The organism is Candidatus Krumholzibacteriia bacterium, assembly GCA_030748535.1.
In the GTDB taxonomy this organism is placed as follows: Bacteria; Krumholzibacteriota; Krumholzibacteriia; order JACNKJ01; family JACNKJ01; genus JASMLU01.
In genome coordinates, this window is the sequence record JASMLU010000001.1 from 1 (window position 1) to 57,671 (window position 57,671).

46 protein-coding genes (1 of these 46 running past the window's edge) are annotated in these 57,671 nt (G+C 58.7%); 41 read left to right on the forward strand and 5 right to left on the reverse strand.

What is annotated here, in order from left to right; translation table 11 throughout:
• Positions 1–148 precede the first annotated feature (148 nt).
• Positions 149–1,972 carry a peptidylprolyl isomerase gene (locus QGH30_00005; GenBank protein MDP7020727.1) on the reverse strand — a complete coding sequence of 608 codons (1,824 nt, stop codon included), beginning with the start codon at positions 1,970–1,972 and terminating at the stop codon, positions 149–151.
• A 170-nt stretch (positions 1,973–2,142) separates the two neighbouring features.
• On the opposite strand from QGH30_00005, the gene dnaE reads away from it, so the two are divergent.
• Positions 2,143–5,637 (forward strand): DNA polymerase III subunit alpha, encoded by a 3,495-nt coding sequence (gene dnaE / locus QGH30_00010; protein MDP7020728.1) that lies wholly within the window; start codon positions 2,143–2,145, stop codon positions 5,635–5,637.
• On the opposite strand, the gene QGH30_00015 is transcribed toward dnaE, so the two are convergent.
• Positions 5,634–6,500, reverse strand: a complete 867-nt coding sequence (locus tag QGH30_00015) for a patatin-like phospholipase family protein (GenBank protein ID MDP7020729.1) — start codon at positions 6,498–6,500, stop codon at positions 5,634–5,636. The genes dnaE and QGH30_00015 overlap by 4 nt on opposite strands.
• Before the next feature lie 100 nt (positions 6,501–6,600).
• On the opposite strand from QGH30_00015, the gene QGH30_00020 reads away from it, so the two are divergent.
• The 15 genes from QGH30_00020 (at position 6,601) to QGH30_00090 (ending at position 29,388) form a co-directional block, all read left to right on the forward strand.
• A complete protein-coding gene (locus QGH30_00020; GenBank protein ID MDP7020730.1) occupies positions 6,601–8,295 on the forward strand; it encodes a DNA topoisomerase VI subunit B in 1,695 nt (564 codons plus the stop codon).
• Between the two features lies 1 nt (position 8,296).
• Positions 8,297–9,385 carry a DNA topoisomerase IV subunit A gene (locus QGH30_00025; protein MDP7020731.1) on the forward strand — a complete coding sequence of 363 codons (1,089 nt, stop codon included), beginning with the start codon at positions 8,297–8,299 and terminating at the stop codon, positions 9,383–9,385.
• A 13-nt stretch (positions 9,386–9,398) separates the two neighbouring features.
• Positions 9,399–10,151, forward strand: coding sequence for a hypothetical protein (locus QGH30_00030; GenBank protein ID MDP7020732.1), 753 nt, complete (start codon positions 9,399–9,401; stop codon positions 10,149–10,151).
• Positions 10,152–10,159: 8 nt separating this feature from the next.
• Positions 10,160–11,128, forward strand: a complete 969-nt coding sequence (locus QGH30_00035) for an acetyl-CoA carboxylase carboxyltransferase subunit alpha (GenBank protein ID MDP7020733.1) — start codon at positions 10,160–10,162, stop codon at positions 11,126–11,128.
• A 171-nt stretch (positions 11,129–11,299) separates the two neighbouring features.
• Positions 11,300–11,461, forward strand: coding sequence for a Trm112 family protein (locus QGH30_00040; protein ID MDP7020734.1), 162 nt, complete (start codon positions 11,300–11,302; stop codon positions 11,459–11,461).
• Complete coding sequence (locus QGH30_00045; protein MDP7020735.1) at positions 11,458–15,249, forward strand: C25 family cysteine peptidase; 3,792 nt, start codon at positions 11,458–11,460, stop codon at positions 15,247–15,249. The genes QGH30_00040 and QGH30_00045 overlap by 4 nt, the downstream gene beginning before the upstream one ends.
• Before the next feature lie 65 nt (positions 15,250–15,314).
• The gene (locus tag QGH30_00050; GenBank protein ID MDP7020736.1) at positions 15,315–16,319 is read left to right on the forward strand and encodes a PorV/PorQ family protein; all 1,005 of its coding nucleotides are present in this window, start codon (positions 15,315–15,317) and stop codon (positions 16,317–16,319) included.
• Entirely contained in the window at positions 16,319–19,576 is a 3,258-nt protein-coding gene (locus tag QGH30_00055; protein MDP7020737.1) for a hypothetical protein, read from the forward strand. Before QGH30_00050 ends, QGH30_00055 begins: the two co-directional genes overlap by 1 nt.
• The gene (locus QGH30_00060; protein ID MDP7020738.1) at positions 19,573–20,319 is read left to right on the forward strand and encodes a hypothetical protein; all 747 of its coding nucleotides are present in this window, start codon (positions 19,573–19,575) and stop codon (positions 20,317–20,319) included. Before QGH30_00055 ends, QGH30_00060 begins: the two co-directional genes overlap by 4 nt.
• 2 nt (positions 20,320–20,321) lie before the next feature.
• Positions 20,322–21,131, forward strand: coding sequence for a hypothetical protein (locus QGH30_00065; GenBank protein MDP7020739.1), 810 nt, complete (start codon positions 20,322–20,324; stop codon positions 21,129–21,131).
• 12 nt (positions 21,132–21,143) lie between these two features.
• A complete protein-coding gene (locus QGH30_00070) occupies positions 21,144–21,920 on the forward strand; it encodes a hypothetical protein (protein MDP7020740.1) in 777 nt (258 codons plus the stop codon).
• 65 nt (positions 21,921–21,985) lie between these two features.
• Positions 21,986–25,210: a hypothetical protein gene (locus tag QGH30_00075; GenBank protein ID MDP7020741.1), complete on the forward strand. Its 3,225-nt coding sequence runs from the start codon at positions 21,986–21,988 to the stop codon at positions 25,208–25,210.
• Complete coding sequence (locus QGH30_00080) at positions 25,197–26,579, forward strand: hypothetical protein (GenBank protein MDP7020742.1); 1,383 nt, start codon at positions 25,197–25,199, stop codon at positions 26,577–26,579. The genes QGH30_00075 and QGH30_00080 overlap by 14 nt, the downstream gene beginning before the upstream one ends.
• A gap of 26 nt (positions 26,580–26,605) precedes the next feature.
• A complete protein-coding gene (ligA, locus tag QGH30_00085; GenBank protein ID MDP7020743.1) occupies positions 26,606–28,597 on the forward strand; it encodes an NAD-dependent DNA ligase LigA in 1,992 nt (663 codons plus the stop codon).
• Positions 28,594–29,388, forward strand: coding sequence for a methyltransferase domain-containing protein (locus QGH30_00090; GenBank protein MDP7020744.1), 795 nt, complete (start codon positions 28,594–28,596; stop codon positions 29,386–29,388). The genes ligA and QGH30_00090 overlap by 4 nt, the downstream gene beginning before the upstream one ends.
• On the opposite strand, the gene trxA is transcribed toward QGH30_00090, so the two are convergent.
• Both trxA and QGH30_00100 read right to left on the reverse strand, forming a co-directional pair.
• Positions 29,385–29,708 (reverse strand): thioredoxin, encoded by a 324-nt coding sequence (gene trxA, locus QGH30_00095; GenBank protein MDP7020745.1) that lies wholly within the window; start codon positions 29,706–29,708, stop codon positions 29,385–29,387. The genes QGH30_00090 and trxA overlap by 4 nt on opposite strands.
• Positions 29,708–31,474, reverse strand: coding sequence for a cytochrome c biogenesis protein CcdA (locus tag QGH30_00100; protein MDP7020746.1), 1,767 nt, complete (start codon positions 31,472–31,474; stop codon positions 29,708–29,710). Before QGH30_00100 ends, trxA begins: the two co-directional genes overlap by 1 nt.
• 124 nt (positions 31,475–31,598) lie before the next feature.
• Between QGH30_00100 and QGH30_00105 the strand changes: the two genes are divergently transcribed.
• The 15 genes from QGH30_00105 to QGH30_00175 all read left to right on the forward strand — a co-directional run bounded on the left by QGH30_00105 (position 31,599) and on the right by QGH30_00175 (position 49,210).
• Positions 31,599–34,064, forward strand: coding sequence for a helicase C-terminal domain-containing protein (locus QGH30_00105; protein ID MDP7020747.1), 2,466 nt, complete (start codon positions 31,599–31,601; stop codon positions 34,062–34,064).
• Positions 34,064–35,728 (forward strand): urocanate hydratase, encoded by a 1,665-nt coding sequence (gene hutU, locus QGH30_00110; protein MDP7020748.1) that lies wholly within the window; start codon positions 34,064–34,066, stop codon positions 35,726–35,728. Before QGH30_00105 ends, hutU begins: the two co-directional genes overlap by 1 nt.
• Entirely contained in the window at positions 35,725–37,041 is a 1,317-nt protein-coding gene (hutI, locus tag QGH30_00115) for an imidazolonepropionase (protein ID MDP7020749.1), read from the forward strand. Before hutU ends, hutI begins: the two co-directional genes overlap by 4 nt.
• Before the next feature lie 22 nt (positions 37,042–37,063).
• Entirely contained in the window at positions 37,064–37,882 is an 819-nt protein-coding gene (locus QGH30_00120) for a PHP domain-containing protein (GenBank protein MDP7020750.1), read from the forward strand.
• Positions 37,883–37,884: 2 nt separating this feature from the next.
• Positions 37,885–38,433: a hypothetical protein gene (locus tag QGH30_00125; GenBank protein ID MDP7020751.1), complete on the forward strand. Its 549-nt coding sequence runs from the start codon at positions 37,885–37,887 to the stop codon at positions 38,431–38,433.
• A complete protein-coding gene (locus QGH30_00130) occupies positions 38,430–40,157 on the forward strand; it encodes a Plug domain-containing protein (protein ID MDP7020752.1) in 1,728 nt (575 codons plus the stop codon). Before QGH30_00125 ends, QGH30_00130 begins: the two co-directional genes overlap by 4 nt.
• 72 nt (positions 40,158–40,229) lie before the next feature.
• Positions 40,230–41,417, forward strand: coding sequence for a chorismate synthase (gene aroC, locus QGH30_00135; protein ID MDP7020753.1), 1,188 nt, complete (start codon positions 40,230–40,232; stop codon positions 41,415–41,417).
• Positions 41,414–41,950 carry a shikimate kinase gene (locus QGH30_00140; protein ID MDP7020754.1) on the forward strand — a complete coding sequence of 179 codons (537 nt, stop codon included), beginning with the start codon at positions 41,414–41,416 and terminating at the stop codon, positions 41,948–41,950. The genes aroC and QGH30_00140 overlap by 4 nt, the downstream gene beginning before the upstream one ends.
• Positions 41,947–42,498 carry a 16S rRNA (guanine(966)-N(2))-methyltransferase RsmD gene (gene rsmD / locus QGH30_00145; protein ID MDP7020755.1) on the forward strand — a complete coding sequence of 184 codons (552 nt, stop codon included), beginning with the start codon at positions 41,947–41,949 and terminating at the stop codon, positions 42,496–42,498. The genes QGH30_00140 and rsmD overlap by 4 nt, the downstream gene beginning before the upstream one ends.
• Complete coding sequence (gene coaD / locus QGH30_00150; protein MDP7020756.1) at positions 42,495–42,968, forward strand: pantetheine-phosphate adenylyltransferase; 474 nt, start codon at positions 42,495–42,497, stop codon at positions 42,966–42,968. Before rsmD ends, coaD begins: the two co-directional genes overlap by 4 nt.
• On the forward strand, positions 42,969–44,153 hold the full coding sequence (locus tag QGH30_00155; protein ID MDP7020757.1) for a pyridoxal phosphate-dependent aminotransferase: 1,185 nt from the start codon (positions 42,969–42,971) through the stop codon (positions 44,151–44,153).
• Positions 44,153–45,163: a GTPase ObgE gene (gene obgE / locus QGH30_00160; GenBank protein ID MDP7020758.1), complete on the forward strand. Its 1,011-nt coding sequence runs from the start codon at positions 44,153–44,155 to the stop codon at positions 45,161–45,163. Before QGH30_00155 ends, obgE begins: the two co-directional genes overlap by 1 nt.
• A gap of 126 nt (positions 45,164–45,289) precedes the next feature.
• A complete protein-coding gene (typA, locus tag QGH30_00165; protein ID MDP7020759.1) occupies positions 45,290–47,113 on the forward strand; it encodes a translational GTPase TypA in 1,824 nt (607 codons plus the stop codon).
• 120 nt (positions 47,114–47,233) lie between these two features.
• Complete coding sequence (dprA, locus tag QGH30_00170) at positions 47,234–48,262, forward strand: DNA-processing protein DprA (protein ID MDP7020760.1); 1,029 nt, start codon at positions 47,234–47,236, stop codon at positions 48,260–48,262.
• A 27-nt stretch (positions 48,263–48,289) separates the two neighbouring features.
• Complete coding sequence (locus QGH30_00175; GenBank protein ID MDP7020761.1) at positions 48,290–49,210, forward strand: lysophospholipid acyltransferase family protein; 921 nt, start codon at positions 48,290–48,292, stop codon at positions 49,208–49,210.
• On the opposite strand, the gene QGH30_00180 is transcribed toward QGH30_00175, so the two are convergent.
• Entirely contained in the window at positions 49,164–49,472 is a 309-nt protein-coding gene (locus QGH30_00180) for a DUF3467 domain-containing protein (protein MDP7020762.1), read from the reverse strand. The two genes, QGH30_00175 and QGH30_00180, sit on opposite strands and share 47 nt — an antisense overlap.
• A 129-nt stretch (positions 49,473–49,601) precedes the next feature.
• Between QGH30_00180 and rfaE1 the strand changes: the two genes are divergently transcribed.
• The 10 genes from rfaE1 to fabG form a co-directional block, all read left to right on the forward strand.
• Positions 49,602–51,101, forward strand: coding sequence for a D-glycero-beta-D-manno-heptose-7-phosphate kinase (gene rfaE1 / locus QGH30_00185; protein ID MDP7020763.1), 1,500 nt, complete (start codon positions 49,602–49,604; stop codon positions 51,099–51,101).
• A gap of 15 nt (positions 51,102–51,116) precedes the next feature.
• Positions 51,117–52,256 carry an ADP-forming succinate--CoA ligase subunit beta gene (sucC, locus tag QGH30_00190; protein ID MDP7020764.1) on the forward strand — a complete coding sequence of 380 codons (1,140 nt, stop codon included), beginning with the start codon at positions 51,117–51,119 and terminating at the stop codon, positions 52,254–52,256.
• On the forward strand, positions 52,253–53,131 hold the full coding sequence (gene sucD / locus QGH30_00195) for a succinate--CoA ligase subunit alpha (protein ID MDP7020765.1): 879 nt from the start codon (positions 52,253–52,255) through the stop codon (positions 53,129–53,131). The genes sucC and sucD overlap by 4 nt, the downstream gene beginning before the upstream one ends.
• Positions 53,132–53,140: 9 nt before the next feature.
• The gene (gene ndk, locus QGH30_00200) at positions 53,141–53,539 is read left to right on the forward strand and encodes a nucleoside-diphosphate kinase (protein MDP7020766.1); all 399 of its coding nucleotides are present in this window, start codon (positions 53,141–53,143) and stop codon (positions 53,537–53,539) included.
• 88 nt (positions 53,540–53,627) lie between these two features.
• Positions 53,628–54,167, forward strand: a complete 540-nt coding sequence (locus QGH30_00205) for a DUF177 domain-containing protein (protein MDP7020767.1) — start codon at positions 53,628–53,630, stop codon at positions 54,165–54,167.
• Between the two features lie 2 nt (positions 54,168–54,169).
• Positions 54,170–54,358 carry a 50S ribosomal protein L32 gene (rpmF, locus tag QGH30_00210; protein MDP7020768.1) on the forward strand — a complete coding sequence of 63 codons (189 nt, stop codon included), beginning with the start codon at positions 54,170–54,172 and terminating at the stop codon, positions 54,356–54,358.
• Between the two features lies 1 nt (position 54,359).
• Positions 54,360–55,376 carry a phosphate acyltransferase PlsX gene (gene plsX / locus QGH30_00215; GenBank protein MDP7020769.1) on the forward strand — a complete coding sequence of 339 codons (1,017 nt, stop codon included), beginning with the start codon at positions 54,360–54,362 and terminating at the stop codon, positions 55,374–55,376.
• Complete coding sequence (locus QGH30_00220) at positions 55,360–56,370, forward strand: beta-ketoacyl-ACP synthase III (protein MDP7020770.1); 1,011 nt, start codon at positions 55,360–55,362, stop codon at positions 56,368–56,370. The genes plsX and QGH30_00220 overlap by 17 nt, the downstream gene beginning before the upstream one ends.
• Positions 56,367–57,311: an ACP S-malonyltransferase gene (gene fabD / locus QGH30_00225; protein ID MDP7020771.1), complete on the forward strand. Its 945-nt coding sequence runs from the start codon at positions 56,367–56,369 to the stop codon at positions 57,309–57,311. The genes QGH30_00220 and fabD overlap by 4 nt, the downstream gene beginning before the upstream one ends.
• Positions 57,308–57,671, forward strand: partial view of a 3-oxoacyl-[acyl-carrier-protein] reductase gene (gene fabG, locus QGH30_00230; GenBank protein ID MDP7020772.1) — the 5' portion only. It continues 386 nt past the right edge of the window; only the first 364 of its 750 coding nucleotides appear in the window; it begins with the start codon at positions 57,308–57,310; the stop codon falls past the right edge of the window. Before fabD ends, fabG begins: the two co-directional genes overlap by 4 nt.

Consider the following 57,671-nt stretch of genomic DNA (forward strand, 5'->3'; position numbering starts at 1 on the left):
GGGAAAAAACCGGGAGCACACTCTCAGTTACGCATTCTAGGGAAGAGGAAGAGAAAAGGACATCCCGCCGGGGCACCGGCGGGATGGACATGATCGAAGAAGTCTCTGAGAGGATACCTCCAGGAGATACATTCTCAGAGGCACAACCTTAGTTGTAGATTTCACTCCGGAAATCCAGCACCTCATATCGATCTTTCAGACCCTTGAGCCAGTCCTCGAACCAGGCCTGCTGTGCCTGAGCCAGAAGGGTCTCTGTGATCTCTTTCTGATCTTCCTCAAGTCCGGCGATGTCAGCCTTCTTGTGAGCGGTCTTTTCAAGAACCCAGAAGCCCTGGGGAGTCTCAATCACCCCGCTAATGGCATTGACCGGCATCATGTAGGCTGCCAGATGGAAGGAAGTCTGCGAGCCGACTCCCGGCAGGTAGTCCTTGTATCCGAACTCCTTTTCCTGCAGTTCAAAGCCCTGTTCCCCGGCTGCTAATTTCAGCTTGCTTCCGTCTTCAATCATCCCTGCGATTTTTTCCACGCGACTGCGAGCCCGTGATTTCTTTTGATCGTCTTCCCAGGCGCGGAGTACTCGGGCGCGGGAATCCTCCAAGCTGCTTGTCTGCTCGGGGAGAACTTCCAGAAGCTGAATGACAAAGTCCGCATCGCGCGCCCGGAAGCGGCGGCTGACTTCTCCTTCTTCCATCCTGGCGGCAACGGCACTGATGGCGAAAGCACGACCGAGACCTTCGACATTGTCCAAAGAGCCAAAGGGCGAGGGTTGTTGTACTTCCAGCCCCAGACTGGTCCCCGCATCAAGCAGGCTCTCCATTTCGATTGCGCGAGTCTGGAGGGTGTCGGCAAGGGATGCAACGGAGTCGAGGGTTGCGTAACTGGGTTCCACTTTCATCAGGATGTGGCTGGCCTGGATTTCCTCCTCGCCCGTCTCATTCTTGCGACTGCCCATTCGACGAATCAGATGGAAACCGAAGTCACTGAGAACCGGCTCGCTGGTATCACCGTCTTCCAGAGCAAAAACCGCTTCATCAAACTCGGGAACCATGCGCCCCCGGGAGAACCAACTCAGATCGCCACCGTTTTCTGCCGTGCCGCTGTCATCGGAGTAGTCACGGGCAAGAGAGGCAAACTCAGCACCGGCCTCCAGTTCCTCCATCAGGAAATCCATCCTTCCGCGGACATAGGCGATATCCTCTTCACTGGCTTCCCGCCCGAAGCGAACAAACTGGATCTGGTAGCGTTCGGGGTCGGTGAAATCCTCCGGGTGAGAATCCAGATAGGACTGGAGTTGCTCATCCCCGGGGTCCTCGTCTTCCAAGTCCTGATCTCTCCAGGCCATGCCGGTGAAGATCCCCTCGATCTTGTCATTGCGGAGGGAAAACTCCTGGGCCACCTCACCCATGCTGATATGCATCTGGCTGCTGAAAATCTGCTGAAGCCGACTGAAGGGAAGGTTCTTGCGAACGGCATCTTCAATAGGAACCCAGTTGATTCTCGGATCCGTGAGAGCCTGTCGGTAGATCTCTTCATTGAACTGACCATTCTCGTCCTGGAACTGCTGCCGCAGGAATTCGGGAGGGTCATTGATGAGGACATTGGCGATTTCCTCTTCCGTGGGATGAAGACCGAGTCGGTCCACTTCCAGTTGGAAGAGAGATTCATTGACCATCTGATCAAAAACCTGATCGAGAATCCTCAGGCGTTCGTCTTCCGTGATGGCCTGTCCGGGAGGGCGCTGGGAGGCCGCGTCGCTGATCGACTGGCGGTAGCGCTGGTCAAATTCCCGCAGCTGAATTGGCGATTCTCCCACCATGGCAACAAATCGTTGTCCCTGGGGGGCAGCGCCCTGACTACAGTCCATTCCCTGGAAATCAGCACCCCAGACAAAGACCATCGTTGCCACAAAGGAGATCACGACGGCCCAGAGGACGATCTTGATGAAGGTCTGTTGCCTCATCTGGCTCAGCATGGGAGGAACCCTCCTGGTTGGAATTCAAGTGCAAGGGCCGCCGGAACAGGCGACCCTTTGCGAAGCGGGAAATTAGCACAACTTTCGCCGCTTCGCAATCCGCATTTCTCCGGCTTGAGATCGCCGGCGAATTGCGCTATGGTAGGCAGACACTCCAGGAAAAAGGGAATATGAGTCGCTCTTTCGTCCATCTGCATAATCACTCGGACTACAGCCTGCTTGACGGAGCCATCCCCGTAGGGAAACTGGTGGAAGCGGCCGTGGAGCAGGGCATGCCTGCCATTGCCTTGACCGACCACGGCAATCTATTCGGAGCCATCAACTTCTATCTTGCGGCAAAGAAGGCAGGGATCCGGCCGATTATTGGCATGGAGGCCTATTCCACCCCCGGAAGTCGGCATGACCGCGCCACAGGAAACGGCAGGGGCTCCCGGAGTCACCACCTCGTCCTTCTCGCCCGCAACCTTGAAGGTTTTCACAACCTCATTCAACTGAGCAGCCATGCCTATCTGGAGGGCTTCTACTACAAGCCGAGGCTTGACCGGGAACTCCTGAAGAGACACTCCGCAGGACTCATTGCTACGACTGCTTGCATGTCCGGGGAAGTGAACCGGCACTTCATCGATGGCCAATATGAGGAAGCACGAAGGGTTGCTCTGGAACTGCAGGAGATTTTCGGGGAGGGACATTTCTTTCTGGAAATCCAGAATCACGGGCTCGAAGAGGAAGAGAAAGTCCGAGAGAGTGCGGCCCGGCTTTCCCGGGAAACGGGGATCCCTCTTGTGGCGACCAATGATTGCCACTATCTCCATCGCGAGGACTCCGAAGCCCACAATGTGCTTCTCTGCATCGGCACGGGAAAAACCCTGGACGATGAGAACCGCTTCCAGATGAAGGGAAGCGAACTCTGTTTCAAGTCCTCTGAAGAAATGCAGGAGGTTTTCGCAGACTACCCCGAGGCCTGTGAGAACACCTTGAAGATCGCGGAGCTCTGCGATCTGGAGATCCCGATGGGGGAGAACCTGCTTCCGAATTTTCCTCTTCCCGATAAATACGCAGGGGAAGATGAGTACCTTGCCAAACTGTCTTTGGAGGGTCTGCAAAAGCGTTACGGGGAAGTGACAGAGGATTATCGCGAGCGTCTTGATTATGAGCTGTCGGTGATCCGGAAAATGGGCTTTGCCGGTTACTTCCTTATTACCGCAGACTTCATCGATGCCGCGCGCGAGAGAAACATCGCCGTGGGTCCCGGGCGTGGAAGTGCGGCGGGAAGTCTTGTTTGCTACAGTCTGGGGATCACGGAACTTGATCCTATCTTCCACGGGCTCCTTTTTGAGCGTTTTCTCAATCCCGACCGAATCTCGATGCCTGATATCGACATTGACTTCGATTACGAGCGACGGGGAGAAGTGATCGACTATGTCGCCGCAAAGTACGGCGAAGAGAATGTCTGCCAGATCATCACCTACGGAACCATGAAGGCGCGGGCTGTGATTCGTGACGTGGGCCGCGTTCTCGGTCTTCCCTATGGGGAGGTGGACCGCATTGCGAAGATGATTCCTGAAGACTTGGGCATGACTCTCGATCGTGCTCTGGACATCAATCCCGATCTGAGGGCTCTGGCCTCCGAGAGCGAGACTCACGACAAGTTGATCCGCTACAGCCAGACTCTGGAGGGTCTCATCCGCCATGCTTCCACCCACGCTGCGGGTGTGCTGATTACCCCCGACCCTCTCGTAGAACACATTCCCCTGTTCCGAAACAACCGCGAGGAAACCACTACGCAGTGGGACATGGTTACCTGCGAACAGGTAGGTCTGCTCAAGATGGACTTCCTGGGTCTTCGCACCCTGACCGTGATTGAAAACGCGCTGAAGATCATCAATCACGGACGCCCCGATGATGAGCAGATGCAGGCGAGTGACATTCCCCTTGATGACAAGGCCACTTATGATCTGATGAAAAAGGGAGACACCATCGGGCTCTTCCAGATTGAGTCCTCCGGGATGCGTGACATCCTTCAGCGGCTCGTTCCCGACTGCTTTGAAGATATCGTGGCTGTCAATGCACTCTTCCGTCCCGGCCCTCTGGGCAGTGGTATGACCGATGATTTCATAGAAAGAAAACGCGGTCGCAAGCACATTGCCTATCCGCATGAAGACCTCAAGTCCGTTCTGGAGGAAACGCACGGAACGATCCTCTATCAGGAACAGGTCATGAAGATTGCGCAGATCTATGCCGGCTTCAGCCCCGGACAGGCAGATGAGCTTCGAAAGGCCATGGGCAAGAAGAAGATGGACATGATTGCCCGCATCAAGCTCGGCTTTATCGAAGGCGCGGTGAAGATAGGGCGCGACCGCAATAAGGCGGAAGATCTCTTCGATCTTGTCGAACACTTCGGCGGCTATGGTTTCAACAAGAGCCACTCGGCGGCCTATGCCGTTCTCTCTGTCAGGACCGGCTATCTGAAAGCTCACTATCCGGCCGCTTATCTGGCTGCCTGCATGAGTAGCGAGATGGGCAATACGAGCCGGATCGTGATTCTGATGAACGAGTGCCGAAGCCATGGCATCGAGGTGGTTCCTCCCGATGTGCAGAAGAGTTGGCGGGAGTTCCGCGTGGTCGACGGTCGGGTTTTCTTCGGGCTGGGAGCGGTCAAGAATGTGGGGGATGGTGCTATCGAGGAAATCCTTCGCGCTCGGGGGGAAGAGGGGGGCTTCCGCGACCTTCACCATTTCTGCGAGAGCCTGGATCTTCGAAAGGTCAACAAGAAGGTGCTCGAGAGCCTGGTCCTTGCCGGTGCGATGGACACTCTGGGGCCGAACCGACCGAGCATTCTGGCCAGTCTGGAAGATGCCATGCGTTCTGCGCAGAGTCGGCAGCGGGATCTGGCTGCCGGTCAGATGAACCTGCTTGATTCCCTTTCAAGCGACGAACAGGATGCCACACGCCCCGGTCTGTCGGAGCTTCCTCCCTGGGAGAGGGGAGACCTTCTGGCCAGGGAGAAGGAAGTGCTGGGCTTCTTCGTTTCCGGACATCCTCTGGACAGGGTGAGAAGGCTGGTGGAGAGCCTTCCTGTGTCGGATGCGGATCGCCTGAGCCGTGTGGCCGATGGTAGCATTGTTCGCACCCTGGGTCTCATTACAGGCGTGAGCCGGAAAACCGACAGCAAGGGCCGCACGATGGCTTTCCTCAGCGTGGAAGATTTCATGGGTTCCTACGAGGTGATTGTCTTCTCTTCCGCCTATCAGAAGCTGTCCGAAAAGCTGAGCGAGGACCGGATTCTCGCTTTCGAAGGCAAGGCGAATGTGAAAGAGGAAGGGGAGGTGAAACTCCTGCTGGACGAGGCGCTGGACCTGGAAGAAGCGCTGGAAAAGTGGCCGCGTCAGGTGCACTTCTATCTGGGAGAGGATTTTCAGCCGGAGTGGCTTCCGGAACTGGAAGAAGAACTCCGGCAGCATGAAGGAAGCCGGGAGCTTGTCTTTCACCTGCCCGGGCAGGAGGGACAGGATCTACAGGTGCGGGCCCGCGGTCTTTCCATTCGAACGGGAGAGTGGATGGGGGACTTCCTGGAGAAACACTCCGAACGACTCAGTTGCCGTTTTGTTCTTGCAAAGGCCAGCAGCGCAGGCAACGGACATTTCCGCTCCCGATACCGAAGCTAGTCCAGAAGAGCCTCGATGTGGGGCCACTGTTTCTGGGCCTCTTCATAACCACTCTGGACAATTTCCCGAATCTTCTTGAGGTCTCCGCTCATCTCCATGGGAATGCGTGGAGCTACTGCGTGTGGGTATTGATCCATCAGTTGCCTCGAATAGTCATCCTGCTGAATCAGCCCGAGTGCCCGCCACATGACATAGACAATGGCCGGTGCCTTGCCGCGATGCAGTTCCTGTTCTTTTTCGAAGTGCTCTCTCTCCCGACCGACCTCCGTATCGCTGGGGAGGCGTCGGAGGGCGCGGACAGGGATCACAGGAAACCCGCAACCTTCCAATGCCCGGGCAGGAACCGGGCAGGTGATGCCACCGTCCACCAGATAGGTGTCCTGCCAGGGTTTGGGTACAAAGATGCCGGGCATGGAGATTGAGGCGCGGATGGCGACCCGGGCGCTCCCGGTTCGGAGAACCACCTCCGATCCGCGGATCAGATCCGTGGCATTGATCACCAGAGGGATGGAGGCATCTTCCAGCAGGAAGTCCCCGCCCATGAGATCCTCGATCCTGTCCATCAGCTTCGTTCCCCGGAAGAGCCCAGGGCGAAAGAGGCTCAAGTCACGAATCAACAGTGCCTTGGGATGGAGCTTGTCGAAAAACTCCGCCAGAAGTTCCTCCACAGCCCGGGCATCCGGGTTCCGGCTGTAAAGGGCAGAAACGATGGCGCCCATGCTCGTTCCGCCCAGAATTCGGACGGGAACCTGCTTTTCCTCCAGAAGACGGAGCAATCCGAGGGCAATTACCCCGAAGGGGACCCCACCGCCCATGGCAACGGCGACCCCTCTGCTGCCCTGAGAGCCTTGTTTTTCCTGCATTTCTTGCCTCTTGCTGAAAACAGCTTTTCTTTGACGACCCGGGAAGACTCGACTAGAATCTCCCATTCAGCGGACGGAAGCATTGAAGAACAGGAGCAGCATGGCCGTCAAGGCAGTTCGAAAGAATCCGGGCAAAGACGCAAACCTGGATCTCTTCGATGGGGCGAAAAGCACCTCGAAGAAAGAAACCCCGGCTCCCGAGAAAAAGACGGGCAAGACGACGCGTTCCCATGCTCGCAGGAAGAACCATGCAGAGAGCATGGCGGCAAAACAGCGGGAAATCTCCATCAGCGAGTTCTTTACGAAGAATCGCCACCTTCTGGGTTTTGACAATCCCAGCAAGGCTCTGCTGACCACGATCAAGGAAGCCGTAGACAACAGTCTGGATGCCTGTGAAGAGGCTGACATTCTGCCGGATATCCGGGTGGAAGTGCAGATGAAGGCGGAGGACCGTTTCTGTGTCCGGGTTCGGGACAATGGACCGGGAATTGTGAAGCAGCAGATTCCCCGCATCTTCGGAAAACTTCTCTATGGTTCCAAGTTCCATTCTCTCAAGCAAAGTCGTGGACAGCAGGGCATTGGCATCTCTGCGGCCGGCATGTACGGGCAGTTGACCACGGGGCAGCCGGTGAGGATTGTCAGTCGCCCCGGTTCCCATGCCAAGGCACACCGCTATGAACTGAAAATCAACACCCGCAAGAATGAGCCCATAGTAACTCTTGATGAAGTCAGGGAAGACTGGCCTCACGGTCAGGGAACCCAGGTGGAACTGGACATCGAGGCCAGCTACAAGCGGGGGCGCAGAAGCATCGATGACTATCTGGAACTTACCGCCGTTTCCAATCCCCATCTTGAACTCGTGTATCTGACACCTTCCGGCGATGAAGTCGAATACCCGCGGGTCAGAGATGAACTGCCGCGGGAGCCGAAGTCCATCAAGCCCCATCCCTACGGGGTGGAACTTGGCGCTCTTTTGGCCATGGCCCATGAGACCAAGGAGAGAACCCTGACCGGCTTCCTCTGCACGGAGTTCAGCAGGGTCGGGAGCAAGGTGGCCGACGAGATTCTGCAGAAGGCCATGCTTTCTCCCAAGTCTCGCCCAAAGAAATTAGGTCGCGATCAGGCGGAGCAACTGCTGCGGGCCATTGCGCAGACGAAGATCATGAATCCGCCGACCTCCTGTCTTTCTCCCATCGGAGCAGAAGAACTGGAGGCGGGGCTCGCCAAGGTGGTGAACTCGGAGTTTTTCACTTCGGTGTCCCGCAGACCTTCCGTCTACCGGGGGAACCCCTTTCTGGTGGAAGTAGCTCTCGCTTGGGGAGTGGAGGGAATGAAGCAGGATGATCTGGTCGTTCTGCACCGCTTTGCCAATCGGGTTCCTCTTCAGTATCAACAGGGAGCCTGTGCAATCACCAAGGGCGTGATGGCGACAAGCTGGAAGAGCTACGGATTGAGCCAGTCCCGGGGAGCCCTTCCGGCAGGACCCATGGTGCTGCTTGTTCATGTAGCCAGCGCCTGGGTCCCCTTTACCAGTGAAAGCAAGGAAGCTCTGGCCAGTTATCCGGAGGTTCTCAAGGAGATCAAGCTCGGTCTGCAGGAGTGCGGACGCAAGCTGGGAACACACATCCGCAAAGGCAAGCGCAGGGAGGATGCAGAGAAGAAGCGGGACTTGATTCGCAGTTACCTTCCCACCATTGGAGAAGCACTGCGGGAAATCCTGAACCTCAGTGAAAGCAGGGAAAAGAAGGTCGTCGCAAGTCTTCAGGACACCCTTGAAAAGAGCAGGAAGTTCTAGCATGGCAGGCAAGAAAGTACTCGACCGGATTCGCCAGGAAGCCCGCAAGGTGGAAAAAGCTGCCATCGAAGGTGACAAGCCCCTGATGCGTTTTCCCATCCGCAGCCTGTCCAATGTCCGTTACGATCCAAAGATAGGGCATTTCGCCATCAAGTCCGGCAGGAAGGAGCGGGCCCTGACCGTGGGCACGGTGAAGACCTTCGCGCAGACCCTGAAGATGTTGAGCCTCTCCAAGGATCTCCTCGAGGCCAATGACATCGCCACGAAGCGAGAGGCTTATTATGTCTCGAAGAACTGGGGAGAAGCCCGCTTCCACGACCAGCCCGAGAGTGACACGGTGCTGGAGGATGTCGAGGCTCTCTTCGGCGTGAATCGCGAGCAGTTGGGTTTCATCCCCGAGGAAAAGGGGGGCGATGTCGCCGGCAATCTCGTGGTCATCGACCGGGACAGCGACACGGGCAAGAAACTGCGCATCGATTGCACGAAATTCGGCAGCGGAGCCTATTCGATTCCCATCAGTGTGGAGCATCTCGAGTTCGAGACGGACGCAAAGTTCATCCTTGCGATTGAGACTGCGGGAATGTTCCAGCGTCTGGTGAAGCACAACTACTGGAAACAGGCTGGGGCCGTTCTGGTCAGCATGGGCGGCGTGCCCACCCGCGCCTGCCGTCGTTTCATCCGTCGCCTTGCTGACGAGAAGAAGATCCCTGTTTATGTCTTCGTCGATGGTGATCCTTACGGGATTACGAACATTTACCGTACCCTGAAAGTGGGCAGTGGCAATGCCGCCCACCTGAACGAGTATTTTTGCGTGCCACAGGCGCGTTTTTTGGGCATTATGCCCCGGGACATTCGCGACTACGATCTTCCCACTCATCCCCTCAAAGAGGTGGATGTGAAAAGAGCGAAGGATGCCCTGAAGAATGACCCCTTTGTGCAGCATTACAAGCAGTGGCAAAAGGCTCTTGAGGAAATGATCCGAATGGGGGTGCGTGCCGAACAGCAGGCCCTGGCCAAGCATGGACTGAACTATGTGATCGAGGAGTATCTTCCCCGGAAACTGAGTCATCCGGAGAAGTTTCTCCCCTGACGGAGGTGAGTGAATGAGAAAGTGTATCCTGATCCTCTTCCTGCTCTTGGCGACCTCCTCTCTGGCCCAGGAAGACTACTATCTGGTCAACAGCCCTCTTGCGGCTTTGCCGGCTCACGGGGACTACCAGTTTACCGCGAGGATTCTCGATGGGGGGACCGTGCTTGCACGCACGGAGATCGGCATTCAGGATCGTTTTTCTCTGGGACTTTCCTGGGGAATGCTGGGGCTACTGGGAACCGGCAAGGTGCGTACTTACTCTGAAACCGGATTGATGTTGCGCTACCGACTGGTCGAAGAAATCGAACTGCCCTCCATGCTTGTCGGCTTTGACAATCAGGGGCAGGGCAACTGGTCCGACGAGTACCAGCGCTATGATCGAAAGAGCAAGGGCTTCTTCTTCGTGATGACCCGCCACTGGTTTGGTCCCTTTGGCACGGACTTCAGCACGAGCGGTGGCCTGAACTACAGTCTGGAAGGCAATGATGAATCCGGCTTTGATCTTTTCGCCGGTCTGGAATGGGTGCTGGAGCCTCGATTCTCCCTGATCCTTGACTGGTCCGCAGGGCTGAACGATCGTTATCTGGACGAGCGTTTCGGGGAGGGTAATGGCTGGCTGGACCTTGCTTTGGCCTGGAAGATTGCCGACCGGATCCAGTTCAAGGTTCTGGTTTGCGATCTCTTCGAGAATTCCCTGGACCCGGTGACGGGAGAAACCCCGGGCGCAGAGCGGCAACTGCTGGTATCCTTCGGCAGTCATTTCTAGGAGGGCCTGTGAACGGCAGCTGGCTGGATTTTGAAAAACCCATTGTGGAACTGGAGAGCCAGATCAAGGATCTGCGTTCCTTTGCCGATGGGCAGAAGATGGAAGTGAGCGATGAATTGCGTCGTCTGGAGGAGAAGGCCGACAAGCTTCGCCACGAGATCTACGGCAATCTGAGCAGATGGCAGAGAGTCCAGCTTGCTCGCCATCCCCAACGACCCTATACGCTTGACTACATTGAGCGCATCTTTACGGATTTTCAGGAACTGCATGGTGACCGGAATTTCAGAGACGACCCGGCCATTGTCGGGGGGACGGCTTTGCTCGGGGGGCAACCGGTCATGGTCATCGGCCATCAAAAGGGGCGGGAAACCCGCGAGAATATCCGGCGCAATTTCGGCATGCCCAATCCCGAAGGCTATCGCAAGGCGCTTCGCCTGATGGAAATGGCCTCCCGTTTCTCTCGACCCATTATCACCTTTGTGGACACTCCGGGTGCCTATCCCGGAATCGGCGCGGAGGAGAGGGGGCAGGCGGAGGCCATTGCCCGGAATCTGAGGGAGATGAGTCGCCTGGAGGTACCTGTCATTGCGGTCATCACGGGGGAAGGCGGAAGCGGCGGCGCTCTGGCTCTGGCCGTGGGAGACCGGGTGCTGATGCTGGAGAATTCCATCTACGCCGTGATCAGTCCCGAGGGTTGCGCCTCCATTCTCTGGAAAGATGCCAGCAAGCGGGAGGAAGCGGCCGAGGCTCTTCGCCTGAGCAGCCGGGATCTTGCAGAAATGGAAATCATTGATCGCGTGATTCCCGAGCCTCTGGGAGGTGCCCATCGGGACCAGGCTGGGATGTCCCTGAAATTGAAAGAGGCACTCATTGAGGAAATAGCCTCCCTTTCAACACGAAGTCCCGAGTCCCTGATTTCCAGCAGAATTGAGAAGATCAGTCGAATGGGTGTCTTTGACGAAGCGGAACCGACTTGATTCGGCTTCCCGGAGCCTTTATCATTAAGACAGCTTGCAGCTTGCACGCAGGAAAAGGCATCGTTTCCCTTCCTGCGTTTTTCCTGAATCCCCTGTTCACAATTCAGTGTCTTTGGCGTATACCTCCCTTGCGAGAGGGAGGAATGGCCCGCTATCGGGCAGGAGTGTGAAATGGATCCGGAACTTCTGAAAATCCTTGCCTGTCCCCACTGCAGGGCTTCCTTGCGGGAGGAAGGCAAAGATGAGCTGGTTTGCGAAGGCTGCCGCCGCCGCTATCCGGTGATCGACGGTATTCCCGAGCTTCTTCCGGAAAGTGCGAAAGAGGGGGAATGAGAAAAGCACTGATTCTTCTTTCCCTTTTCCCGGCCCTGCTCCCTGCAGTCGGGATGCAGGATGTCCTTCTTCAGCTCTCTTCGGAGGGGACGGAGATTCCGGCTTCCTGCACGGTGGCTCTGCCCGCTCAGGGTGCTGCCAGGATTCTCTCCCTGGAACTGGACGGGGTGTCCGTTTCCACCGACAGAGCCAGACTGAGTGAGCCCTTTGTCCATCGGGGAGTCCGGGCCGCCAATCTCTTTGTGGAAGCTTCTTCCCCCGCCTGGAAGGAAGCGAGCGTTCACCTCTTTTTCGAACAGGCCTTCGGAGAAGGTCCGCTTCCGGACGAACCCACCCTGTCACTTTTTGCAAATTCCGCACAGGCCCGCATCAGTCGTCCTTCGGGGCAGAATCGCCACCGCAGTGAAGATGAAATCTTTGACGGGACGGGACGCTGGATTCGACTCGACTACCAGGAAGAGGGATTCTATCGACTCGACTACGAGGATCTCCTGATCTACGGGGTCTCCTGGGATGTGGATCCTTCGAGCTTCCGGCTCCTCCTTCCTCCCCAGTCACCCCTTCCTTTTGAAATCGGGGACGGATTCTCCTCTTGGCAGGAGGGCTGGACACTCCGTGAGATGCCGATACAGGTTCTCGGCGGGGAGAGCTTCGGTCCGGATACGGAACTTCGCTTTCACCTCACTTCTCTCGATGGCTTTGCCAGCGACCTTGATCTTCAGTCAGACCCCGATCAGTATCGTCGCCATCCCTATGCCGTCTGGGCCACGGCCTACCTCACATGGGGCGAAGAAGAGGGGCTTCGCCTGGAGTCCCGGGCGGAAAACCTTTCAGCTTATCCGGCACTTCTTGAGTCTGTTCCCGTGAAACTGCACCGGGAGCGGAACCTGATCTACGATAACCACTCCCTTCATGAGGACGGCTGGGCCTGGGATTACTTCGTGGTGTCCAGCCAACCCACCCTATTTCGCGATGAAGCAGCACTGCTCTGGCCCCGTGCGGATCGTCCTTTCCGTCTGAGGGTCGGCTATGATGCCCCACTGATCAGTGGGGAGCCCTACGGGCCTCACCATGTTCGCGCCTATCTCGGTTCGCCGGATCCGGAGAACCTGTTGGTCGATGAGTCCTTTAGCATTACCTCGGTGATGAGCCAGATGCTGCTGGAGGGAGAAGGCACCCCTGCGGCAATCTCCGATGGGCAGAATCGCATGGACTTCTGGCTGGAGTTGCCCAAGGATCAGATGCCTCGTGACTACGGTTACCTGCTTTGGTACGAACTGGAGTATGAGACCCGGTTCCGCACCCGCTACTCCTCTCCCTTCAGCTTCATCATTCCTTCGGGCAGTAATTCCGTCGTCTTCTCCTGCGCGGGATGGAACGGCGAGCCGGAGGTCTGGGACATCAGTGATCCTTTCCTGCCCTTCCGGATTTCAGGGGGCGCATTTGCCGGGGACAGCCTGACTCTGGAAGTAGAGGCCAGCGACGCACGCCACCTCGTCTTGATGGACCCCGGTTTCTCCGGCAGCTTCCGAAGCTTTGACCGCATTCGTCAGGTTCTTCCCCGCCCGCTTCGCCACGAATCCCTTCCGCACATGATTGTTATTTACCATGACGAATTCCGCGATGCGGCCGAGCGCTACGCCGACTGGCGATCAGGGAGTTTCCCCCTGATCGGGCAGGGCGAAGTCGAAACCGTTTCGATCAGCGATGTCTATGCGAATTTCAGTGGAGGCATGCAGGATGTCGCCGCCCTGAGGAACTTCATCAAGTACCGCTATGAGACTCCGGGATGCCGTCTGGCCTATATTCTCCTGCTCGGGGACGCCAGCAGTGATTACCGGAACTTCTCGGGCGTGGAAGTGGGAGATAGCGGAAGCAACTGTCTTGTTCCTGCTCTCAGCGACCGCTTTCGCGCAGAGCCGATGTCTTCTTCCTATACCACCGATGACTATTTCGTCTGCATGGATCCGGAAGATGACAACCTGTCTCAGGAAGTCCCGGACATCGCTCTTGGTCGGCTGCCGGCTGCCAGCAGACAGGCCGCCGAACTCATGGTGGATTTTGTGATTGCCTATGAGTCTGAAACAGAGCCGGGAGTCTGGAAGAACCGGGCGATTCTTGCTGCCGATGATTACTTCGAGAGGTGCGGCCAGGCCGACGGCATCAATCACACGGCGCAGGCCGAGTACCTGGTGGAGAATGCCATCCCGACAGAACTGGACCTCCAGAAGATCTACCTTTGCGAATACGATTGTGACTATTCCGGTTTCAAGCCGGAAGCACAAACTGACCTGACATCCGCCCTTCAGTCGGGAGTGAGTTTTTTCAACTTTGTGGGTCACGGCGGTGGAGATGTGCTGGCGGACGAGCAGTTGCTCTTGACCCAGAACCTCTACTCTCTGGAGAACGGAACCCGGCGCTTTCTCTTTATCTCCGCCTCTTGCAATGTCGGCGCCTTTGACGATCCCGTGGGCGAAAGTATGAGTGAGGTCATGATCTCCCGCTCCGAAGGCGGAGCCATTGCCACCATTGCCGCGAGTGATCTGACAAGCGCGACCTTCAACAACAAGCTGAACAAGAACATCCTCCAGGCTCTTTTCCCGGGCGGGAAGGTGGGAGAAGCCGTTCCCCTGGGTTCCGTGCTTCTAAGGGCCAAGGTGCGGACCCAGCAGGTGGATTATTCTCATGGCGGGATCGGAGGCAGCAATGAGCGCTACTCACTTCTTGGCGATCCGGCACTTTGCCTGAGCCTCCCGACCTGTTCAGTCGAGTTTGAAAACGGGGAGCCGGATTCCCTGCTTGTGGGGGAGAAGACCCGGGTTCGCGGGCGCGTGATTCGTGACGGGATCTTTGCTCCCGACTTCTCCGGAGAAGTTCATCTGAGTGTCCGGGCCTCGGACGACACGACAGGCCATGACTGGGAGCAGTACGGAAACCCGCATCACATTGACTTCCATCTTCCGGGCACCGAGGTCTTTCGGGGGAGTTTTCCGGTGCAGGAAGGTGTCTTTGAATCCCCGGAGTTCAATTTCCCCCGGGGAGCCGCCATCGGTAATTACGGCAGCGTACGGGCCTTCGTTCTGGGGGAGGAGGAGGCTCTGGGCAAACGGGTCTCCCTTCCGGTGCTCGAAGGAGAACTGCCCGATGACAGTGAGGCTCCTTCGGTGGAACTCTCCCTGCCCGGCAATGCGGTCAATGCGGTGGCGGGCACGGAGATCCACCTTCGTGCTTCCGACGAGTCCGGGATCAATCTCGTGGGAGGAAGTCCCCGGGCGGCTGTCTTCCTGGAAACCGTGGAAATCGCAGAGGTGGAAGACCTGACCGGGGCCTTCGAGTACGATTCCGGCTCGGCCACCGAGGGAGAGGCCCGCAGCAGAATCTCTTCGGAACTGGAGGCGGGGCAGTACACCCTCGTGGCTTCGGTGGCCGACAATCTCGGAAATGTGGGGCGAGACACCCTCTCCATCCGGGTGATGGAGGAGGGGACCCGGGCTCTTCTTGCGGTGCAGCCTTTTCCGAATCCCTTCCGCAGGGTCTGCTCTCTCACCTTCGAACTGACCGGATCCGCGGAGGTCTCCCTGTCGATCTATACGATTTCCGGTCGGAAAATCCGCAGCTTCCGGGAAAGTTTCGAAAACGGGGGCCGCCATTCCCTGGAATGGGACGGGCGCGACTCTGAAGGCGGCTCCGTGGCCAATGGTACCTATCTCTATCGCCTGCTTGCTGACTTTGGAACCGGGGACCTCTCGCGAAGGGAGGTCCAGGGGGCACTTGTGAAGATGAATTGAATCCTTGCCCCCCGGGCGAAAAAGCGTGTATATAGCATTGTTTCAAGACTTTTGGAGGATAAGTGATGAATCGTTTCCCGCTGCAGCTTCGCTTGCTCAGTCTGGCCATTCTGCTTCCCCTGCTGGCCTCTTCTGCCTGGGGGAGCGTGGCGGGCGCCCATAGTCTCCAGATCCCGCCGGGCGCTCGCGCCAACGGACTGGGAGAGGCATCGGTGGCGATTGCCCAGGATGCCACAGCCGCCTGGTGGAACCCTGCGGGACTGGCCTTTCTCCGGGGCAAGACTCTGGGCCTGATGCACAGCCAGCTCGTGCCGGATTTGGCCGATGACATCTACTATGAGTACCTCGGCTGGGTCTCTCATCTGGAAAGCTGGGGGACCTACTCGGCAAACCTGATTTTCCTCTCCTATGGAGAGAGCGATATTACCTATGACAGCCCCGAGTCCCAGGGAACCTTCTCTTCCTACGAGTTTTCCCCTTCCATTGCCTATGGAATGCAGCTCAATGAGAACACGGCGATTGGTCTGGGGCTGAAGTATGTGCGGGTGGATCTTGCGCCGATTGAGGCCGTTCACGACTTCAACCGCGAAGGCGCGGGCAGCTCGATTGCTGTGGACTTCGGCTTCATGCGCTACTTCGGCAGCACCTCCCTGGGGTTTGTCCTTAGCAATTTTGGCCCAAACATCAGTTTCATCAATGAAGAACAGAGCGACCCTCTTCCCCGCCACTTCAAGCTCGGGGGAGCCAGAACCTGGTACCTTCCCGAGGGTCTCGGGCATGTGCTGGCCACGGCAGATTTCAACAAGATGCTGGTTCCCGGCGGCCCGGTCACCTGGAACGGGGGGGTCGAGTTCCAGTACTCGGATCTGATGGCTCTTCGCATGGGCTATGTCCACGACCCGGACGGAGACATCACGGATCTTACCTTCGGAGCCGGTTTCCATGTGAGTCTCGGGAGCCGGGAGCTCTATCTTGACTATGCGAACATTCCCCAGGCTTCGGATCTGGATCGGGTACACCGCTTCTCCCTGGAAATGGAACTGGGAGTGCCGGGAATCGACGGTCCCTAATGCAGTACTTCACGGGCAGGATATGCAGGAGTCCCGTTCTGAGGACGGGGCTCCTCGGTGTCTGTGTCCTTCTTCTCTTCCTTCCCCTGATGGCCCAGGCATCGGATCGCCTGATCCCTCTGGACGCTCCTTTGCAGGGGGACGATTTTCTGGAGGTCCGACAGCTTCGTGAGCGGCAGGTACGGCAGACTCTCGGTCCCCATCCCGCTCGCCGGGATCTTCTGCCACAATGGACCGGAGACCGGGAGGATCCGCAAGTTCTGAAGGTCATGGTCTGCCGCATTGCCTTTGAGAGCAACCGCCGCCCGGACCTGACGAGTGTTCCTGCTGACGGAAAGTTCATGGCGGCCTCGGACACGATTCCCGCCTGGCTTCGACGCGTGGATCCTGCGCCCCACGACCGCTTCTATTTCGATTCCCATATGGAGGCGCTCGACGAGTTCTACCGCACCATGAGTTACGGGAATCTGGAACTGGATTGGGAGATCTTCCCTCAGGCGGGGGCCCCTTTTCTCATGAGTGATCCTGCGGACTACGGTCCTGGAGAGGACAATTACTGGACTCTGGATCTTCTGGAGTCCTTCTGCCGGGAGGCGGTGGCCGTGGTGGACTCCACTCTGCTTCTCGATCCCTGGTCTCCCGGGTTCGCAGACTATGATGTGGTTCTCTTCTTTCATGCGGGCAGCGACCTGCAAAGCGATCTGAACTACGACAGCCCGAACGACCTCCCGAGTTTCAATATTTTCTTCGGAGATTCCCTGGGACTGCCCCTGGTCGATGGGGGGCTTCATTCTCTGGCTTCACTGGTCCTCCTTCCGGAAACCACGACCCAGGATGTTGCGGGGGAAGGCTCGCCGGTGGGCGCGCTCAATGCGGTGGTCGCCCATGAATTCGGGCATCAACTGGGCTATGTCGATACCTATGACACCTGGTATCACTGGTCAGTGGTGGGTCGCTGGGACCTGATGGACAGCGGTCACCGGACGCTCTGGGGAATGCAGACCTGGGAAGTGGATGATCAGGGAGATTCTACCCTGGTGGACATCTGGGCCTACGGCGCACTTCCTGCGAGTCTGGCCATGTGGCACCGGGAGATCTCCGGCTGGGTTTCCGAAGAGAGAGGCAACCTGGAGCGTCTCCGGGGTCCTCAATCTGATGTCACGCTCTGGGCGAGTAATCGCCAGGAGGAGGGCCTGAAGGCCTACCGCGTGGATCTCTCCGACTCGGAGTACTACCTCCTGGAGAATCGGCAGGAGCGGGTGCATGATGGCGGCCGTTTTCTGAAAAGAGATCCGGATACCGGCGTGTTTCTTTGCATGAGCAAGGACATTCCGGGCTGCGAGGAATGTTACGAGAACATCGGGGAGTACGATTTCGTTCTTCCCCAGTCGGGCCTTCTGGCCTGGCAGATTCAGGAGCGGGGACTCGAGGAACTCTGGAACTCGAATGCGATCAACTGGGACGGGAATCTGCATTTCCGTCTGGTCGAGGCAGACGGGCTCTTTGACCTTGGATACTATGATCTGGGAAGCGTGTTGGATCCCTTCTATGTCGGGAACAATGCGCTCTGGACCCATGAAACCACGCCCTCGACCCGCTGCTGGGACGGCACACCTTCGGGTTTTGAGATGAGGGATCTCGTGACCAGTCCCTACCTTGATGACGAATTCGAGCTAATGATGGACGCAAGCATTTCCTTCCGGGCTTTGCGTAGCGGCATCCCGGACGGCTTCCCCCGCGATGACCGCGAGCGGGTTCCCGAGGATGCGCTGGCCAGTCATGCCACAGCCCGAACATTGATGCCCCTGGGAGAGGATCGAATGGCCTACTGGACGGCCGTTCTCGAGGCGGATTCCACGGTCTCCGCCTTCGGCCTTTTCAGCGCCCTCTCCGGTGATCTGGAAGCGGAGCAAAGTTCAGACTTGCCGGGCTATCCCCTGAGTTCCGCCTCCATCGAGACGGGTTCCGGCACGCTCTGGGCTCTTGCCAGTGAGGATTCTCTCTATACCTGGAGGGTCTTGCCCGATGCTCTTGAGCCCCAGAGTCTTTACTCTCCTGTCGCAGCGCAGCTGGTTTCCGGCCCCTTGATGGGCCCTCACGGCGAGAACCACTTTGTCTTCTGGCTGGATGCGGAGACCGGCGGTTTTCGTAGCCTCCTTCTGGCCTCCGGCCGGGCAGAACAGTTCCGGAGTCGGAGGATCCTGAGGCGGGAGGGAACTCGCCTATCTCCACCGGCCTGGCAGTGGACTTCCTGGGGCGGGAAAATCGTTCAGGCCGTGGGAGACACGCTCTATCGCATGACTCCGGATCTGGCCCAGCCTCCCGAGACCTGGCCTCTTCCCGAGGAGGCCAGCGGCTCTCTCTGGCTGCGAAGCCTCGATGAGGACGATGACGAAGAGGATGAGCTCTTTCTCTTTGATGTCCTCGGGCGGGTTTGGCAGATGAGGGAAGAGGGAGCCCTCCTTCGCGTGGAAGCCGATCTCGGGGGGGACAGCCTTCTGCTGCCGCCGATCCCGGCCGATCTCGATGGAGACGGGCGCGCAGAGATCTTCTTCGCTACCGAATCGCGCATCCATCGCTATTCCCTGGAAGGATATCCCCATACGAACTGGCCCCTGAAAATGGAGGATTTGCTTCTATTGGAGGAACCCATGAAGGTGGGTTCGCCTCTTCTGGCGGCGGACTTCGCCGGTTCCGATGGCGTAAGCGAGCTTTGTTTTTTCAGCGACACGGGACATCTGCTGCTGATCGGGAGCGACGGAAGCCCGAAGTCGGGAAGCCCCCGGAGCCTGGCCGGGGAAGCTCCGGTCGATCTCTGGGCGGATCGGGGTATTCTCCGTGCGATTTCCTGGAAGGGCTACTTTCTGGGCTTTGATGGGGACGAGAACAGTGGCCCCGCAGAGTGGAGCATGAATGGCGGAGGGGCAAGCCGTCAGGCCCGCTGGCAGAGGATCCATGAACTCAGTCCTGCCACCGGAGACCACGACCCCGAGCAGTGGATTCTCTATCCGAACCCGGCAAGCTCGGAAGCCTTCTTCCACCATCCCGATTGTCCTGCGGGGCTGACCCTGACTCTGGAGTTGATGGATCTGGAAGGTCAAATCCGTTTGAGGAATACTGCGACCAGTCCGGGCGGTCCCTTCCATTTGCAGGTGGATCTGGAGGGTTTGGCCCCGGGCGTGTATTTCCTGAAGGCCACTCTTGAGGGAGAGGGCGCAAACCGTGTCCTGCTTCGAAGGCTGGGAGTCCTGCGATGAAAAAGATTCTGCTCCTGCTCCTCCTTCCCCTTGCGGCGTCGGCCATGGACGCAAGACCGATTTTCTATTCCCTGCTGGTTCCCGGGCTCGGGGAATACAGTTTGGGCTACCGGGGACGCGCGGCGGCTCATGTCGGTCTGGAGATCGGATCCTGGCTGGGCTATGCTCACTTCCGAAGTGAGGGCTTCCGCATTCGCGAGGACTATGAGTCCTATGCTGATGAGCACTGGCATGCGGGGCGCTGGGCTTCTGCCTGGAATGAAGAACAGCCCGACTGGCTGGAGGGAATGAGCGCAGATGACTATGCGGCGAATGCCTGGGAGGAAACCTGGGAGAGTGCGCTGGTCTTCGAAGAAGAGCATCCGGGCTATTTGCAAAGCCATTACGCTCCTCATGCCGAGGACGCGCAGCATTACTACGAGAACCTCGGCAAATACGACTGGTATCGCTGGGGCTGGGATGACTATGATTCCTACACGGATGAAACCTACTGGAATCATCCAGACTCGCATCGCACCCGCTATTCCGAGATGCGAAACCGAAGCGATGACAATTTCGACCGCGCCCATCAGTTCATGGTGGCCATGATGCTGGGGCGTTTTGTCTCGGTGGTGGATACCTATTTGCTGGTCGCCCGCCTGGAGCGGGGAGACAGTTTCCGGGAAGCCCGGGACCAGTGGAGACTGGATTTCCGTCCGCAAACTCCGGGTGCATGGCGCCTGGGAGTTTCAAGGAGTTGGTAATAATGAAGACTTCTTTATTCGTGACCCTACTTCTTCTGGCCTCCACCGTCGGTGCAGGCCCTCTCCTTGATTCCAGTTCCCTGCCGGGTCTCTATTCCCTGGGGGAAGAGGGGGCTGATTTCTCCGTGTCGAACCGGGGTCGTCCCCGCCCCCAGAGCAATCTGGGACTTCACTCTACCGATGGGGAAAAGAGCCTCTTGAATGCCCTCTGGCGGAGCCTGCTCCTTCCCGGCTGGGGGGAAGCCTGGCTGGGAGCGGAGGGCCGTGCGAAGCTCTTTTACATGGCAGAGGCAGGAGTCTGGTCCTCGACCGGGATCTACAAGACCCAGGAGTATTTACGAAAGCGAAACTATGTGGAAATGGGGGAGATTCACGCCGGGGTTCAGGGAGCGCAGGACGACCAGTTCTGGAAGAATGCCGGGCTTCATGACAACTGGCAGGACTTCAATGAGAACCTGCGCTGGGAGGCCCGCCGCGAGTACGGCTACGGAAGCGAGGCCTATTACGATTACATTGCCGAGCATGAGATTACATCCGAGGAGGAAGGCTGGCGCTGGAACAACCGTGATCGCCGGATCGACTTCGCGCGCAAGCGCGAGAGCAGCCTTTCTGCGCGAAGGATGGCGAGGAACACGCTCTTCGTCGGGCTGATTGCCACCCGAGCGGTTTCCATTTTCGATACAATTCGACTTCATCGCAACCGTGAGGGTATTCGTGAGATTCGCAAGCAGGAGGTCGGCTCCCTCGATGCCGACCTCTGGCCCACAGCATCGGGCTTCGGCTACCGCCTGCGCTGGTCCAGGAGCTTCTAGACGGGAGGAAGAATGCGAGGACTGGGCCTCTGCCTGATCTGCCTGGCCTTCGCCGCGCCACTTGCGGAAGCGCAGTGTTTCCGTCTGGAGGAGGAACAGCTCCGGGAAGTCCACTGTCCGCAAGCCCTGGATTCTCTCTCCCTGCCGCCCACTCAGGACTTTGCCAGTAATCTCTGGGGAAACCTTTTGATCCTCTGCGAGGATGGGCAGCTTCTGCACTTCTCCCCGGCAGACTCCCTCTTGCGTGCTTTCCACTCTCCGGCAGACAGTTGGCCTCTTGCAATCAGTGCCGATGGCCCGGACTGGCTCATCCTGCAGAAGCAGGGAGAGGAGCTTCTTCGTCTGGACCGAAGAGGGGCACTTCTCTCCCGCCTGAACTTGCCCGAGGGTTCCTGGGAAGATATTGCGGTGGATTCTTCCGGCCTGATCTGGTTCTACGAAAGAGGCGGAAGGCTGCTGGCTCTTGGAAGAAGTGCTCATCCACTGGAAGAGTGGGATCTCTACCGGAGACTTCCGAACTTCTCCGGCAATCTTGTCGACTGGAAGCCGGACGGGGAGGGAGGCCTTTACTTGCTGGAGGAGGAAAGGCTTCGACATCTGGATGCCATGGGAAGGGTATCGCTGGATCTTCCGACGAGAGCCCGTTCTCTCCTGCGGACTCCTGCTTCCCTGTATCTTCTTTCCCGAGCTCTTCCTGCAAGATCCCTGACACCGCGAAAACTGCTGCATCTCTCGGAGGACAAGCGGCAGCTGATCTTCTGTGAACTTCCGCTGAAGCAGGCTCCATGAGGATCTTGCTTCTTGTGCTTGCTCTTGGATCTGTTGCAGTAGCAGTGCCTGAGACAGAAGGCCTCATGGTTTACTTTAACCTTGAGATTGCCCCCGGCCCGGCGCTTCTGGATTTGTCAGAAGTCTCCCTTTCCGCAGATTCCCTGAAGCTGACTCTGGACGGTCGCTTGCTGCTTCCCGGGAAAGAGTATCACTTGAGCCTGCCGGATTCCCGTTTGCAGCTCCCCGGGGACTTCCCCGGAGGCTTCCTGGAGCTTCGCTGCCTGAAGAGGCCCGCCCGGCTGCCCCGCATGCAGGTACTTAGTCCCATGCTCTCCTGGCGGGAGCTTCGGGCCGAGCTTCCCCGGAAGAAGCTCTCCCTTAAGTCTGCAGGAACGCAGTCCCCGACCAGCTCCCTGGAAATGGGAGGAAGCAAGTCTCTCTCCCTGCGTCTGGGGAGCAATGAGGGTTATCAACTGGAGCAGAGCCTGAGACTCCGCCTTCGGGGACGGGTAGGTAAGGAGAGCGTGGTCGAGGCCGTTTTGCGCGACGATGATCTTCCTTTTCAGTCGGAGGGAAACACGGAGAGGCTGGAAGAACTGGACAAGGTCTTTCTGCGCCTGGAAGGCCCGGCCGGTGAGGCGCAGGTAGGGGATTTTGTCTTCCAGGGAGGAGAAAGCGATCTCAGTCGCTTCGAGCGGGACTTTCAGGGCCTCCACGGCCGCTGGAAAGGAACTCGGGGGGAACTGTCTCTCTTTCTGGCGCAAAGCCGCGGAGTGTTCAAAAGCGAGGAGTTCTATGCCGAAGAGGGCTTACAGGGTCCCTATGAACTGCTTTCCGCCCTGAGAAGCGACGGAGCGGTGGTCCTTTCTGGCAGTGAAAAAGTCAGTCTCAACGGGCAGCTTCTCCGTCGGGGCCGGGACGGGGACTATGTGATTGACTACGACTCCGCCACGCTTCTCTTTTCCGGTTCGCGTCCCCTGCGGGCGGGGGACCGGATCCGGGTGGACTTCCGCTATTCCCTGGAATCCTGGCGACGGCATTCCTCCGGTTTTTCAGCCCTTGCGAAGCTGGGAGACTGGAAGTTCTCCTGGCTTCATTTTGAAGAGGGAGATCGCGAAGATTCTCCTCTCTCTTTTGCTCTGGATGAGGAGCGTCGGGGGCTTCTCCAGTCTGCGGGAGACGAAAGTGATTTGGCCCTGACCAGCGGGATCGAGTTTCTTCCGGGCGAAGGCAACTATCTTCTGGTGGACTCCCTGTCCCCGGAAGCCCCGGCTCACTACGAGTGGGCAGACTCCCTCGGAGACTATCGCCTGAGCTTCCATGAAGTGGAAAGCGGGGAGGGCGACTATCAGGCTGCCGGGATTTCTCCCCAGGGAATACGGTTTTATTCCTGGGTGGGAGAGGGGCAGGGTTCCTTTCGCCTGGGGCAGAAGCTCGCGCTTCCCGAGTCCTACCGCCTGGAGACTCTCGGGTTCTCGCTTCAGCGCGAGCGATTGCGTGCAGGGCTGGAACTGGCTCTTAGCGAGAAGGACCGCAATCTCCTTTCCTCTCTCGATGAAGCGGACAATCGGGGCATCGCCTGGTGGGGCTTTATGGAGGCGGACCTTCCGGATCTTGCCCAAAGGTCCCTGCAATTTTCCCTGGGCGCAGAGCGAAGGGAGAGCCGCTTTCGGGAGCCGGGAGCCCGTCCCGGCTGGGGCGAAGAGAGGGAGTGGAATCTGAGGGAGCGACCGGCGGGGCGGCATGAAGACCGTGCGGAGAGCCGGGTGCAATGGAAAAACCGGGAGAAGGAGGGTCTGGAACTGGGGCTGAAGAGCCTGCGTTTCGGGCAACGCTTTTCGGCACTTCGCGGCTCTCTTGATTTTCGGGAAGACCTGCGGGCACTGGGCTTCCGGGCCGCTGCCCAGTGGACGGCGAACCGGGATTCCCTCGAAGGCGAAGGCCTGCGTCAGAAAGTGGATTTGACCCTGCTTACGGCGGCGGCACTGATTCCCGACCTGAACCTGCAAAGTGAGAAAGTTCGCTTTGCGGGCAGTCTTCCCGGCGACTCCCTGCTTCCTCCGGAGCAGAGAAGCCGCTGGGAGAGGCAGGCCGTCGGCCTGAGCTTCCAGAGTGCTTCTTCCCTGTCTCATCTGACGATTCGCCGGGAGGAAATCCGATCTGCCTCCACGGTGGAGCAGATCGGGGAGCTTCGCGGCAGCCTGGATCAATGGTCCCTGCTCGGAGGAAAGCACCGCCTGCAGGCGCAGTACCGGCAACGCAGGGGTTTCCTCGACAATGAGCAGTTCTTCCTCGAGTCCTCGAGTGTCTGGCCGCTAAAAGGCGAAGGCTGGCACGGGCGCGCCTCCTGGCGGCTGGGAAGCCGGCGGCAGCGCCTGCAGGAGAGTCGTCTGGTTTACGTGGGCTTCGGCTACGGGGACCTGAATGAAGAAGGGGTCTATCTCGGGGAAGGCGAAGGGGACACTCGCCGGGTGCTCATGCCCGCAGAGGAAAGTGTCGAGACGCGGGATCTTCTTCTGGAGGCCAGTCTCCTGCGGGCAGAGGGCCGGAAGGAGGGGCGGCGCATTGCCTCGGAAACCCGGCTGCGGCTCCGGGAAGAGAGCCGGGACGCAGAGATTCTGGACCTGCTTCTTCTTCGTCCCCGGGCCTTTCTCAAGGAAGCCGGCACCCTGAACGGGGAACTGGGCTTGCGGCAGGAGTTTCGTTTTCAGCCTGAATCCGCGCCCTGGAGGCTGCGCTACCGGGCGGACTGGCAGGATCGTCTGGACGGGAGAGATCTTTCCGGCACAAAAAGAGATCGCCACTGGACGCAGGAACTTCGCTTTGTGCGGCAGTTCCTGCGCGGAGAATTGAGGATGAACGCGTCCCGAAAATGGCTCTACCGAAACGCAGAGGGAAGTCTGCAGTCCGGTTCCTATGATGTGCTGAACCATGAGCTGGGACTGGAAGCAAATGCCGAGGGTCGCTTTCGGCCTTCCCTGCAAAGTCGCCTTCGCTGGCAGAGCGACGCTCTTCGGGATCTTGCCCTGAGCAGTCTGGTTCTCGAGCCGCGCATGGAAGTGCGACCCTGGAAGAGTCTGCGCCTGCAGCTTTCCTGGGAATGGGTTCACACGGAATACCAGCGGGGAGATCCCCAGGCCGGCAGACCCTGGCTCTTTGAAGCTCCGGGCTGGACGCGTTCTCTCCGCCTGGAAGGAACGGCTCGCGCTGGGCGACAGCTAAGCTTCACCGCACTTTATGAATTGCGGGAAGAGGGCGACCGGGATCCCCGACAGAGATTGAGACTGGAGAGCCGTGCGTATTTCTAGAATCCTGATTCTGCTCTTCTTCGCCCTGCCTGCCATGGCCGGGCCGCTTCGACTGGTCGCCGTCGACCTGCGTCACGAGGGCGAACCTCTTCCCGCCTTCCGGGAAGCCTGGACGGTCGAGGATCCGAAGACCCTGCAGGCACTGTCCGATGAGTGGCTGCGAGCCATGGACGGGGAGGGCTATCCCTTTGCACAGGTCTGGTACGAAGAGAGAGGGGTCAGCGGGGATACGCTTCTGCTTGCCTGCACCCTGATAGAAGGCCCCCGGGCATCTCTCGGAGAGGTGGATCTTCCCGGAAGGAAGCGACTGGGAAAGGACTTCCTGCGGGAAGTGATGTCGCTCGATTCCGCGATTCCCTTCTCCCTGCATCAGGCAGAAGAGGCCAGAGAGCGGCTTCTTGCCAGCGGCTGGTTTCAGCGCATCGAGGACCCGGTTCTGGCCTGGGATGCGGGTGAGGGGAAGATCGGCCTTCAACTGTCGCTGGAGGAAATCCCCCGCGCCAACCGGGCCACGGCGCTCTTCGGGGGAAGCGAAAAACAGAAGGTCGGCCGTCTGGATCTGGCTCTCTTCAGCCCCTTCGGACGAGCCCGGAGTTGGCAGTTGCAGTCGGACTGGCAGGGACAGGGAAGAAGCCGGAGCCTTCTGAATCTGGAAGAGCCGCGCCTGTTTCACCGGGCTCTGGATCTGGCTCTCAAGCTGAAGAGAAGCGTGCAGGATTCCACATGGATGCAGCAGGGCGCAGAACTGGAACTCTCCTGGCGATTCAGTACCCACTGTTCTGCCTTGCTCAGTCTGATGAGTGAACGGGAACTCTACCTTCTGGAGGATCAGGAGATCGACCGACGGGGACAGGGTCTTGGCATTCGTTGCTTCTACCCCGGCGAGCGCCCTCTTGCAGAGCGCCGCCTGAAGCTGCACTGGCGCTGGATCGAAAGAAGTGGCTCGGAAGAGGAAAGCCAGTGGGACTTGCGGGGAGAGGGGCTCTGGGGTCAGGCTCTCAGCCCTCGCTTCGGGCTTCGGCTGCGTGGCGGACTGCAGTGGCTGGAATCCAAGACTCCCGCATCCGAGGCGGAGCTATTCTCCCTCGGCGGGGCGAAAAGTCTCCGAGGTTGGGATGAGGAGCATTTTCGTGGAGAGAAGATCGCTCTCGGAAGTCTGGAAGCGGTCTACGGAGACGGGCTTGAGCTTTCCTTCTTCCTCGACTATGCTTGGGGGCGAAGCCGGATTGAGGACTTTGAAGGCTGGGGATACGGACTCTCGCTTCGGGCCCCGGCAGAGAGAGCGGCTCTTTCCCTGGCCCTTGCCTTGGGGGAGGGTCATGAAGTGAGTGACATTCGAGTACATCTCTTACTTGAGACTGGGTTTTAGCTTACGGAGCATACTTCGTGAAGAACATGAAGCTGAAAGATGCCCGAAGACGCTGGGAAAAACTGGCCGGAGAGCTTCGTCGCCACGACGAACTCTACTACCAGGTGGCCAGTCCCGGCATCAGTGACCGGGAGTACGACGAGTTGCTCCGGGAACTGGAGGATCTTGAGAAGGCGCATCCGGAACTGGCCTGCCCCGAGAGCCCGACGCAGCGGGTCGGCGGCCGCCGCGATGAGAGCTTTCCCTCCTTCACACATCCGCTTCCCATGCTCAGTCTCTCGAACACCTATTCCTTCGGGGAGCTTCAGGATTTCTTTGACCGTGTTTCCCGGGCTCTCCCGGAGGGAGTGGAGCCGAGTTGGTCTCTGGAGCCGAAGGTGGATGGTGTGGCCTTGAGCCTGCACTACGAGAAGGGAGCCCTTCAGGCGGCGGCAACCCGTGGCGACGGGAAGAAGGGCGATGAGGTTACCGCCAATGCGCGGCATTTCCTGAACATCCCATCGGTTCTTCGTGAGACCCTGACTCTGGAAGTTCGGGGCGAGGCCTATCTGGATCGCGAGCGTTTTCATCACCTGAACCGGGTGCGGGAAGAAGCCGGCGAGGAGCCTTTTGCCAATCCCCGGAATCTGGCCGCCGGCACCCTGAAACTTCTGGACACCCGGGAGCTTGCTCGACGGGGTTTGTCCTTTGTCGCCCACGCAGTTCTCGGGGATCTTCCGGGCGAAAGTCACAGTGAGTTGATGAATGAACTGGAAGGCTGGGGAATCGCGAGCCTTCCCCTGCGATGTCACTGCAAGAATCGCGATGAGGTTCTCGATGGCATTCGGGATCTGGATGCTCGTAGAAACGAGCTGCCCTTTGAGATCGACGGGGCCGTGGTGAAAGTGGATGAACTGGGCCTTCGGGAGAAACTGGGGGTCACGAGCAAGAGTCCGCGCTGGGGAATTGCCTTCAAGTATGAGGCCGAGCAGGCGGAGTCCCGGATTCTGGAAATCACGCTGCAGGTGGGACGCACCGGGGTTGTGACTCCGGTGGCGGAACTGGAGCCGGTTCAACTGAGCGGAACCACCGTGAAGCGAGCCACACTTCATAATCGTGAAGAGATCGAGCGCAAGGACATCCGGGTCGGCGATGTGGTTCTCGTGGAAAAAGGGGGCGAGATCATCCCGAAGGTTCTGCGGGTTCTTGCAGAACATCGTCAGGGGAGCGAAAAGGGATTCGTCTTTCCGGAGCATTGCCCTTCCTGTCAATCTCCCCTCGTGAAGAGAGAGGAGGAGGTGGCCGTCCGATGTGAGAACCCCGCCTGTCCCGCCCAGTTACGCCGCCGCCTGTCTCACTTCGCCGGGCGCGATGCCATGGACATCGCCGGTCTCGGTCAAAAGTGGATCGACCTTCTGATGGAAGAGGGACTGATTCAGTCTCTTCCCGACATCTATCGCTTCGAGGAGTCCCGGCTTCTGGAACTGGACCGAATGGGGGAGAAGAGTGTCGAGAACCTTCTTGCTTCCCTGGGGGAGAGCAAGAAGAGAGCCTGGAGCCGGAAGATCTTCGCCCTCGGCATTCGTCATGTGGGCGCTGAAACCGCCCGTGCCCTGGCTCGCCACTACGCAGATCTCGAGAGCCTTAGAACTGCGAGTCTGGAGGACCTGCAGGCCATTGAGGATGTGGGGCCTGTGGTGGCTGCATCTCTTCTTGGCACCTTGCAAGAGGCTGCTTTTCTTGAAGAACTCGAGGCTCTTGCTTCTCTCGGTTTTTTCGAACACAGCGAGGAAGAAGCGCAGCGCGGCGTGCAGGATTTCGCCGGAGAGACCATCGTGATCACGGGAACCCTCCAGGAGTTTGGAAGACGGGAGCTCAAGGAAACCCTGATCGCAAGAGGCGCAAAGGTGGCATCCTCTGTTTCCCCGAAAACCACCCTTCTGATTGCCGGGGAGAAGGCCGGAAGCAAGCGAAAGAAGGCGGAAGAACTGGGCATTGAAATCTGGGAAGAAGAGCGGCTTCTCCGGGAGCTTTCTTGAAGCACATTTCCCTGAAGGAACTGGGGGGGATGCCCTGCCTCGACCTCTCCTGCGAAACGGAGTTTGCAGCCGGCCATCTCGAGGGTGCTGCGAATATTCCCGCCGATGAAATTGCATCCCGTCTCCATGAACTTCCTCCCCGGGGACGCACTCTCTGTCTGATGGGCCCCCGGGCCCGGGAACTTGCCGAGTACCTGAGCCAGCCGCCCCGCTGGAATCTCTTCTTCTGCGAGGATCCGCTTCCCGAGGACAGAAAGGTCCCTGGGCCGGGAAGCCGACTCTGGGAGTCAGCCGCCTGGCTGAGAAAGCACTCTTCGAAAATAAGAGCCGGCGGCCGGGTCATTGATCTTGCCATGGGAAGCGGCCGCAATGCGGTTTATCTGGCACTCGAGGGTTTCGAGGTGGAGGGAGAGGACATTCTGGATGATGCGGTGGAGGCTGCGCGAGAGTTGGCTGAAAGAAACGGAGTGAAGATCCGGGCAAGGCAGGGAGACCTCACACGCCCGGATCCCCTTCCCGAAAACCGCTACGACGCGGTGACGGTCTTCAACTATCTGGACCGCTCCCTCTTTCCAAACTTGCAGTCCTCACTTCTCGGCGGGGGACTGCTGATCTACGAGACCTTTCTGGAAGAACAGGCTCTTCGCTATGAGCGTCCAAAAAACCCCGATTTTCTTCTGAAAGCCGGGGAATTGAAAAACGCTTTTTCGTCCATGGACATCCTCGCCTATGAAGAAGGCGAGGAGGAAGAGGGACGGGTGACGGCTCGTTTGCTCGCAAGGAAGGTCTAGAGGATTCCCTCGATCTTCTCGACCATCTTGTCCTTGGGAATCAAACCAATCTGCGTATCCTTGATCTCGCCTCCGACCATGTAGAGAACGGTGGGGACACTCATGACCCCGAACTTCATGGCGCTCTGGCGAGCCTTATCCACATCGACATGAGCGATTTTCAGCTTGCCGGAATACTCACCGGCCAGTTCCTCGATGATGGGCTCCAGCTTCTTGCAGGGACCACACCAGGTGGCACTGAAGTCAACGAGAACGGGAATCTCGCTGTTCGTAATTTCCGCTTCGAAGTTGTCGTCCGTGATGTGAAGAACCTCGCTCATTACTGCTCCTTTGTATTGAGAACCCGCTGCATGGTAACAGCCAGATCTTTTGCGTTCAAGAATCCAAAGAACCTTTCAATCTCTTCGCCCTCGGGGCTGAAGAAAATCACGGTCGGCATGCCACGCACGCCGTATTGCTTCAGGATGGCTTCATTTTCCGGGGACTTCCGGGTCATGTCCATCTTGAGGGGCACGAAGTCTTCTGCCAGAAGTAGAATCTCCTCGCGGCTGTAGCTCTTGTGGTCGAGTTCATTGCAGGCAGCACACCACTCGGCCCAGAAGTCCATCATCAGGGGTTTCCCCTCGGACCGGGCCAGGGCAAAGGCTTCCTTCTCGTTCCAGATCCATTCGGGTTCCTCGTGGCTGACAGCTCCAGTGCCCGGCAGAGCCAGGGCGGGGAAACGCTCGGGCGCGACCGCCTGAAGAGCGGAGAGGAGAATCAGGAGGATACCTGCGATCCAGGCCAGGCGGGAGAGCCAAAGCTTCAGGCCGCTTCCCTTTTTCCAGACTCCCCAGTAGCTGAAGCTGAAGACCAGGCTTGCACCGAAGACGGCCCAGAGCAGGGTGGCCGGTAGCCAGGGTTTCAGGAAGCTGAGAGCGAGGGCGAAAAGGAGAAGGGCAAAGAAGTGCTTCACCGTGTCCATCCATCCGCCCGCACCCGGCAAAGCCGTAAGCAGACCGCTGAAGGTTCCCAGCGCGATGAAGAGAAGCCCCAAACCGATGGCGAAGGTGAAGAGAAGCCAGAAGCCGAGGAAAAGGCTGCCGGAAGTCGCCACCCAGGTGAGGAGAACAATCAGGACGGGTCCGACGCAGGGAGCGGCGATCAGGCCCATGGCCATTCCCATGAGGATGGGTCCTAGGAAGCCCGTTCGCGCTCCTCCGACACGACTGGTCATGCTGCTCGGAAGCTGGATGTCAAAGAGTCCGGCCATGGAAAGTCCCATGGTGCCGATGATGGCGGCAACGATGCCCGCAAAGAGGGGCGTCTGCGTGGCCTGCCCGAAGGCGCCACCCGTGGCCGCTGCCAGCAAGCCCAGAGAGGAGTACATGATGGCAATGCCGAGAACGAACCAGAGGCTCAGGACAAAACCCTTCAGGGGATTTCCCTTGGCCGATCCACCAATGAAACTGATCGTGATCGGGATCATCGGGTAGACGCAGGGGGTGAAGCTGGTCAGAACGCCGCCGAGGAAGACCAGGAGGAAGGCGAGCCAACTGCCCTTCTCCAGAGCTGCTTCCAGGCGTCCAGCGAGGCCCTTGCTTTCCTTCGAAATTGACGCGGGCTCCCCGAGATTCTCGAAAGATGTTCCCGCCACTTCAAGGCTGGCAGAGTAAGTCGCCTTGGCAAGAGCGGGAGGGAAGCACATCTCAACGGCACCCTCCTGACAGATCTGGTATTCGGCCTCAGCCAGCAGACTGAATTCAGTGGCCTCTTCCGGCAGGGTGGCCTGAGTCCTTACCCGAAACTCACCGCGGTAGATCTCCGACCCTTTTTCCAGAATAGCCTTTGGCCAACTGGCTTGAGAGAATTTCAGGGGAGGGTCGCTTTTGAACTCGATGCCAAGGAAGGCGTCGGTCAGGTGCGTGTGTTCGGGAACCGTGTAGACCAGGGCAAACTCCACGGTTTCACCGGCAACCAGGGGGCTGGCCAGAGCTTCCAGGCGAAGTTCGATTTCAGGTACGGCGAAAGGATCTTCGGAGGGCAGGGCCGCAGCGCTCAAGATCAAGCAGCCGAGAAATGCGAGAGTAAAGTGAAAAGTGCGCATGGATCTCCTTTGTACGCCAGTCAATGTAGGAGATGGCAGCGGGGAGGGCAAGGAATGAGGGGAAAGCAAAAGATTGTGAAAACAGGAGCCTGCCATGCTATCTTGAGAATCTCATGGAGAAACAATGATCATCTACCCGCTCACCCTTTCCTCAAGGACTTTCCATCTCTCGGAGAGCCCCTCTCCCGATGGACTCCCCCTGCGCGACTTCCTTGCGATCTTCGATCCCGAAGGGCGAATCCGCCGAAACTGGGACATTCTGAATGAAAAAGAACGGGGGGAGGCACTCCAGAGCCTTCCCAGTAGGGACTTGAAGCCGGAGGACTGGGGAAGCCTGCTTCAGGTGCTGCCAGATCGTTGGCATTCATTTCTCAAAGCCGGCGCAAAGGCCTGCATGGAAGCGTCCATCGCAGGGACTGCGAGCAGCACTCCGGAAATCCCGCCAAATCCCTGGACTCCTGCGGACCTGGATCGGGGCGAAGAGATTCTCGAAGGCTTCTTTGCGGAAGGGGGTCTGCTCTGTCGAGCCTATGGCGAGAACTATGAGCCACGCGAGAGCCAGAAGGAAATGGCCCTTGCCGTATGGCAGTCCTTCGTGGCGGGAAAAAACCTGCTTGTAGAAGCACCCACGGGCGTGGGCAAGAGCCTGGCCTACCTTCTTCCGGCCGGTCTCTTTTCCCTCTGCCGCAGGGAGAGAGTCCTGATCTCCACCCATACGAAGAACCTGCAGGACCAGCTTCTCCAGAGTGACCTTCCCCGGCTCTGTCTGGATCCGGAGTTTCCGGTGGAAGCTGTGCTGATCAAGGGGCGCGAAAACTATGTCTGTCGCAGAAAGCTGGATCGCATTCTTCAGTCCGGGGAAGGGGAGCCTGAGACGCGGGCCGCTCTTGTCGTCTGGAGGGCGAAGAGCAAGACGGGGCTGGTCGATGAACTGTCGGAGAATCCCCTGCTTGATGTCTCCCTGATTCGCGATCTTCGCGCCAGGGCAAAGGGCGGCGAGGAACTTCGTTGCCAGAATGAAAAACGCTGCTGGGTTTCCCGGAACCGGGAAATGAGTCGCAAGGCTTCACTGGTCGTGGCCAATCACTCCCTTCTGTTCAGCGACCATGTTGTCAACCGGGGCATTCTCGGGGACTACCGATATCTGGTGGTCGATGAGGCCCAGCATCTGGAGGAAGTGGCCACGAAGGCTCTCGGAGAATCCCTGAGCCGTGCATCCCTGGACCAGAGTCTCATGGCGGGTTCTCCGGAGTCGCCCAATTCTTTCCGCATGGATTTCCGGAGCTGGTTCCCGGCTACGGGCAAATTGGCAAAGCAATCATCGGAAATTGAAAAGGCACACGCGAGCATGGCCACGTATCTTTCGGACTTCCGTACGAATCTTCGCGGGCTTCTCGACAGGGCCGCGGAACTTCCCGAACTTTCCGAGGGACTGAAGCGAGAAGGAAGTTACCGGTACCGCGCCGAACAGAATCCTTTCTCTGCCTTGCAGGAGGAACTGGAAGAAGTGCGCCTATCTGCCTTTCACGCAGCTCAGGCCCTTCGCCATCTGGCCAGTTCCCTGCAAAAGGATGCAAAGAAGAACGAGGCAATCCGGGAGGAGATTCCCCAGATGGAGAGCCTCGAGCGATCGGTCGCAGAGATGCGCAGTCGCGTGGACGTCCTGCTTTCGGCAGAAAGCGATGATCATGTTTTCTATATTTCCGGCGGCTCAAAGGGAGGGATTCGTGAGATATTCGCAAACCCCGTGGATCCCCGCGTGGAAATGGGGGACTATTTCCGGGATGGTCTGGAATCGGTCATCCTGACCAGTGCAACACTGGCCCTGAAGGACAACTTTGACTATGTGATCGAGAAGACCGGCCTCTCACTCAGCGAGAGAGAGAATCTGAGTCTGGCCCTGGAAAGTCCCTTCGATTTCCATGAGCAGTGTCGCCTTCTTCTTCCCGCATACTTGCCCCTTACCGGCGAAGTAGGCTATCTGGGGGAAAGCACGGAGTCTCTTTTCCGGATTCTGGAGGAGTGTCCGCTTTCCACTCTGGTTCTTTTTACCAGCTATCTGACGATGCAGAATGTGAAGAAGGGGCTGCTCAAGCGTGGCATTCCCGAGAGTCGTCTTCTCATGCAGGATCGAGAAACTTCGCGCGACGCCCTTGCTCGCCAGTTTCGGAGAACTCCCGGCTCGGTGCTTCTTGCGACCAGCAGTTTTTGGGAAGGCGTGGATTTCCCCGGCGAGACACTGCAGGTTCTCGTTCTCTTTCGCCTTCCCTTTGCCGTTCCCAGCGAGCCAATGGTGGAAGCCCGTTGCGAGCGCATCCAGGCAGGGGGAGGCAATCCCTTCAGCGACTACTCCATTCCCGAAGCCATGATCCGCTTCCGCCAGGGCTTCGGTCGACTGATCCGAAGCAGCCGGGACGAAGGGGTCGCAATTTTCCTGGACAGTCGCCTTGCGCAACGGGGATACGGGAAGCTCTTTTTGAGTTCCCTTCCCACAGAAACGCGGATATGCTTCGACGAGTCGCAGTTTTTGGAAGAGCTGAGACATTGGCAGCAGTCGAAACCGAGACCCCCGGTCTCTCTGGAGGATTGATGAAACTGGATTTGCGCCCCGGTCATGTGAAGGCACCGCGGGGCAAGGAACTTCATTGCAAGGCTTGGGCTCAGGAAGCGGCCCTTCGCATGCTCATGAACAATCTCGATCCAGAGGTGGCGGAGAATCCGGAAGATCTGGTCGTTTATGGTGGCCGGGGAAAAGCGGCCCGCAACCAGGAGTGCCTGGAGGCTATCGTGGAAAGCCTTCAGGAACTGGGCGATGAAGAAACCCTGCTCGTTCAGTCGGGCAAGCCGGTGGGCGTTTTCCGCAGCCATGCCAATGCTCCGAGAGTGCTGATCGTCAACAGCCACTTGGTGCCCGCCTGGGCGAACTGGGATCACTTCTGGGAACTGGAAAAACAGGGCCTCATGATGTACGGGCAGATGACGGCGGGAAGCTGGATCTACATCGGTACCCAGGGCATCCTTCAGGGAACCTATGAGACACTGGCCGAAGCCGCCCGGCAGCATTCCGGGGGAAGCCTGAAAGGCACCCTGACCCTGAGTGGCGGACTCGGGGGAATGGGCGGAGCCCAGCCTCTTGCAATCACGATGAACGAGGGCGTGGCCCTCATGGTTGAAATCGACGAATCCCGAATCGACCGGCGTCTGGAACACCGCTACCTCGACCGCAAATGCACTTCGCTCGAGGAGGCTCTTGCTCTTTGCGAGGAAGCAAAATCCCGTGGGGAGGCCCTCTCGGTTGGCTTGCTCGGCAATGTGGCAGAGGTGTTTCCGGAACTGCTGGAACGCGGCATTGCACCGGACTATGTGACCGATCAGACGAGTGCCCACGATCCCCTCAACGGCTATGTGCCCGCGGGCATGAGTCTGGAAGAGAGTCTGGCCCTTCGAGAGAGTCATCCGGAGGAGCATGTCCGGCGGGCCTATGAATCCATGGCCCTGCAGGTGCGGGCCATGCTGGGAATGCAGAAAAAGGGCAGCGTCGTCTTCGACTACGGAAACAACCTGCGAGGAGGGGCGGTCGAAGGCGGAGAGGCCGATGCCTTTGACTTCCCCGGCTTTGTCCCGGCCTTTGTGCGACCTCTTTTCTGTGAGGGCAAGGGACCCTTCCGCTGGGTTGTGCTATCAGGTGATCCGGAGGACCTCAGAAAAACCGACGAGAAGATTCTCGAACTCTTTCCCGAAGATGAAGCCCTTGCCCGCTGGATCCACATGGCCCGGGAGAAGGTTCACTTTCAGGGCCTGCCAAGCCGCATCTGCTGGCTGGGCTACGGCGAGCGGGAGAGAGCGGGTCTGGCCTTCAACGAACTGGTGGCCAGTGGAGAAGTTTCTGCGCCCATTGTCATCGGACGCGATCATCTGGACTCCGGTTCCGTGGCCAGTCCCTATCGCGAGACCGAGAGCATGAAGGATGGTTCGGATGCCGTTGCCGACTGGCCCCTTCTCAATGCCATGCTGAATGCGGTCAATGGAGCGACCTGGGTCAGCCTTCACCACGGTGGGGGCGTGGGAATCGGAAATTCCATCCACGCGGGCATGGTCATCATGGCCGACGGCAGCAGCGATGCTGCCGAGCGGCTCAGCCGAGTGCTCTCAGGAGACCCCGGAACAGGGGTCATGCGTCACGCGGACGCAGGCTACGAAAAGGCCATCGCCGTTGCCCGGGAAAGAGGGGTCAAGATCCCCATGATGAAATGAAGGCAGATTTTCTTCTCAGCAACTGCGGGCAGATGGCCACGCTTCAGGGACCGAAGGGTCCCCGCCGCCTGTCGACCATGGACGAGCCTGCTCTCCTTGAGAACGCAGCCCTTGCATCCTTTGAGGGCAGGATTCTGGCCGTCGGTTCTTCTGCGGATGTCCTCAAGAAGATCGAACTGCTTCCCGGAGCCCGGGAAGAGGATGCCGGCGGAGCCCTGGTCACTCCCGGTTTTGTGGATCCCCACACCCATGCCCTCTTTGGGCGCTATCGCTACGAGGAGTACGATCTCAGGGTTCGGGGACGAGCCTATACGGAGATCGCTGCTGCCGGCGGCGGGATTCACGCAAGCGTCCGGGATTTCCGGGAGCGAAGCGACGGGGAGCTTCTTGAACTCAGTCGCCCCCGCCTGAATCGCATGATGCAGGCCGGTTCCACAACTATCGAAATAAAAAGCGGTTATGGTCTTTCACTCGAAGAAGAGTTAAGAGCGATGTCCCTGATCGGGCAGCTTTCCAAAGAAGTCCCGGCGCAGATTGTCCCCACCTTTCTTGGCGCGCATGAGATTCCCGAGGAGTTTCGGGGCGAGAAGCGCGAGGACTACCTCCGCAGTCTCTGCGAGGAGTGGATTCCTGCGGCCGCTGAACAGGGGATCGCCGCCTATGTGGATGTCTTTTGTGAACCGACGGTCTTTAGCCTCGAGGAGAGCCGACGCATCCTGGAGGCCGCCCGCTCGCATGGTCTGGGCCGAAAGATCCACGCCGATGAAATCGAAGCTTCCTATGGAGGAGCGGCTCTGGCGGCAGAACTGGGCGCCGTCAGTGCAGATCATCTGATCGTGATGAACCCCGACCATGCCCGCAATCTGGCGAACTCCAGCACTCTTGCCGTGCTGCTTCCCGCAACCAGTCTGGGGCTTGCCACCACTGAGTTTGCCGATGCCCGTTCCCTGATTGAGGCCGGTGTTGCGGTCGCTCTTGCCACCGACTTCAATCCCGGGAGCAGTTGCTGCGAGTCCATGGGGACCGTTCTCTCGCTTGCCTGCTCGGCTCTTCGCATGAGCCCAGCCGAGGCACTTTGCGCGTCCACCTACAATGCAGCCTGCGCATGCGGCGAAGAAGAATACAGGGGAAGCCTGGACGCGGGCAAGCGTGCGGACTTTCTCATTCATGATGCCGGCGACTATCGGGAACTTCCCTACCATCTCGGTTTTCCTTCCGTTCAGCGAGTCTTCATCGGGGGGAGGGAAGTGAGGATCCCCGCCAGTTCCCTGCTCGACCGCCCCGGATTTGCAGATTCCGGAAGCAACTCCTAGATTGAGATAAAGAAAGGCCCTTTTGCGTTACGACCTTCACTCCCATAGCACCGCTTCCGACGGCACCCTTTCTCCCCGGGAACTTATTCACCGCGCATCAGAAGCCGGACTGGATGGCATTGCCCTTACCGATCACGATACGGTCGATGGCCTGGAGGAGGCTGTGGAGGCTGGCCACGACTTTGGCATCGAGGTCATTCCCGGCATCGAACTGAGCATCCAGTACGAAAGCGAGGATCTGCATGTTCTCGGCTACTGGATCGACTACCAGAACCCAAGCCTGCGCGAAGAACTGAGCGGGATTGCCAGGATGCGGGAAGACAGGGCCGCCCTCATGCTGGAGAAACTGGAAGCCCTGGGGATCCGGGTTTCGATGGAGCTTGTTCTGGAAGAGGCAAATGGGGGAAAGGTGGGTCGTCCGCATGTGGCTCGCGCTCTTCTTCGTCGCGGCTATGTCGAGGATATTCACGAAGCCTTTGCCCGCTTTATCGGCAACGAGGGACCGGCCTTTGTGCCCAAGAGCCTGATGGACATGGATCGTGGCATGGAACTGCTACACAAATACGGAGCCGTGACGGTTTTCGCCCATCCCTTTCTGAATGACTATCGCAGGGCGATTCCCGAGCTTTGCCAAAGAGGTCTTGCCGGCCTTGAGGTCGAGCATCCATCCCAGAGCGAGGAAGTAAGAAACTACCTGCGGGGAGTCTGCAAGGAGCGTTCCCTTCTGGCAACTGCGGGCAGTGATTTTCATGAACCGGGGAGCCTGGGCAAGGTGCTCGGCTCCCATGCACTCAGCGCTGATGCACTTGCGAAACTGAAAAGCCGCCGTCCCGGGAGTTGAGAATGACTCTGCGACAGACCGTGCGAATTTCTCTCTTCGCCTCTCTCTCTGCGGCTCTGGGCTTTCTGCTGGCTCCCGTTCCCAATGTCGAACTCCTGACCTTCTCTCTCTTTGTTTCCGGCTACGCTCTGGGACTCCGCTCAGGGGCCGTGGCCGGTCTTCTTGCCGTGGCTCTCTACTATGGGTTGAATCCCTACGGCTCCAGCCTTGTCTTTCCCCTCCTCTTTGCCTGCCAGGCCTTGGCTGCCCTTTGGATCACAACGCTGGGAGCATTCTTCGCCCGCCTTGTTTCCCCTCTTGGCTCCGGGCTCATGCGTCGTGTCCTTCTTGTGCCCTTTGCCATTCTCTCGGCTCTTGCGCTCCCTCTTTCCCCGGTCTTTGCCTTCTCGGGTTTTGCCGGAGAAGGGCAGAAAGCCTGGTTGTTTCTTGGAGCCCTCATGACTTCCTGGGGCTTGGCCTTCAACCTGCTGGTCTTCCTTTCCAGCTTCGAGCCGATGGCGAGAACTCTGGCCCGCATTGAGGCTCGTCGTCGAAGGGAGGTTCCTGCGTGAGGAAGCTTCTCCTTCTTCTCCTTGTTTCCGTGACGGCCGGGGCTCTCTCCTGGGAAATCTCCGGCGAGGAGCTTCGCCGTTGTCACGCAGACAATCTGGAGGATGTTCTCTCTCGCGCTCCTTTCCTGCGGCTGGATCGAAAGGGAGGGGCCGGCCTGCCCTTCCTTCTGGATTCCGGGAGAAGCGAGGAAGTTCTGCTTCTGCTCGATGGCATGCCGATGCAGGATCCCTGGACCGGGGAGAACCTCTGGTCGGACATTCCCCTCAGTCTGGTCGAAAAGATCACGGTCAAGACGGGTTCGGAGGCTGTCAAGTGGGGGAACCATGCGGGGGCGGGAGTGATCCTTGTGGAAACCCGTCGCCACGAGGAGAAGACCTCCCGTGCCTGGATTCATGTGGCTCCCGTCATGACCGGAGAACCGGAAGCTCGCCGTTTCTCCCTGGAAACGCCCGGAGGCAATCCCGCCATGAGCCTGGGTCTCGATGAGTACTTTCGAGAGGGTCTCCATTCTTTCGGGGATTATTCAGAAACCCCGGCCAGTCCCGAGCCCACACGAAGCAGCCGCAGGACTCTCACTCTTCGCATGGATCTGGATGCCGGGCGGGCGGGCCCGCTGGAGCTTCAGCTTCTGCAAAGTGATCTTTCACTGTCTCAGGCCTCGGGCAAATGGAACCGGGGACTCTATCAACTGAGTCTCGCCCTGCCGGAGAGTCCCTGGGGGCGGTGGCATGCGATTCAGCGCTTCAGCCGCCGTCGTTCCGAACTCTGGACTTCCGAGGATGCGATGTTTGAACTGTCCTGGCGGGGGACTTACCGGGGGATCGAGGGGGGAGCCGGGCTGGAGAGCCATCTCCTTCGCGCTTCTCACTCCGGCACTGCTTCGACTTCCCTGGGGAATCCGGCCCGGGTCTGGGCTTTTGCAGAAGAGTCGGGAAGCTGGAAGCAGTTCAGGGTTTACTCTGGCTTGCGAGCGGAAGTCGCTGAAAACGCGTCACTTGCCCTTCTTGGCGATCTCTCCCTTGAGCGGGATTTCGGGGAGAATCATCTTCGTGCCTTTTTCTCTGCGGGGCGTGGTGCCCTGCCCTGGGCTTTCGATCGCTACGACTCGGAGTTCCAATGGCCCTGGACCGTGACTTCTCCCGATTCCCTTTCGGATCCCGATTTTCAGCGTCTGGGCCTTCATCTGAAGCGATCTCTGGGAGACCTCCATGTGGGGCTTCTGTATCGTGCGGAAGTCGGCCATCGCCCCTGGAGTCTGGACTCGCTTCAGTCTTCCTGGCGGCAGGGCGAGGTGCAGGATCTTCATTCCCTGGGCCTTACTTTCCGCTGGGACGCAGAGCCGCTTCATCGCCTTTTTGATGCCGGTTTTTCCCTGATCAGCGATCCCGCCCCGGGAGCCTTCCTTCTGGAGGGCAGCCTGCTTGCCGACCTGGGAGAGAGCGGCCGTAGCGCACCCTTTCTTATGAAGCTATTCCTTCGCTGGGAGCGGGAAATTGCCCGCGGAGATGGGCGCTGGGTCTTCAGCCTGCCCATGGAAGTGCGCGGGGGAGGCGAACTTCCTTCCACTCTCCTGATGGATGCCAAGGCGGAACTCAGAATCCTCAGCGGCTCGATCTGGGCCTCCTGGAACAATCTCTTCAACTGGCCGCTGGAGGAAGTCCCCGGCTTCCCCCAATCTCCCGCCCGCTTCTGGATTGGCGTCGACTGGTATCTGGACAACTGAGCCGTCCGCTTCCTCCAAATCTCCGCTTGCCCGCTCCCTGAGCTGCCTTTAGTCTGCGCTCAAAGGAGAAACATGCGACACCTTCAACTGATTACTTCCGGAGAAAGCCACGGCCCTGCATTGACGGCACTCCTGGAGGGCCTGCCCATGGGGCTCCGTCTGAGCAGGAAGAAGATCGACGAGCAGTTGGCTCGCCGCCAGGAGGGCTACGGCCGGGGCGGGCGGATGAAGATCGAAGAGGATCGTGTGGAGATTACCGGTGGCCTTCGCCATGGAGTGACTCTGGGAAGCCCCCTGAGTTTCCTGATTGAAAACCGGGACCACGAAAACTGGCGCGACTCGATGAGTCCCGAGGCACTTCGCGGGAAGAAGATCAAGGCGGTCACCCAGCCACGGCCCGGCCATGCCGATCTTGCCGGCTACCTGAAGACCGGAACTCCGGACATCCGCAACATTCTTGAAAGAGCGTCGGCCCGGGAAACGGCGGCTCGCGTTGCCGCAGGTTCGGCCTGTCGGCAGTTGCTGGAGAGTTTGGGAGTGGAGATCTTCAGCCATGTTCTTTCAATCGGCGGCGTAAGAAGCCAGCCGAACTACGATGACCTGGCCGCCATGGCCGAAAGAGCCGCTTCCAACGATCTCCATCTTGCCGACGATGAGAAATGCTACGAGCGCATGCGAAAGACGATCAAGGGTGTCTGGGGCGAGGGCGACACTCTCGGCGGTGTTGCCGAGGTAGTGGTGCGGGGCCTGCCCGCAGGTATCGGGCATTATGTGCACTGGGATCGTCGGCTGGATGCGCGCCTTGCGAGTGCGGCGATGTCGATTCCTGCGGTCAAGGGCCTGGAGTTCGGACCTGCCTTTGAGAATGCCACGAAGCGGGGAAGTCGCGTGATGGACAGCATTGCCCCGGACAAGCGTCGACGGAATCCCGGGCAGGGACGCTATGCGAGAAGCGGAAACCGCATGGGGGGACTGGAGGGCGGCATGAGCAACGGGCAGCCGCTTCTTGTTCGTGCGGCCATGAAACCGATCAGCTCTCTGACGCGTCCTCTCGATACTGTGGACATCGCCACGGGGCGGAAGGTCAAGGCCGTGCGCGAGCGATCCGATGCCTGTGCCGTGCCGGCGATGGGAGTGGTGCTCGAGGCCATGGTTGCCCTCATCCTGGCCGATGCCGTTCTGGAACAGTTCAGCAAGGACACGATGCGAAACCTGAAAGCCGATTGGCGGCGTCACCTTCGCCAGATTGCTGCGAGATGAATCTCTACCTGACCGGATTCATGGCCTCGGGGAAAAGCACCCTGGGCGACTATCTCTCCGAGTACAGCGGGCGGAGTTTTCGTGACCTGGACCGCTGCATTGTGCAAAGGGCCGGCCAGTCGGTGCGAGAAATCTTTGAGAGCGAAGGAGAGTCCGGATTCCGCGACCGGGAAACCGCGATGCTCGAGGAGCTGGACAGGGAGGACCGCCTGATCGTGGCCACCGGGGGTGGGATCATCGAGAGACCCGAAAACCGGAAGATCCTCCAGGCCGCCTTTACCGTCTTCCTGGACTGGAAGTGGGAAAACCTGTCGCCCTGGTTGCAGAGTGTTTCTCGCCACCAGCGTCCGCTTCTCGAGAAGAGTGAGGAAGAAGTGCAGGCTCTCTTCGAGCGTCGCCTGCCCCTGTATCGCGAGGTTGCTACAGAAACCCTCGAGGTCCACGACCCCGAGGAAGGCAATCTTGGGACGGTTCTCGATTCCCTCTGCGAACGCATCCACGAAGCTCTTCTTTGCGCCGAGGGCGAGCCATGAGAGTCATTGCCGGGCGTTTCAAGGGCCGCCGCCTCTTTGTTCCGCCCAAGGGCGTGCGCCCGACGAGCGACCGGGTGCGGGAAAGTCTCTTTTCGGTTCTCGGCGGCGTCCTGCAGGGGAAGAGGGTTCTTGACCTCTTTGCCGGTTCCGGGAGCCTGGGCATTGAGGCCATGAGCCGGGGAGCCGTGGAGGCCACCTTTGTGGACCGTTCCCGGACGAGCATGAATGCGCTGGAAAGGAACCTGGCTCCCTTGAAATCTCCCCAAATTGAGGTCAGACTCTACCAGAAGAGGGCTTCGGCCTATGTGGTCAATGACTGGGCCGGGGAGGATTATGATCTTGTCTTTCTGGATCCGCCCTACGGAGACCCCGATGGCGACCTCTGCCTGAAGCGAATTGTGGAACTGCGAAGCGGGCAATTCGGGAAACTCGTTTTCGAAGCATCTTCTCGCGATCTTCCCCCGGTGCCGGAAGGCCTGGAGATTGAGCGACAGCTGGAGTTCGGTGATACGACCGTCCTGATTCTCTCTGAAGGAGGAAAGCCATGAACCGCTGGCTTTATCCGGGTACCTTTGATCCACCGACCCTCGGGCATCTCGACCTGATCGAGAGGGCTCTTCCCCTTTGCGATGAATTGATTGTCGCAGTGGCAAAGAGCCGGGAAAAGTCTACCTTGTTCAGTCTGGAGAAACGGATCGAAATGGTCGAGCGCAGTGTGGAGGACTTCAGCACCGTTCGTGTGCTGTCCTTTGATACCCTGCTGACCGAGCAGGTTCAGAATCTGGATGTCAGTGCCGTCTTGCGAGGCGTACGAGCCTTCAGCGACTTCGAGTACGAACTGGTCATGGCGCTGACGAACCGTAAACTGCTCGACCGCTTTGAGACGATCTTCATGATGCCCTGCGAGGCCTTTATTTATCTCAGCTCCACGCTGGTGAAGGAAGTTCTTGCCTTCGGAGGCGACCTCAGTGAGTTCGTGCCGGAGGTAGTGTTGGAAATGATTGAGGAGAAACAGTAGGTGGAAAGATTCAGTGACCGGCTCTCGCTTTCAGGCGGGGGTATCGAGGCTTCCAAGACTTTGGCCGTAACCGCTCTTGCGCGCAAGCTGAAGTCAGAAGGCAGGGACATTCTGTCCCTTACGGCCGGAGAGCCTGACTTTTGCACTCCCGCTCATGTGGCCGATGCGGGCGTGGAGGCAATTCAAAGCGGAGCCACTCGCTACACGGCTGCCGCCGGCGAACCGGCGTTACGGGAAGCCGTGGCCCGGAACTACTCCGCTCGCTGGGATCGGGAACTTCGCAGAGAGCAGGTCTGCGTGTCCAGCGGCGCCAAGCCACTTCTCTACTACCTGATGAGCGTCCTGCTTGATCCGGGCGATGAGGTTCTCTACCCGAGACCTTTCTGGGTCAGTTACGAAGCCATGGTGAAGATGCGCTCGGGGCGGCCGAAGCCCATTGAAACCCGCCTGGAGGAAGGGCTGAAGCTGAAGGCGGCGGACCTGGATGCCTCGGTGACGGATCGCTCGAAACTGCTGCTTCTCAATAACCCGACCAATCCGACGGGTGCCGTCTACAGTCGCAAGGAATTGCTGGAACTGGCCGAAGTCGTCCGCGACCGGGACCTTCTGGTGATTTCAGACGAGATTTATGAAGACCTTCTCTACGGAGACCTGAGCCACCAGTCCCTTTACACGGTGGCTCCCTGGATGCCCGAGAGGACGGTCGTGGTCAGCGGCGTCTCGAAGAGCTTTGCCATGACGGGCTGGCGACTGGGCTATGCTCTCGGAGATCCTGCCATTATCGTCCCTCTTGCGAATTACCAGAGCCAGGCTCTTTCCAGCCCCAGCCAGATCAGCCAGCGGGCGGCCCTTGCTGCAATGGACGGTCCCCGGGAGCCGATCGAAGCCATGCGCCTTGCCTTTGAAGAGCGACGCAATCTGGTTTGTGACTTTTTCTCCGCAACGGGATTTCCCTTTGTAGACCCCCAGGGAGCCTTCTACCTCTTCTTTGACACTTCGCCGGTGCTGGAGGCACGCGGCTGGGAAGATGGTAATCGTTTCTGTTCGGAGCTGATTGAAGAAGAAGGCGTGGTCCTTGTTCCCGGCGATGCCTTTGGCATGCCGAACTATGCACGCCTTTCCTTTGCCGCCTCGGAGGACGATCTCAGGAGCGCCTTCGAAAGACTCGGACGCTTTTTCCGCTGATGTTTATTGATCGCGTCATGATCCGGATTGCAAGCGGGAAGGGCGGCGATGGCTGCGTGGCCTTCCGTCGCGAGCGTTTCATTCCCCGCGGAGGGCCCTGGGGTGGCGACGGCGGGCGTGGAGGATCGGTCACCCTGCGAGTGTCCCGAAAGTTGAACACACTTCTCGATCTTCGTTACCGCAACTTCTACCAGGCAGACAAGGGCAAGTCTGGTGGCAGTTCCCACAAGACAGGACGAAGCGGAGAGGATCTTGTCATCCTCGTGCCTCCGGGCACTTTGGTAAGAGATGCAGAAGAGGATGAGATTCTCGGCGACCTGACCGAAGAAGGCGATGAACTGTTGGTCGCTGAAGGCGGGAAGGGGGGAGCCGGCAATGCCCGTTTCAAGACGGCCAGCCGCCAGACTCCCGATTTTGCCAAGGACGGGAAACCCGGCGAAGAGAAGACCCTGGAACTGGAACTGAAGCTGATTGCCGATGTCGGACTGGTCGGCTTCCCGAATGCGGGCAAGAGCACGCTGCTTTCGGTGATCTCAGCGGCGAGACCAAAGATCGCCGATTATCCCTTCACGACTCTGGAACCGAACCTGGGCATTGTGAAGACTTCGGAGTATCGAAGTCTGGTGATGGCCGACATCCCCGGCCTGATCGAAGGTGCCAGTGATGGGAAAGGCCTCGGCAAGGAGTTCCTGCGGCATATTGAGCGCACGAGGGTGCTTCTCTTCCTGGTGGATGCCAGCGTGGAAGATCCGGTGGGGGAATACCTGACCCTTCTCGTGGAGCTGGAGAAGCACGATGCGGAACTGCTCGACAAGCCCCGGATCCTCTGCCTGACAAAGACGGATCTTCTTTCCGAAGATCCCCCTCGCCCCGAAGGTCTCAAGGAATCCGTTTCCTTCTATTCCATCAGTTCGGTCGCCCGCAAGGGGCTGGACCCCTTGCTACGCGAACTGGACCTGCATGTGAATCCCCCCGAAGAGAACGAGTCGCCGGCGATTCCGCCGAAGTAGGTCTTTGATTCTGTATCCTCAGGAACACTCTCCTCAACCCCGCCCTACGCGATCGCATAGCTCTTCCCGCTTGACTTGTGAGCCCGGCCAGCCCTTATTGGGCGCTTCATCAACCCGGAGTTGCCCATGAGCCTTCGCAACATTGCAATCATTGCCCATGTCGATCACGGAAAGACGACCCTCGTGGACGAGGTCATGAAACAGTGCAAGCTGTTTCGCAAAGGGCAGGAAGTTGCCGAGCGTCTTCTCGATTCCCATGATCTTGAGCGTGAGCGGGGCATTACGATCCGCTCCAAGAACATCTCGGTCAATTATGGCGATGTGCGCATCAACCTCATCGACACTCCCGGCCATGCGGACTTTGGAGGCGAAGTAGAGCGTGTTCTGAAAATGGCCGACGGAGTCTTGCTCCTGGTCGATGCCTTTGAGGGCCCGATGCCCCAGACCCGCTTTGTCCTTCAAAAAGCCCTTCAGCTTCACCTGAAGCCCATCGTGGTGATCAACAAGGTGGACCGCCCCGGTGCGAGACCGCTCGAGGTGCATGATGAGGTCCTCGATCTTTTCATCGACCTGAATGCCGATGAGAATCAGTTGGAGTTCCCGACAGCCTATGCCGCGGGTCGCGATGGCTGGGCGGTGGCTGACATGGGAGCCGAGCGCAAGGATCTGACTCCCCTGCTGGACATGATTGTCGAGCATATTCCTGCACCGCTCGTGAAGGATGGGCCGCTACAGTTGCTCTGCACAGCGCTGGATCACAGTGACTATGTCGGCAGGATCGGCATCGGTCGGGTCTTCCGCGGGAAAGTGCGAAGCGGGGAAACCGTGGCCCTCATCAAGAGGGATGGAAGTACCGAAACCGCCCCGATAAAACAGCTCTTTCAATTTGATGGTCTCGGTAGGCGCGAAGTGCAGGAGGTCTCCTGCGGAGACATCTGTGCCGTAGTGGGGCTTTCAGAGGTAGAGATCGGCGATACCTTGTCCGATCCCCTGAATCCTGAACCCCTGCCCCTGATCGCCATGGACGAGCCCACGCTCACCATGAGTTTCCTCGTGAACACGAGCCCCTTCTTCGGGAAGGAAGGCAAGTATTGCAGCAGCCGCCAACTTCGTGAGCGGCTGTACAAGGAAACCGAGCGTGACATGGCGCTCCGGGTGGAAGACACGGCAAGCCCGGATGAGTTCAAGGTTTCCGGTCGCGGCATTTTGCACCTGTCCATTCTGATGGAAACCATGCGACGCGAAAGCTACGAGTTCATGGTCGGCCAGCCCCGGGTCATCTTCAAGGAAATCGACGGGAAGAAGGCGGAGCCGGTGGAGGTTCTCTCGGTCGATGTGGCCAAGGAACATTCCGGAACCGTGATCGAGCATCTGGGAACCCGCCGCGGCGAGATGGTGAAGATGGAGAATCGTGATGGACGGAGCCTGCTTGAGTTTCATGTTCCCAGCCGTGGCCTGATCGGTTTCCGAAGTCGGATGCTCCGGGCAACTTCGGGCGAGATCACACTGAACCACCGCTTCTTTCAATACGAGTACTTCAAGGGATCGATTCCCCATCGGCAGACCGGGAGTATTGTCTCCATGGCTCAGGGTGCTGCCGTGTCCTTCGCGCTGGATGCTCTCCAGGATCGGGGACGCTTCTTTGTGGACCCGGGAGAGGAACTCTATGCCGGCATGATCATCGGCGAGAGTCCCAAAGAGGGAGACATTGTGGTCAATGCACAGAAGTCCAAGAAGCTGACAAACATGCGGTCTTCCTCTTCGGATCGCGGTTTGAAAGTAGCTCCGGCCGTGAAGTGCAGCCTGGAGGAATGCCTCGAGCACATCTCCTTTGACGAATATGTGGAGATCACGCCCCAGTCGATTCGAATGCGCAAGGCTCTCCTCGATGAGAATAATCGCAAGCGAGAATCCCGGGCATCCGCAAAACTGGCATCGGATACGAAGTAGAGGGTCGCCCGGAAGCAACTTGTCCGGGAAACTCTCCCCTGCCCAAGTTGTGGGCAGAGAAGCTGGAGAATCTCGCAGTTCTGCACGAAACTTTCGGCCCGCATCTTGCCACGGCATAGCATGCAGACCTTGCAAAAACTGGAACTCAGCCATCGACTTCTCTATCACCCGAATCACTTCCCGAAAGAAGCGATCCGGGCAGAGCATCTGGAAGGGCTCCTGGAAAAACTGCGCCGGGAAGGACTGGCGAAGGAGCATCTTCCTTCACAGAAAGAGCTTCAAAGGCAGGGCGAGTATTGCAAGGAGAAGGGGATCCGCTTGATCCTCAGCGGGGAAGCGGAGTACCCGGCGGCTCTTCTTGATCTCCCTCAGATTCCCCCGCTTCTTTTCACAATGGGTAGCCTTCCGACAATAGAGAAAGTTTCCATTGTGGGGAGCCGCCGCTGTTCTTCGCGGGGGCAAAGTTTCGCAAGGCAGCTTGCAGAGAGGCTGAGCGGGGAAAAGCTCTGCATCGTCAGCGGCCTGGCCCGGGGCATTGACCGTGCCGCCCATGAGGGAGCCATCGAAAAGGGGGAGACTCTTGCGGTCCTCGGCGGGGGACTCGATTGCATCTACCCTCCCGAGCATGGGGGGCTTGCGAGAAAAATCATGAAGGAAGGAGCACTGATCAGCGAGTTCCCGCCCGGATGCCGCCCGCGCCCCTTTCACTTTCCCCGTCGCAACCGCATCATTGCAGCCCTGTCCCGCGTCCTGATTCTTGTCGAGGCCGGCGAAAAGAGTGGCGCCCTGTCCACCGCAATGCATGCCCGGGAACTGGGTCGAAGCGTCATGGTGGCGCCTTCCTGCCCCCTGAACCCCGCAGCCAGGGGAAGCAACCGGCTCCTGCTCGAAGGAGCATTGCCTGTTCTCAGTGCAGGCGAAGTGCTGGAGGAACTGGGCTGGGGCAAGCAGGGGGGACGAGTCTGGAACTGCGAGCGTGCAAGGGAAGAAGGGATCACCGATCTTGAAACCTTGAGTCTCAAATCCGGATGGCCCCTGGATCGGGTACTTCGTGAACTCTCCGACTGGGAACGATCGGGCGAGGTGAGAAGAGAAACCGGCGGACGATTTCACTTCCTTGCTCTTGCAGAGGAAGGACCCGCAAGCTAGCATCCTTGCATGCGCATGAAACATCGAATGGAAAGTTTTCTGGTGAGGATCGGTCTCCGGGTCTTCTCCTGCCTTCCCTGGCCCACACTGAGTGTGATTGGAAAGTACCTGGGAAGGCTTGCCTGGACTCTCGGCATTCGCCGTTCGAGCGTCCGTGAAAACCTGAACATCGCCTTCGGGAAGGAACTGGACAAGCCCGACCGGATTGCCCGCAAGTGCTATGAGTGTTTCGGACGCACCCACCTTGAGTACTTCGCCCTGCCTCGCTTGCGAGAGAAGGGGATTCTGGAAAGCATCGAAGTGGAAGGTCGCGAGCATCTGGAGGCAGCGCAAGAGCGGGGCAAGGGGATCATTCTCCTGATGAGCCACTTCGGAAACTGGGAACTGGTCGGCCTGATGGGAATGCACCTGGGTCTCGATGTGCATCTTCTTGTCGGAGACTTGTCCAACTCCCGGGTGGACGAACAGATCAACGAAATGCGGGAACGCCTGGGGCTGAAGATCCTTCGCCGGGGCATGGCACTGCGAAGCACCCTGAAACTGCTGCGAGAGAACAAGACAGTTCTCTTCCCCGGCGACCAGGAGGCGCGCTACCACGGAATCACGGTTCCCATGTTCGGCCGCAGGACGCTAACTCACCCCGGCGCCGCTCACTTTGCCCTGAAAACCGGTGCTGCGATTCTCATGGGATTTCCGATTCGAGACGGATCCCGTTTCCGCTTTCGTTTTCTTCCTCCCATTCTCCCGGAGGGGGAGGCGACGAAAGAGGCGGTAATAAAATGGACCGCCGTTCACACGGCGGCCCTGGAATCGATGGTCCGGGAATTTCCGGAACAGTGGTTCTGGCTACATCGCCGCTGGAAGGCGGCGCCGAAAGGCGAGGACGGGCTTCCCGAGAAGGCTAGCTTGGCAGATCCGATCCGGGAACCAGGGTCTGCGATGCCTTGACCGCGATTTCTCCATGCATGCTCTCGAACTTCTGCATGTTCTGTTCGAGGGTTTTCATGAAAGCCTTGGCGTTGGGGGCGGCCATGATGATGCGCTCGACAACCTTGGCCTTCGGAACGCCGGGCACGACCCGCACGAAGTCGAAGACGAACTCGCTGCCCGAGTGTGTGACCACGGTCGCGTTGGCATAAGTACCGGGCGCCATTTCCTCGCCCAACTCGATATTGATCCTGTGCCCCTGTGCGGGATTATCCTTGCTCATTTTGACCTTCCCTGATTTGGTGTTTTGTCCGCAGGCAGGATAACAGTCACTTCTTCAGGCCGCCAGCCCCAATCTTGACACTCCCCATTTTCCTTGATAGCTTGCCTTTCCACCTTTTCAGGGATTGAAATGAACCCCGACTCCTCACATTCACGCAAGCTGAAGGAAAATCTCGATGCTTTTGCCGGGCTTCCGGTGATGGTACTCGGCGACCTGATGCTCGATGTCTACCTTTCGGGCCCCGTGGACAGGATCAGCCCCGAAGGGCCGGTTCCCGTGGTGGATATCCAGCGCCGGGAGAGTCGCCTCGGGGGCGCGGCCAATGTGGCGAGAAACATCGCAGCACTTGGCGGGAAACCACTTCTTCTGTCCCTCATCGGTGAAGACGAAGCCGCTTCGGAACTTCGCGAGATTCTCAATTCTCGCGGCATCGACCCCGCGCACCTGATCAGCGATTCCTCCCGGAAGACCACCCTGAAAACCCGCATTCTGGGAAGCGGACAGCAGGTCTGTCGTTTTGATTCCGAAGACCGCTCAGCGCTGCCCGCCGAATTACTCCGCCGAATTGAGGACAAGGCCCTGGAACTGCTTCCGCAATGCCGCGCCCTCCTGCTTTCTGACTACGGGAAGGGCGTGCTCGAGGACCACCTCGTCAACAAACTCATGATGGAGGCAGGACGGAGAAACATCCCGGTCATTGTGGATCCCAAGGAGGGGCATTTTTCCGCCTACGAGGGGGCTGATCTCGTAACACCGAACCGGAACGAAGCAGCGGCTTCCTTCGGTCTGCCCATTCACAATGACGCGGATCTGGAGACCGTGGGACTCGGTCTGCTCCAGCGTCTGAAGCTGCGCAGCCTCATGATCACTCTCGGGGGCGATGGCATTGCGCTCTTTGAACCCGGTCAAAAACTTCGGAAGTTTCCGGCACTGGCCCGCCATGTCTACGATGTCACCGGAGCGGGCGACACCGTGGTCTCCGTCCTCAGTCTGGCGATGGCTGCGGGCATTGGCCTGGAAGAAGGTGCCCGCATTGCGAATCTGGCCGCCGGGCGAGTGGTCGCAGAAGTGGGAACAGCGGTCGCCACCGCCGGAGACATCCTCTCTGCCTCTCTGGATATTTCCATGGGACAGACCGCTTCGGAGCCGGCCCGGATTCTCCGCCGGGAAGAAGTGGCCTCCTGGGCTGAAGAGCAGCGAGAGAAGGGACGAAGGCTGGTATTCACCAATGGCTGTTTCGATGTCCTTCACTTCGGCCATCTGTCCCTGCTTCTCGAGTCTGCAAGGCAGGGAGACCTTCTGATCCTGGGTCTCAACAGTGATCGCTCGGTGAAGCGTCTTAAAGGCCCGCATCGTCCGGTCAACGGAGAAGAGGAAAGAGCACGACTTCTTTCCCATCTGATTCCTGTCGATGCAGTGGTGATTTTCGAGGAAGAAACTCCCCTGAACCTGATTCAGGAGTTGAAGCCCGATGTTCTGGTCAAGGGCGGGGAGTACAGCGAGGATGAAATTGTCGGGGCAGGGGAAGTCCGTTCCTGGGGGGGCGAAGTGATTCGTTTTCCCATGCAGGAGGGATATTCCTCCACAGACTTGATTCACAGGAATGAGGAATCCGGCGAAAGCCGATGAAGGGAAGGGGACTCTGTGAAGATCCATGAGTATCAGGCGAAGCAGATCTTTCGGCGCTTTGACATGCCGATTCCGGAGGATCGCGTGGCGACGACTCCCGAAGAGGTCAAACAGGCGGCAAAGCAACTGGGTGGCGGTTTGACAGTGGTGAAGGCGCAGGTTCTTGTCGGCGGTCGCGGCAAGGCCGGCGGCGTGAAGCTCGCCGAGAATCCGAACGATGCGCGCGAGAAGGCGGAGACCATTCTCGGAATGGATCTCAAGGGACTGACGGTCCGCAAGGTTCTCGTGACTCCGGCCGTGGACATTCGCGATGAATACTATCTGGGCATCGTGCAGGACCGGGCTGCCCAGGCTCCCACACTGATGGTCTCTGCGGCCGGCGGCGTGGACATCGAGGAAGTTGCACGCACGAGCCCGGAGAAAATCGTCAAGTACCGGATCGACCCGGTGCGGGGCCTGCGCGCCTTTGAGGCACGCAAGGTGGCCTTTCAGATCGCTGATGGTCGTGTCGCCATTCGGATCGCTGACATGATCCGCCGTCTCTGGCTGGCCTATGACTCCGTGGATGCTTCTCTGGCCGAGATCAATCCCCTTGTCGTCACTCCCGAAGACAAGGTCTGGGCCATCGATGCGAAGATCAACCTGGACGACAACGGGCTTTTCCGCCAGGGCGACATTGCCGAGTGGAGAGATCCCGATGAAAGCGAGCCCGAGGAAAACGAGGCACGGGAAGCGGGTCTCAGTTTCGTGAAGCTGGAAGGCAATGTGGGCTGTGTTGTCAACGGAGCGGGCCTGGCAATGGCTACCATGGATCTTGTGAAATACTATGGGGGAGAGCCGGCGAACTTTCTGGATGTGGGCGGCTCCTCCAATCCGGACAAGGTGGTGAAGGCGCTGGACATCATCACCCGGGACTCGAATGTGAAGTGCATTCTCTTTAATATTTTCGGAGGGATCACCCGTTGCGATGATATCGCACGAGGCATTATCGAGGCAAAACGGCGCATCGACATTTCCGTGCCGGTGGTGGTTCGCCTCATCGGCACCAATGAAGAGGAAGGTCGCGCCCTGCTTGCGGAAACGGATCTTGTTCCCGCAGAAACCATGGACGAGGCTGTGCAGAAATCCATCGAGCTGGCGGGAGGTGCGGCATGAGTATCTTCATCAACAAGGAAACGAGGCTCCTCGTTCAGGGAATCACCGGGCGCGATGGAGGCTTTCACGCAGAACAGATGAAGGCCTATGGCACGAATCTCGTGGCGGGGGTCACGCCCGGCAAGGGCGGCCAGGAAGCCGTGGGGGTGCCGGTCTTTCACACGGTCTCCGAAGCGGTGGACGCGACCGGAGCGAACACTTCCTGCATTTTCGTCCCTCCGGCCATGGCCTCCGATGCGATTCTCGAAGCAGTGAATGCGGGCATCCAGACCATCATCGCTGTCACCGAAGGCGTTCCGGTATCGGACATGAACCGGGTCATGCCCCAGGTGCGGGAGAAGGGAGCCCGCCTCATTGGCCCCAACTGCCCGGGCCTGATTTCTCCGGGGCAGTCCAAGGTGGGCATCCTCCCGGCCAGCATTGTCAAGGAAGGTCCGGTGGGTCTCGTCAGTCGCTCGGGAACCCTGACCTATGAAGTGGTGGATCAGCTCAGCCGCAATGGACTGGGGCAAACCACCTGCATTGGAATCGGGGGCGATTCGGTCATCGGGACCAATTTCATCGACTGTCTCGACGCTTTCCAGCAGGATCCGGCAACGGAGGCCGTCGTCATGATCGGAGAAATCGGGGGCACGGACGAGGAAGAGGCCGCCGACTTCATCCGGGATCACATGGACAAGCTGGTGGTGGCCTTCATTGCCGGTCAAACGGCGCCTCCGGGAAAAAGGATGGGCCACGCAGGAGCCATTATCTCGGGCGGTTCGGGAACTGCCGAGGAGAAGATCGAAAAGCTCTCCTCCGTAGGGATCCCCGTCGCCGAGATTCCCAGTCAAATTGTTGCGCTATTACAGAAAAACTACAGCCCATCGAAGTAAGGAGTTTTCTTGAGCAAGACCTACCTGATGATAAAACCCGAGCTGGTCGCGGATCAGAAGATCGGCGAAGTGCTGAAAATGTTGAGCGACAATGGTTTCCGCATTGAGCGCCTGGAGTTGAAGAAGCTCTCGATGGAAACCGTGAAGCAGTTTTATGCAGAGCATGAAGGCAAGCCCTTCTTCCCCGATCTGCTGAGCTACATTACGGGGGGACCCGTCGTGGCCGTGGCTCTGGAGAAAGAAAGCGCGGTTCCCGACCTGCGGACTTTGGTGGGAGCCACCAATCCGGAAGAGGCCGCGGAAGGTACCATTCGGGATCTTTATGGACGCAGTCTGCAGAATAACGGCGTTCACGCCAGCGACTCGGATGCTTCAGCGGAACGAGAACTCGGGATTATCTTCGCATGAGACCGGGAAAGCCGGGTGCCCTGCCCCTTGACAAGGTGCAACTTGCATCCTACCATAGGCTTTCCACCTTCTCCGGTGGGAGCATTCCATGAAGATTCTGCTTTCGGAGATTCGGGATGAGAGCCGGGAGTTTCGGCGGGAATCCTCTCTGATTCTGGAAGGCTTGGAAGAGCGCATCGGGGAAGTGCAGATTCAGGCACGGATCCTGGTCGAGCCGGCGGGAGACCGCTGGAATGTCCGGGCAGAACTTGGCGCTGAGTATCCCATGCGCTGCGACCGCTGCTCCGGACAGTTTCAGGATCGTCTGGAGACAGAGTTCCAGCGCACGGTTCTCCGCAAGGAGGTCGAGGGTCTGGAAGAGGGAGAGGATGTCATCATCCTTCCCTATGAGAGTCAGGAAGTGGATCTTCTGGCTCCGCTGCGCGAGGCACTGCTTCTGGCACTGCCTCTTCAACTGCTCTGCAGGGATGATTGTGCGGGACTTTGTCCCCACTGTGGTCAGGATCTGAATCAGGGATCCTGCGATTGTGAAAAGGATCCCGGGGACTCAAGATGGGGGCCCCTCCTGGAACTGAAGAAACAGATGGAGCAGGACAAAAATCCGGGCTCCGGTGAAAGGCAGGAATAGCAATGGCCGTTCCGAAGAAAAGAAAATCCCGCTCCCGTTCACGGATGACCCGCGCGGTCTGGATGGCGAGTGTTCGCACTCCTGCTCTGGTCAAGTGCAGTCATTGCGGGAGCATGAAAACGTCTCATGTGGTTTGCCCCGATTGCGGCTGGTACGCCGGCCGTCAGGTTCTCAAGGTAGAGACGGACTAGTTTGAAGATCGCACTCGATGTGATGGGAGGCGACTTCGGGCCTCCCGTTCTCGTTCGTGGTGCCCTGAAAGCACTCCGCGAACTCGACCCTGCACCGGAGATCCATCTTTACGGAGATCCCGAAGAGATCCGTTCTGTCCTTCAGGAAGAGGGAGAGAGTTCGGATCTTTTTGCGATCCATCCGACCACAGAAACCATCGACATGCACGATTCTCCGGCTCGCGCCGTGCGTCAAAAAAAGGACGCTCCGGTGCCGCGTGCCATGCGGGATATCAAGGACGGCAAGGTGGATGGCATCGTCAGCGCCGGCAGCACCGGAGCCATGGTCGCTGGCGCCCTGCTTACCCTGGGGAGGCTTTCTCATGTTCTGCGTCCTGCCATCGCCACCTGGTTTCCCGGCGAGGGTGGGGGTTCCGTCCTTCTCGATGTGGGAGCGAACTCCGACAACAAGCCGGAGCATCTTGCGCAGTTCGGAGTCATGGGCCGGCTCTTTTCCGAGTCCGCTTTCTCGGTAGAGAATCCCCGTGTAGGCTTGCTGAACATCGGCGAAGAGTCGAGCAAGGGCAGCGAGCTTTATGTTCAGGCTCACGAGCAGCTTTCCAGAATGCCGGTGAACTTCATTGGAAACATTGAGGGCCGTGACATCGTCCGGGGGAAAGCGGATGTCATCGTCTGTGATGGTTTCACCGGAAATGTCGTGCTGAAGCTGGCCGAAAGCATGCTCGGATATCTGGCCAGCCGCATGAAAGAGACGGTTCTCTCACGCCTGAAGGGCAAGATCGGACTTCTTCTTATGAGAAGCGGCCTTCGTGAGATCCGCAAGGAACTCTACTATGCCGAACATGGAGGAGCGCCCCTTCTCGGGGTGAACGGGACGGTGATTATCAGCCACGGCAAGAGCAACGAGCTTGCCATCAAGAATGCCATTGGAACGGCCGTCCGCTTCCAGGAAATGCACACCATTCAGAGAACCAAGGAACTCCTGCAGGGAGTCGAGGAGAGTGAGCTTGAAGTCTGAGTACGGCGTAAGGGTGATCGGCACAGGCCGCGCAGTTCCCGACAGGATTCTCACGAATGAGGATCTCAGTAAAATCGTGGACACCAGCGACGAATGGATCAGCACTCGCACGGGCATCAAGCGACGCCATGTCCTCTCCGAAGGTGAAAATAACAGCGACCTTGCGACCCTCGCCGCCGAGCGCGCCCTCGAGGATGCCGGCGTGAAGGCAGAGGAAATCGACTTCCTGATTATCGGCACGGTGACCGCAGATCTTATTTTTCCCAGCCTTGCGGTACTCGTGCAGGATCGCATCGGCGCCAGGAATGCTGCCGCCTGGGATCTTTCTGCCGCCTGTTCCGGCTTCCTCTTCGGTCTTCAGCAGGCCCGCGCCATGTTGGCATCGGGGCAGGGGCAGAAGGCCCTTGTCCTCGGTTCCGAAGCATTGACTCGCCTGACCAATTATCGGGATCGAAATACCTGTGTCCTCTTCGGGGACGGTTCTGGCGCGGTGGTTCTGGAAGCCTGCGATCCCGAAGAGAATACCATCCTGTCCACCGGCATCCGTTCCGATGGATCCCTTGCCGATCTTCTGAAGTGCCCCAAGGGAGGAACGGCCGATCCAGTGACCCCCGAGATCATCGAGAGCGGGGAAGACAAGATCCACATGGCGGGCAAGGATGTCTTCAAGCACGCAGTTCGTAATATGGGAAGCGCCGCCGAGAAGGCCCTCGAGGAAGCCGGCATCAAGGCCGAGGAAGTTTCTCTTCTCATCCCTCACCAGGCGAACACACGCATCATGGAATCCCTGGCAAAGCGGCTCGCCTTTCCGATGGAAAAAGTCTATATGAACATCGAGGAATACGGGAACACGAGTGCCGCATCCATTCCCATCGCACTTGATGAAGCGCGGGAAAAGGGGCGGGTGAAGCCGGGAGAGCCGATCCTGTTGCTGGCATTCGGTGGTGGCTTTACTTGGGGTTCTGCCCTCCTGTCCATCAAGGAGACCAAATGAGAACGCCCATGATCTTTCCCGGACAGGCTTCCCAGTTTGTGGGCATGGCTGCCGACCTCTATGAGTCTCATGAGCTTGCCAGACAGCGTTTTGATCAGGCAAACGAAGCGCTGGATTTCGACCTGAAGCGACTCTGTTTTGAAGGCCCTCTCGAAGAGCTGACCGAAACCCGTTATGCCCAGCCCGCTATCCTTGTGGCGAGTGCCCTTGCTTTTGATTACCTGACTTCCCGGGGCATGGAGCCTTCCATCGTCGCTGGGCACAGTTTGGGAGAATACTCGGCACTGGTGGCTGCGGGCGTTCTTCGTTTTGAAGACGCACTTTCCCTGGTGACCCTTCGCGGAAGACTGATGTTTGAAAGCGGCGAAAAGACACCGGGCACCATGGCCGCAGTCCTTGGTCTCGGTCGCCAGGATGTGGAGGCGGCCTGTGAGACGGCAGCCCAGGGAGAAGTTCTTCAACTGGCCAACCTGAACAGTCCCGCCCAGATGGTGATCAGCGGAGCCGTCGAGGCAGTGGCCCGGGGCATGGAAGCCTGCATGGAAGCGGGTGCAAAGAAGGTCGTGCCTCTTCCCGTGAGCGGCGCCTTTCACTCGCAACTCATGGCCTCGGCCGCCGGAGAACTGGCAGCGAAACTCGAGACCACGGAGTTTTCCGAAGCGTCGATCCCTGTCATTGCCAATGTGACCGCTCAGCCCACGACTTCAGGCGATGAACTGAAACAGCTTCTTATTGAGCAGTTGACCCGCCCGGTTCTCTGGTCTGATTCCATGCAGCATTTGATCGGGAACAGCGAAGAAGCGAGTATTCTGGAAGTGGGCCCGGGCCGTGTTCTCATGGGTTTGATGCGTCAGATTGACCGTTCCGTGAAGGTGCTTCCCCTGGGCAGTCTGGAAGCTCTGGAGGACTACTGCGGACAGGAAAAGGAGGCCGGAGCATGAATCAGGATTTCAGCGGAAAACTGGCTCTCGTCACCGGGGGAACCCGGGGAATTGGTCTTGGCATCGTGAAGTCCCTGCTGGAAAACGGGGCGAGGGTAGCCCTCGTGGGGAGCAACCCGGAGAAGAGTGCCGGGATTGCCTCGGAGCTGGCCGGTGAAGAGCAGGTGCGTGGCTACGCTTGTGATGTCTCTGATGCCGATGCCGTCGAGGAACTGGTCAATCGGGTCCGCGAGGAAATGGGCGAGATTGATTTTCTGGTCAACAATGCGGGGATCACTCTGGACGGGATCTTCATCCGCATGAAGCAGAATGACTGGCAGAGGGTTCTCGATGTGAATCTTGGAGGCACCTACAATTTCT

Excerpts from the sequence above, each read along its gene's own strand:
- QGH30_00005 (MDP7020727.1), bottom strand. The coding sequence starts at position 1,972 with ATGCTGAGCCAGATGAGGCAACAGACCTTCATCAAGATCGTCCTCTGG.
- dnaE (MDP7020728.1), top strand. The coding sequence starts at position 2,143 with ATGAGTCGCTCTTTCGTCCATCTGCATAATCACTCGGACTACAGCCTG.
- QGH30_00015 (MDP7020729.1), bottom strand. The coding sequence starts at position 6,500 with ATGCAGGAAAAACAAGGCTCTCAGGGCAGCAGAGGGGTCGCCGTTGCC.
- QGH30_00020 (MDP7020730.1), top strand. The coding sequence starts at position 6,601 with ATGGCCGTCAAGGCAGTTCGAAAGAATCCGGGCAAAGACGCAAACCTG.
- QGH30_00025 (MDP7020731.1), top strand. The coding sequence starts at position 8,297 with ATGGCAGGCAAGAAAGTACTCGACCGGATTCGCCAGGAAGCCCGCAAG.
- QGH30_00030 (MDP7020732.1), top strand. The coding sequence starts at position 9,399 with ATGAGAAAGTGTATCCTGATCCTCTTCCTGCTCTTGGCGACCTCCTCT.
- QGH30_00040 (MDP7020734.1), top strand. The coding sequence starts at position 11,300 with ATGGATCCGGAACTTCTGAAAATCCTTGCCTGTCCCCACTGCAGGGCT.
- QGH30_00045 (MDP7020735.1), top strand. The coding sequence starts at position 11,458 with ATGAGAAAAGCACTGATTCTTCTTTCCCTTTTCCCGGCCCTGCTCCCT.
- QGH30_00050 (MDP7020736.1), top strand. The coding sequence starts at position 15,315 with ATGAATCGTTTCCCGCTGCAGCTTCGCTTGCTCAGTCTGGCCATTCTG.
- QGH30_00055 (MDP7020737.1), top strand. The coding sequence starts at position 16,319 with ATGCAGTACTTCACGGGCAGGATATGCAGGAGTCCCGTTCTGAGGACG.
- QGH30_00060 (MDP7020738.1), top strand. The coding sequence starts at position 19,573 with ATGAAAAAGATTCTGCTCCTGCTCCTCCTTCCCCTTGCGGCGTCGGCC.
- QGH30_00065 (MDP7020739.1), top strand. The coding sequence starts at position 20,322 with ATGAAGACTTCTTTATTCGTGACCCTACTTCTTCTGGCCTCCACCGTC.
- QGH30_00070 (MDP7020740.1), top strand. The coding sequence starts at position 21,144 with ATGCGAGGACTGGGCCTCTGCCTGATCTGCCTGGCCTTCGCCGCGCCA.
- QGH30_00075 (MDP7020741.1), top strand. The coding sequence starts at position 21,986 with ATGGTTTACTTTAACCTTGAGATTGCCCCCGGCCCGGCGCTTCTGGAT.
- ligA (MDP7020743.1), top strand. The coding sequence starts at position 26,606 with ATGAAGCTGAAAGATGCCCGAAGACGCTGGGAAAAACTGGCCGGAGAG.
- trxA (MDP7020745.1), bottom strand. The coding sequence starts at position 29,708 with ATGAGCGAGGTTCTTCACATCACGGACGACAACTTCGAAGCGGAAATT.
- QGH30_00100 (MDP7020746.1), bottom strand. The coding sequence starts at position 31,474 with ATGCGCACTTTTCACTTTACTCTCGCATTTCTCGGCTGCTTGATCTTG.
- QGH30_00105 (MDP7020747.1), top strand. The coding sequence starts at position 31,599 with ATGATCATCTACCCGCTCACCCTTTCCTCAAGGACTTTCCATCTCTCG.
- hutU (MDP7020748.1), top strand. The coding sequence starts at position 34,064 with ATGAAACTGGATTTGCGCCCCGGTCATGTGAAGGCACCGCGGGGCAAG.
- hutI (MDP7020749.1), top strand. The coding sequence starts at position 35,725 with ATGAAGGCAGATTTTCTTCTCAGCAACTGCGGGCAGATGGCCACGCTT.
- QGH30_00125 (MDP7020751.1), top strand. The coding sequence starts at position 37,885 with ATGACTCTGCGACAGACCGTGCGAATTTCTCTCTTCGCCTCTCTCTCT.
- aroC (MDP7020753.1), top strand. The coding sequence starts at position 40,230 with ATGCGACACCTTCAACTGATTACTTCCGGAGAAAGCCACGGCCCTGCA.
- QGH30_00140 (MDP7020754.1), top strand. The coding sequence starts at position 41,414 with ATGAATCTCTACCTGACCGGATTCATGGCCTCGGGGAAAAGCACCCTG.
- rsmD (MDP7020755.1), top strand. The coding sequence starts at position 41,947 with ATGAGAGTCATTGCCGGGCGTTTCAAGGGCCGCCGCCTCTTTGTTCCG.
- coaD (MDP7020756.1), top strand. The coding sequence starts at position 42,495 with ATGAACCGCTGGCTTTATCCGGGTACCTTTGATCCACCGACCCTCGGG.
- obgE (MDP7020758.1), top strand. The coding sequence starts at position 44,153 with ATGTTTATTGATCGCGTCATGATCCGGATTGCAAGCGGGAAGGGCGGC.
- typA (MDP7020759.1), top strand. The coding sequence starts at position 45,290 with ATGAGCCTTCGCAACATTGCAATCATTGCCCATGTCGATCACGGAAAG.
- dprA (MDP7020760.1), top strand. The coding sequence starts at position 47,234 with ATGCAGACCTTGCAAAAACTGGAACTCAGCCATCGACTTCTCTATCAC.
- QGH30_00175 (MDP7020761.1), top strand. The coding sequence starts at position 48,290 with ATGGAAAGTTTTCTGGTGAGGATCGGTCTCCGGGTCTTCTCCTGCCTT.
- QGH30_00180 (MDP7020762.1), bottom strand. The coding sequence starts at position 49,472 with ATGAGCAAGGATAATCCCGCACAGGGGCACAGGATCAATATCGAGTTG.
- rfaE1 (MDP7020763.1), top strand. The coding sequence starts at position 49,602 with ATGAACCCCGACTCCTCACATTCACGCAAGCTGAAGGAAAATCTCGAT.
- sucD (MDP7020765.1), top strand. The coding sequence starts at position 52,253 with ATGAGTATCTTCATCAACAAGGAAACGAGGCTCCTCGTTCAGGGAATC.
- QGH30_00205 (MDP7020767.1), top strand. The coding sequence starts at position 53,628 with ATGAAGATTCTGCTTTCGGAGATTCGGGATGAGAGCCGGGAGTTTCGG.
- rpmF (MDP7020768.1), top strand. The coding sequence starts at position 54,170 with ATGGCCGTTCCGAAGAAAAGAAAATCCCGCTCCCGTTCACGGATGACC.
- fabD (MDP7020771.1), top strand. The coding sequence starts at position 56,367 with ATGAGAACGCCCATGATCTTTCCCGGACAGGCTTCCCAGTTTGTGGGC.